55 protein-coding genes, 2 tRNA genes and 1 other RNA gene (2 of these 58 only partly in view) are annotated in these 56,355 nt (G+C 60.2%); 21 read left to right on the forward strand and 37 right to left on the reverse strand.

Annotated features, from left to right (window positions below; translation table 11 throughout):
* Positions 1-97, reverse strand: partial view of a thiamine phosphate synthase gene (thiE, locus tag MKP08_RS11645; RefSeq protein WP_241553966.1) — the 5' portion only. 536 nt of this gene lie to the left of the window's left edge; the window shows 97 of its 633 coding nt (coding positions 1-97); its start codon is at positions 95-97; its stop codon lies off the left edge, out of view.
* A gap of 119 nt (positions 98-216) precedes the next feature.
* Positions 217-1,107 (reverse strand): fructose bisphosphate aldolase, encoded by an 891-nt coding sequence (locus MKP08_RS11650; RefSeq protein ID WP_241555596.1) that lies wholly within the window; start codon positions 1,105-1,107, stop codon positions 217-219.
* Between the two features lie 134 nt (positions 1,108-1,241).
* On the opposite strand from MKP08_RS11650, the gene MKP08_RS11655 reads away from it, so the two are divergent.
* Entirely contained in the window at positions 1,242-2,000 is a 759-nt protein-coding gene (locus MKP08_RS11655; protein WP_241553967.1) for a flavodoxin family protein, read from the forward strand.
* Here the strand turns inward: MKP08_RS11655 and MKP08_RS11660 are convergent.
* The 4 genes from MKP08_RS11660 to tkt are packed head-to-tail and all read right to left on the reverse strand — an operon-like array spanning position 1,997 to position 6,647.
* Positions 1,997-2,431, reverse strand: a complete 435-nt coding sequence (locus tag MKP08_RS11660; protein ID WP_241553968.1) for a PaaI family thioesterase — start codon at positions 2,429-2,431, stop codon at positions 1,997-1,999. The genes MKP08_RS11655 and MKP08_RS11660 overlap by 4 nt on opposite strands.
* Positions 2,428-3,627, reverse strand: a complete 1,200-nt coding sequence (gene pgk, locus MKP08_RS11665; protein WP_241553969.1) for a phosphoglycerate kinase — start codon at positions 3,625-3,627, stop codon at positions 2,428-2,430. The genes MKP08_RS11660 and pgk overlap by 4 nt, the downstream gene beginning before the upstream one ends.
* A 23-nt stretch (positions 3,628-3,650) precedes the next feature.
* Positions 3,651-4,658, reverse strand: coding sequence for a type I glyceraldehyde-3-phosphate dehydrogenase (gap, locus tag MKP08_RS11670; protein WP_241553970.1), 1,008 nt, complete (start codon positions 4,656-4,658; stop codon positions 3,651-3,653).
* 15 nt (positions 4,659-4,673) lie between these two features.
* Positions 4,674-6,647 (reverse strand): transketolase, encoded by a 1,974-nt coding sequence (tkt, locus tag MKP08_RS11675; protein WP_241553971.1) that lies wholly within the window; start codon positions 6,645-6,647, stop codon positions 4,674-4,676.
* A gap of 198 nt (positions 6,648-6,845) precedes the next feature.
* On the opposite strand from tkt, the gene MKP08_RS11680 reads away from it, so the two are divergent.
* From MKP08_RS11680 to MKP08_RS11705, 6 genes are all read left to right on the forward strand, one after another.
* Complete coding sequence (locus MKP08_RS11680; RefSeq protein WP_241553972.1) at positions 6,846-7,082, forward strand: hypothetical protein; 237 nt, start codon at positions 6,846-6,848, stop codon at positions 7,080-7,082.
* Complete coding sequence (locus tag MKP08_RS11685; RefSeq protein WP_241553973.1) at positions 7,079-7,426, forward strand: cell division protein ZapA; 348 nt, start codon at positions 7,079-7,081, stop codon at positions 7,424-7,426. Before MKP08_RS11680 ends, MKP08_RS11685 begins: the two co-directional genes overlap by 4 nt.
* Positions 7,427-7,459: 33 nt before the next feature.
* Positions 7,460-7,631, forward strand: a non-coding RNA gene (gene ssrS / locus MKP08_RS11690) — 6S RNA.
* 51 nt (positions 7,632-7,682) lie between these two features.
* Positions 7,683-8,270: a 5-formyltetrahydrofolate cyclo-ligase gene (locus MKP08_RS11695; RefSeq protein WP_241553974.1), complete on the forward strand. Its 588-nt coding sequence runs from the start codon at positions 7,683-7,685 to the stop codon at positions 8,268-8,270.
* Positions 8,267-8,482, forward strand: coding sequence for a DUF2842 domain-containing protein (locus tag MKP08_RS11700; protein WP_241553975.1), 216 nt, complete (start codon positions 8,267-8,269; stop codon positions 8,480-8,482). The genes MKP08_RS11695 and MKP08_RS11700 overlap by 4 nt, the downstream gene beginning before the upstream one ends.
* Before the next feature lie 53 nt (positions 8,483-8,535).
* The gene (locus MKP08_RS11705) at positions 8,536-9,318 is read left to right on the forward strand and encodes a DNA-formamidopyrimidine glycosylase family protein (protein WP_241553976.1); all 783 of its coding nucleotides are present in this window, start codon (positions 8,536-8,538) and stop codon (positions 9,316-9,318) included.
* An 18-nt stretch (positions 9,319-9,336) separates the two neighbouring features.
* Here MKP08_RS11705 and MKP08_RS11710 read toward each other — a convergent pair.
* Positions 9,337-9,413, reverse strand: a tRNA-Asp gene (locus MKP08_RS11710).
* Between the two features lie 173 nt (positions 9,414-9,586).
* Here MKP08_RS11710 and MKP08_RS11715 point away from each other — a divergent pair.
* A complete protein-coding gene (locus tag MKP08_RS11715) occupies positions 9,587-10,027 on the forward strand; it encodes a hypothetical protein (RefSeq protein WP_241553977.1) in 441 nt (146 codons plus the stop codon).
* Positions 10,028-10,037: 10 nt separating this feature from the next.
* Here MKP08_RS11715 and MKP08_RS11720 read toward each other — a convergent pair whose 3' ends face one another.
* From MKP08_RS11720 to thyA, 4 genes are all read right to left on the reverse strand, one after another.
* On the reverse strand, positions 10,038-11,351 hold the full coding sequence (locus tag MKP08_RS11720) for a dihydrolipoamide acetyltransferase family protein (RefSeq protein ID WP_241553978.1): 1,314 nt from the start codon (positions 11,349-11,351) through the stop codon (positions 10,038-10,040).
* Between the two features lie 6 nt (positions 11,352-11,357).
* Complete coding sequence (locus MKP08_RS11725; protein WP_241553979.1) at positions 11,358-12,425, reverse strand: alpha-ketoacid dehydrogenase subunit beta; 1,068 nt, start codon at positions 12,423-12,425, stop codon at positions 11,358-11,360.
* Entirely contained in the window at positions 12,422-13,711 is a 1,290-nt protein-coding gene (locus MKP08_RS11730) for a thiamine pyrophosphate-dependent enzyme (protein ID WP_241553980.1), read from the reverse strand. Before MKP08_RS11730 ends, MKP08_RS11725 begins: the two co-directional genes overlap by 4 nt.
* Before the next feature lie 108 nt (positions 13,712-13,819).
* Entirely contained in the window at positions 13,820-14,779 is a 960-nt protein-coding gene (gene thyA / locus MKP08_RS11735; protein WP_241553981.1) for a thymidylate synthase, read from the reverse strand.
* Between the two features lie 113 nt (positions 14,780-14,892).
* Between thyA and MKP08_RS11740 the strand changes: the two genes are divergently transcribed.
* Positions 14,893-14,969 (forward strand) — tRNA-Pro (locus tag MKP08_RS11740).
* Positions 14,970-15,118: 149 nt separating this feature from the next.
* Positions 15,119-15,421 (forward strand): hypothetical protein, encoded by a 303-nt coding sequence (locus MKP08_RS11745; protein ID WP_241553982.1) that lies wholly within the window; start codon positions 15,119-15,121, stop codon positions 15,419-15,421.
* 38 nt (positions 15,422-15,459) lie between these two features.
* Here the strand turns inward: MKP08_RS11745 and MKP08_RS11750 are convergent, their stop codons facing one another.
* The 4 genes from MKP08_RS11750 to MKP08_RS11765 are packed head-to-tail and all read right to left on the reverse strand — an operon-like array spanning position 15,460 to position 17,318.
* The gene (locus MKP08_RS11750; RefSeq protein ID WP_256970097.1) at positions 15,460-15,990 is read right to left on the reverse strand and encodes a hypothetical protein; all 531 of its coding nucleotides are present in this window, start codon (positions 15,988-15,990) and stop codon (positions 15,460-15,462) included.
* Positions 15,991-16,015: 25 nt separating this feature from the next.
* Positions 16,016-16,432, reverse strand: a complete 417-nt coding sequence (locus tag MKP08_RS11755; protein ID WP_241553984.1) for a hypothetical protein — start codon at positions 16,430-16,432, stop codon at positions 16,016-16,018.
* A gap of 32 nt (positions 16,433-16,464) precedes the next feature.
* Positions 16,465-16,812: a hypothetical protein gene (locus tag MKP08_RS11760; protein WP_241553985.1), complete on the reverse strand. Its 348-nt coding sequence runs from the start codon at positions 16,810-16,812 to the stop codon at positions 16,465-16,467.
* A gap of 38 nt (positions 16,813-16,850) precedes the next feature.
* A complete protein-coding gene (locus tag MKP08_RS11765; RefSeq protein ID WP_241553986.1) occupies positions 16,851-17,318 on the reverse strand; it encodes a sigma factor-like helix-turn-helix DNA-binding protein in 468 nt (155 codons plus the stop codon).
* Between the two features lie 318 nt (positions 17,319-17,636).
* On the opposite strand from MKP08_RS11765, the gene MKP08_RS11770 reads away from it, so the two are divergent.
* From MKP08_RS11770 to MKP08_RS11780, 3 genes are read left to right on the forward strand one after another with little or no spacing between them, the layout of a single operon-like run.
* Positions 17,637-18,887: a diacylglycerol kinase family protein gene (locus tag MKP08_RS11770; protein WP_241553987.1), complete on the forward strand. Its 1,251-nt coding sequence runs from the start codon at positions 17,637-17,639 to the stop codon at positions 18,885-18,887.
* The gene (locus tag MKP08_RS11775) at positions 18,881-19,780 is read left to right on the forward strand and encodes a hypothetical protein (protein WP_241553988.1); all 900 of its coding nucleotides are present in this window, start codon (positions 18,881-18,883) and stop codon (positions 19,778-19,780) included. The genes MKP08_RS11770 and MKP08_RS11775 overlap by 7 nt, the downstream gene beginning before the upstream one ends.
* Positions 19,777-20,526, forward strand: a complete 750-nt coding sequence (locus MKP08_RS11780) for a nucleotidyltransferase family protein (RefSeq protein ID WP_241553989.1) — start codon at positions 19,777-19,779, stop codon at positions 20,524-20,526. Before MKP08_RS11775 ends, MKP08_RS11780 begins: the two co-directional genes overlap by 4 nt.
* Here the strand turns inward: MKP08_RS11780 and MKP08_RS11785 are convergent.
* Positions 20,523-21,860 carry an oligosaccharide flippase family protein gene (locus MKP08_RS11785; protein WP_241553990.1) on the reverse strand — a complete coding sequence of 446 codons (1,338 nt, stop codon included), beginning with the start codon at positions 21,858-21,860 and terminating at the stop codon, positions 20,523-20,525. The genes MKP08_RS11780 and MKP08_RS11785 overlap by 4 nt on opposite strands.
* Entirely contained in the window at positions 21,857-23,020 is a 1,164-nt protein-coding gene (locus MKP08_RS11790; RefSeq protein WP_241553991.1) for a CDP-glycerol glycerophosphotransferase family protein, read from the reverse strand. Before MKP08_RS11790 ends, MKP08_RS11785 begins: the two co-directional genes overlap by 4 nt.
* A gap of 142 nt (positions 23,021-23,162) precedes the next feature.
* On the opposite strand from MKP08_RS11790, the gene MKP08_RS11795 reads away from it, so the two are divergent.
* Positions 23,163-23,663, forward strand: a complete 501-nt coding sequence (locus MKP08_RS11795) for a DUF2141 domain-containing protein (protein ID WP_215228014.1) — start codon at positions 23,163-23,165, stop codon at positions 23,661-23,663.
* 37 nt (positions 23,664-23,700) lie between these two features.
* On the opposite strand, the gene rfbA is transcribed toward MKP08_RS11795, so the two are convergent.
* From rfbA to MKP08_RS11850, 11 genes are all read right to left on the reverse strand, one after another.
* Positions 23,701-24,609, reverse strand: a complete 909-nt coding sequence (gene rfbA / locus MKP08_RS11800; protein WP_241553992.1) for a glucose-1-phosphate thymidylyltransferase RfbA — start codon at positions 24,607-24,609, stop codon at positions 23,701-23,703.
* A 103-nt stretch (positions 24,610-24,712) separates the two neighbouring features.
* Positions 24,713-25,765, reverse strand: a complete 1,053-nt coding sequence (locus MKP08_RS11805; RefSeq protein ID WP_241553993.1) for an EpsG family protein — start codon at positions 25,763-25,765, stop codon at positions 24,713-24,715.
* A 6-nt stretch (positions 25,766-25,771) separates the two neighbouring features.
* Positions 25,772-26,830, reverse strand: coding sequence for a glycosyltransferase family 4 protein (locus tag MKP08_RS11810; RefSeq protein ID WP_241553994.1), 1,059 nt, complete (start codon positions 26,828-26,830; stop codon positions 25,772-25,774).
* 1 nt (position 26,831) lies between these two features.
* Complete coding sequence (locus MKP08_RS11815; protein WP_241553995.1) at positions 26,832-28,037, reverse strand: glycosyltransferase family 4 protein; 1,206 nt, start codon at positions 28,035-28,037, stop codon at positions 26,832-26,834.
* A gap of 161 nt (positions 28,038-28,198) precedes the next feature.
* Positions 28,199-29,053, reverse strand: a complete 855-nt coding sequence (locus MKP08_RS11820; protein ID WP_241553996.1) for an ATP-grasp fold amidoligase family protein — start codon at positions 29,051-29,053, stop codon at positions 28,199-28,201.
* A gap of 42 nt (positions 29,054-29,095) precedes the next feature.
* Complete coding sequence (locus tag MKP08_RS11825) at positions 29,096-30,157, reverse strand: DUF563 domain-containing protein (protein WP_241553997.1); 1,062 nt, start codon at positions 30,155-30,157, stop codon at positions 29,096-29,098.
* Positions 30,158-30,259: 102 nt separating this feature from the next.
* Positions 30,260-31,168, reverse strand: coding sequence for a polysaccharide pyruvyl transferase family protein (locus tag MKP08_RS11830; protein WP_306300151.1), 909 nt, complete (start codon positions 31,166-31,168; stop codon positions 30,260-30,262).
* The gene (locus tag MKP08_RS11835; protein ID WP_241553999.1) at positions 31,099-32,058 is read right to left on the reverse strand and encodes a glycosyltransferase; all 960 of its coding nucleotides are present in this window, start codon (positions 32,056-32,058) and stop codon (positions 31,099-31,101) included. The genes MKP08_RS11830 and MKP08_RS11835 overlap by 70 nt, the downstream gene beginning before the upstream one ends.
* Positions 32,058-33,521, reverse strand: a complete 1,464-nt coding sequence (locus MKP08_RS11840) for an O-antigen translocase (protein WP_241554000.1) — start codon at positions 33,519-33,521, stop codon at positions 32,058-32,060. The genes MKP08_RS11835 and MKP08_RS11840 overlap by 1 nt, the downstream gene beginning before the upstream one ends.
* A 26-nt stretch (positions 33,522-33,547) precedes the next feature.
* Positions 33,548-34,654, reverse strand: coding sequence for a DegT/DnrJ/EryC1/StrS aminotransferase family protein (locus MKP08_RS11845; RefSeq protein WP_241554001.1), 1,107 nt, complete (start codon positions 34,652-34,654; stop codon positions 33,548-33,550).
* The gene (locus MKP08_RS11850) at positions 34,651-35,070 is read right to left on the reverse strand and encodes an FdtA/QdtA family cupin domain-containing protein (RefSeq protein WP_241554002.1); all 420 of its coding nucleotides are present in this window, start codon (positions 35,068-35,070) and stop codon (positions 34,651-34,653) included. The genes MKP08_RS11845 and MKP08_RS11850 overlap by 4 nt, the downstream gene beginning before the upstream one ends.
* Before the next feature lie 269 nt (positions 35,071-35,339).
* Between MKP08_RS11850 and MKP08_RS11855 the strand changes: the two genes are divergently transcribed.
* On the forward strand, positions 35,340-36,074 hold the full coding sequence (locus tag MKP08_RS11855; RefSeq protein ID WP_215228002.1) for a DapH/DapD/GlmU-related protein: 735 nt from the start codon (positions 35,340-35,342) through the stop codon (positions 36,072-36,074).
* A gap of 36 nt (positions 36,075-36,110) precedes the next feature.
* Here MKP08_RS11855 and MKP08_RS11860 read toward each other — a convergent pair whose 3' ends face one another.
* On the reverse strand, positions 36,111-37,259 hold the full coding sequence (locus MKP08_RS11860; RefSeq protein ID WP_241554003.1) for a glycosyltransferase family 4 protein: 1,149 nt from the start codon (positions 37,257-37,259) through the stop codon (positions 36,111-36,113).
* Between the two features lie 311 nt (positions 37,260-37,570).
* Between MKP08_RS11860 and MKP08_RS14445 the strand changes: the two genes are divergently transcribed.
* Positions 37,571-38,992, forward strand: coding sequence for a sugar transferase (locus MKP08_RS14445; RefSeq protein WP_241554004.1), 1,422 nt, complete (start codon positions 37,571-37,573; stop codon positions 38,990-38,992).
* Positions 38,993-39,010: 18 nt separating this feature from the next.
* Here the strand turns inward: MKP08_RS14445 and MKP08_RS11870 are convergent, their stop codons facing one another.
* From MKP08_RS11870 to MKP08_RS11895, 6 genes are all read right to left on the reverse strand, one after another.
* Complete coding sequence (locus MKP08_RS11870; protein WP_241554005.1) at positions 39,011-40,261, reverse strand: hypothetical protein; 1,251 nt, start codon at positions 40,259-40,261, stop codon at positions 39,011-39,013.
* On the reverse strand, positions 40,218-42,350 hold the full coding sequence (locus tag MKP08_RS11875) for a polysaccharide biosynthesis tyrosine autokinase (RefSeq protein ID WP_241554006.1): 2,133 nt from the start codon (positions 42,348-42,350) through the stop codon (positions 40,218-40,220). The genes MKP08_RS11870 and MKP08_RS11875 overlap by 44 nt, the downstream gene beginning before the upstream one ends.
* A gap of 10 nt (positions 42,351-42,360) precedes the next feature.
* Positions 42,361-43,077: a polysaccharide biosynthesis/export family protein gene (locus tag MKP08_RS11880; protein ID WP_241554007.1), complete on the reverse strand. Its 717-nt coding sequence runs from the start codon at positions 43,075-43,077 to the stop codon at positions 42,361-42,363.
* A 12-nt stretch (positions 43,078-43,089) separates the two neighbouring features.
* Positions 43,090-44,472: an O-antigen ligase family protein gene (locus MKP08_RS11885; protein ID WP_241554008.1), complete on the reverse strand. Its 1,383-nt coding sequence runs from the start codon at positions 44,470-44,472 to the stop codon at positions 43,090-43,092.
* Between the two features lie 71 nt (positions 44,473-44,543).
* On the reverse strand, positions 44,544-45,737 hold the full coding sequence (locus tag MKP08_RS11890) for a hypothetical protein (RefSeq protein WP_241554009.1): 1,194 nt from the start codon (positions 45,735-45,737) through the stop codon (positions 44,544-44,546).
* A gap of 217 nt (positions 45,738-45,954) precedes the next feature.
* Positions 45,955-46,599 carry an NAD-dependent epimerase/dehydratase family protein gene (locus tag MKP08_RS11895; protein ID WP_255750558.1) on the reverse strand — a complete coding sequence of 215 codons (645 nt, stop codon included), beginning with the start codon at positions 46,597-46,599 and terminating at the stop codon, positions 45,955-45,957.
* 659 nt (positions 46,600-47,258) lie between these two features.
* On the opposite strand from MKP08_RS11895, the gene MKP08_RS11900 reads away from it, so the two are divergent.
* Both MKP08_RS11900 and wecB read left to right on the forward strand, forming a co-directional pair.
* Positions 47,259-47,528 carry a UDP binding domain-containing protein gene (locus MKP08_RS11900; protein WP_255750559.1) on the forward strand — a complete coding sequence of 90 codons (270 nt, stop codon included), beginning with the start codon at positions 47,259-47,261 and terminating at the stop codon, positions 47,526-47,528.
* An 11-nt stretch (positions 47,529-47,539) separates the two neighbouring features.
* A complete protein-coding gene (gene wecB, locus MKP08_RS11905) occupies positions 47,540-48,706 on the forward strand; it encodes a non-hydrolyzing UDP-N-acetylglucosamine 2-epimerase (RefSeq protein ID WP_255750190.1) in 1,167 nt (388 codons plus the stop codon).
* Here the strand turns inward: wecB and recG are convergent.
* The gene (recG, locus tag MKP08_RS11910; RefSeq protein WP_241554010.1) at positions 48,692-50,761 is read right to left on the reverse strand and encodes an ATP-dependent DNA helicase RecG; all 2,070 of its coding nucleotides are present in this window, start codon (positions 50,759-50,761) and stop codon (positions 48,692-48,694) included. The genes wecB and recG overlap by 15 nt on opposite strands.
* Positions 50,762-50,828: 67 nt before the next feature.
* Here recG and MKP08_RS11915 point away from each other — a divergent pair, with 67 nt between their 5' ends.
* Entirely contained in the window at positions 50,829-51,101 is a 273-nt protein-coding gene (locus tag MKP08_RS11915) for a succinate dehydrogenase assembly factor 2 (RefSeq protein ID WP_241554011.1), read from the forward strand.
* Between the two features lie 93 nt (positions 51,102-51,194).
* Positions 51,195-54,686, forward strand: coding sequence for a transcription-repair coupling factor (gene mfd, locus MKP08_RS11920; RefSeq protein WP_241554012.1), 3,492 nt, complete (start codon positions 51,195-51,197; stop codon positions 54,684-54,686).
* Here mfd and MKP08_RS11925 read toward each other — a convergent pair.
* Positions 54,683-55,984: a GGDEF domain-containing phosphodiesterase gene (locus MKP08_RS11925; RefSeq protein ID WP_241554013.1), complete on the reverse strand. Its 1,302-nt coding sequence runs from the start codon at positions 55,982-55,984 to the stop codon at positions 54,683-54,685. The two genes, mfd and MKP08_RS11925, sit on opposite strands and share 4 nt — an antisense overlap.
* 118 nt (positions 55,985-56,102) lie before the next feature.
* Here MKP08_RS11925 and MKP08_RS11930 point away from each other — a divergent pair, with 118 nt between their 5' ends.
* On the forward strand, positions 56,103-56,355 hold the start of the coding sequence (locus tag MKP08_RS11930; RefSeq protein ID WP_241554014.1) for an NAD kinase. 536 nt of this gene lie beyond the right edge of the window; only the first 253 of its 789 coding nucleotides appear in the window; the start codon lies at positions 56,103-56,105; its stop codon lies beyond the right edge, outside the window.

A 56,355-nucleotide genomic window follows, 5' to 3' on the forward strand; every position in this document is an offset into this window, starting at 1 on the left:
CTCGCCCGCCCCCGGCATCGAGAGCACGGGAAAGCCGGTCCGGGAAGGCACCCGAGACGTCGAGCGGGGAAATGAGGTAAAGCTGACAGTCGATCATGGTGACGAATTAGGCGATATGGGACAAAACGCCACCGTTCATCCGACCTATTCGACGACGGCGAAGGTGCCGGCACGAGCCCCCACCAGCGCCTATCGCCTGGTTAATTCGCTACAGCCCTAGCCGACCGAAGCCGCGTAGATTTCGTCGATCGCGGTTTGCAGCGCCGCGTCGAACCGCTGTTCGTCCATATCCTGTCGCAATTCTTCCAGCAGAGCACGGCTGAAACTGGCAATCATGCCGGAATTCTTGGCGAGTTCGGCGCATGCCTCGTCACGTGAATACCCACCCGACAGAGCGACCACCCGTAGCACCTTGGGATGCTCGGTCAGCGGCCTGTACGTATCGGGTTGCGCGGGAATGGTCAGCTTCAGCATGACTTCCCGGCCATCGGGCACGCGGTCCAGCTGGTCGAGCAGCTTGGTCAGAACGAGTGCCTCGGCCTGCTCGCGGCTCTCGCTTTTCAGGCTCACCTCCGGCTCCAGGATCGGGACCAGACCCTGGTCCAGGATCTGCAAGCCGAAATCCATCTGCTGTCGGATATTGTCGCCGATCCCCTTCTCGTCCGCCTCGTGGATGACCGACCGCATCTTCGTGCCGAAGATGCCCAGTTCCTTCGCGCGGGCGCACTGCGCGTCGAGCTCTGGAATGTCCTTCATCAGCTGCACGCCATCCGCCGTGTCGTGCATGCCCTTGTCGACTTTCAGAAACGGCACGATGCCCTTCCCGCGAAGCCGCTCGGGAATGGGCATGCCGTCTTGGTTGCAACCTTCCATCGTGCGATCGAACAGGATTGCCCCGACCACTTTCTCGCCCGTGAAGGACGGACTTTCGACGATCCGGCAGCGCATCTCGTGGATTTTGGCGAACATTTCCTCGTCGTCCGACCATTCGCTGTCATCCACGCCATAGCCGCGCAGGGCCTTGGGCGTGGAGCCTCCCGACTGGTCGAGGGCAGCGATAAACCCCTGCCCCGTCGCCATCTTCTGCCGCATCTCGTCGAAGGTCATCGTCATAAAAAATCCCTGCTGCGCATACGAATGCAGGCGCGGCCTTAGCCGCGCTACCTTTCCCTCGCAACCGCCCGCGTGGACCTGTCGCCAAGCGAGAGCGTAGAGAAGGCGAGGATACGGAAAGGATCGCCATGCTCGATAAAGTTCAGGAGCGGCTTTGCAGCGAAAACAACACCGATTTCAGCGATCTCGCTGCGCTGACGATCAATTGTACGCTAAAGCCGAGCCCGCAGGGGTCGCATACCGCCAAGCTGCTCGGCGTTCCCGAGGCCATCCTTGCGCGGAACGGCGTGTCGCTGGAGCAAGTCCGGCTGGTCGATCATACCATCCCGCCGGGCGTCTATCCCGACATGACCGAGCATGGCTTCGAAACCGACGCATGGCCCGCAATCTGGGAGAAGATCGAGCGGGCCGATATCCTGATCGTCGGTACGCCCATCTGGCTGGGCCAGAAGTCGAGCGTCTGCCAGCGCCTGATCGAGCGCCTGTACGGCCATTCCGGGCAAACGAACGAGAAGGGTCAGTATGTCTTCTACGGCAAGACCGGCGGCTGCATCGTCACTGGCAACGAAGACGGCATCAAGCATGTGGGTATGCATGTGCTCTATTCGCTGCAGCACGTCGGCTACACCATTCCTCCCCAGGCCGACGCCGGATGGATCGGGGAGGCAGGTCCGGGGCAGAGCTACGGCGACCCGAAGCGAGACGGCGAAGGCTATGTCGGTTTCGACAACGATTTTACCCGCCGCAACGCCACCTTCATGACATGGAACCTGATGCACATGGCGCGCATGCTGAAAGATGCAGGGGGTCTGCCATGCCATGGCAACTCGGTCGATTTGTGGAACGACGGCAGGCGGTTCGACGCGCCCAATCCGGAGTATCGCTAGCGTGGATCGCCGATCTTGCGGACGATGCCGTTGAAGCTGAGCGCGGCGGTACCATCCGCAGTCACCATTCCGCGTACGAAAATGGTCTTGCCCCCACCCCGCACCACTTCTCCGGTGGCCTCGACCCACGCACCCTCGGGCACGGGCTCGAGGAAATCGCCCGCCAATTGGAGCGTAACGCCGCGCTGCCCGGCGCGTGCATCGTGGCTGATGGTAAACAGGGCCGCGTCGGCGAAAGTCATCAGGCAGCCGCCATGCATCACGCCGTGCCCGTTCATGTGACGCGCTTCCGCGCGGAAGGCGATGCGTCGACGACCGTCAGCTTCTGCGCGTTCGTAATAGGGGCCGGAATAGCGTTCGAAATCGTCGCTGTCCGACCGTTCCCAGCCTGCGAACTCGCCTTCCGTGATCTGCAGACGCGGCCCGCTCACCCCTTGAGCGCCTCGACGCCGGGCAGCGGCTTACCTTCCATCCATTCGAGGAACGCGCCGCCTGCGGTGGAGACATAGGTGAAGTCGCCTGCGACATCTGCCTGATTGAGCGCCGCAACCGTATCGCCCCCGCCCGCGACGGAAACCAGCGAACCGTCCTGTGTCAGCGCCGCGGCCGTCTTCGCCAAGGTCACCGTCGCTTCGTCGAAAGGAGACGTCTCGAACGCGCCAAGTGGACCGTTCCAGACCAGCGTGCGACAGGTCTTGAGCACATCGGCCAGCGCCTCGACCGCCTGCGGGCCGATATCGAGGATCATCTCTTCGGAGCCGACCTCGTGCACATTGCAGGTGCGGAGCGAAGGCGGATTGGCGGCGAACTCCTTCGCGACCACCACATCGTAGGGAAGATGGACGGTACAGCCCGCGTGGTCGGCCTGGTCCATGATGCGGTTGGCAGTGTCGGTCAGGTCGTGCTCGCACAGCGACTTGCCCACATCGACGCCGCGCGCCGCGAGGAACGTGTTCGCCATACCGCCGCCGATGATCAGGTGCTGTACCCGGCCTACCAGATTCTCCAGCACGGCCAGCTTCGTCGAAACCTTCGCGCCGCCCACGACCGCGGCGACGGGCGGTTCGGGATTGCCGAGCGCCGCATCGAGCGCCTTGAGTTCGGCCTCCATCGCGCGGCCGGCATAGGCCGGCAGGAGATGCGCCAGTCCTTCGGTGCTCGCATGGGCGCGATGTGCGGCGGAGAAGGCATCGTTGACGTAGAAATCGCCGTTCTCCGCGATCCCTTTCGCGAAGTCGGGATCGTTCGCCTCCTCGCCCGGCCAGAAGCGGACATTGTCGAGCAAGCCGATATCGCCGTTGTCGAGGATGCCGATCGACTGTTCGACCACGGGCCCCATGACCTCGGGGATGAACATGATCTCCTTGCCGAGAACTTTCTCCACGTCGCCCTGCACGAAGCTGGTCGACATGGTGGAGGAGCGCTGCCCCTTGGGCCGCCCGAAATGGGCAAGGAGGAGCACCTTGGCGCCCTTCTCCGTCAGTTCGAGGATGGTCGGCTTCGCTGCCTCGACCCGGGTCACGTCGGTCGCGGAGCCGTCCTGCATGGGCAGGTTGAGGTCCACGCGAACCAGCGCGACCTTGCCGGCAACGTCGCCGAGGTCGTCCAGGGTCTTAAAGCTGGTCAATGTCGTCTCTCTCAACGGCAGGATCAGAGCAGGCCCGCCATCACGCCGGCGGTATCGATCATGCGATTGGAGAAGCCCCACTCGTTGTCGTACCAGCTGACGACCCGCGCCATCTTGCCTTCCAGCACCGCGGTCTCCAGCGAATCCACGGTCGAGCTGGCGGGGTAATGGTTGAAATCGGACGATACGAGGGGCTGGTCGGTATAATCGAGAACGCCCTTCATCGCCCCTTCCGAAGCCGATTTGAGCGCATCGTTCAATTCCTCCGCGCTCGTATCGCGTCCCGGCACGAAGGTGAGATCGACGAGTGACACATTCGGTGTGGGCACGCGGACGGAGGAGCCATCGAGCTTGCCGTTGAGTTCGGGCAGGACCAGGCCGACCGCGCGCGCCGCGCCCGTGGTGGTCGGGATGATGTTCTGCGCCCCGCCCCGCGCGCGCCGCATATCCTTGTGCATCTGATCGAGCATGCGCTGGTCGTTGGTATAGGAGTGGATCGTGGTCATGAAACCGCGCTCGATCCCGACCGTGTCGTTGCACACCTTTGCGATCGGAGCGAGGCAGTTGGTCGTGCAGCTCGCGTTGGAAACGATATCGTCCTCGGCGGTCAGCTTGTCCTGATTGACCCCGAAGACGATGGTCTTCGAGACGCCCTTCGCCGGGGCGGAGATCAGGACCTTTTTTGCTCCGGCCTCGATATGGGGGCGCGCCGCCTCGTCGGACTGGAAGAACCCGGTGCATTCCAGGACGATTTCGACACCCATGTCGGCGTGGGGCAATTTGCCTGGCTCGCGCTCGCTCGTGACCGCGATCCGCTTGCCATTGACGACGATCGCGTCGCCATCGACCGAAACGCTGCCGGGGAAGCGACCGTGCGTGCTGTCGTACTGGAACAGCAGAGCGTTGGCCTGCGCATCGGCGAGATCGTTGATCGCGACCAGATCCAGATCGTGGTCGTCACGCTCCAGCAGGGCCCGCGCCACCAGGCGACCGATCCGTCCGAAACCGTTGATTGCAACCTTGGTCGCCATACGAAGAGCTCCTGCTTACTTGCTGATCTTGTTCATGATTTGCGGGACGATTTTGTCCGCGGTGAAACCGAAACGGTCGAACAGGTCTTCCGCCGGAGCCGACGCGCCGAAACGGTCGAGCCCGATGGTCAGACCGTCCTGACCAACATAGCGCTCCCACCCCAGCGTGCTCCCCGCCTCGATCGAGACCTTCAGGGCGTCGGCGGGCAACAACTCGGCGCGGTAGCTGGCATCCTGCGCCTCGAATAGCTCCATGCAAGGCATCGAGACGACATCCGCGCCCACGCCTTCGCTCTCGAGCCGCTTGGCGCATTCCATCGCCAGCGCAACCTCCGAGCCGGTCGCCACGATCACCACTTTCCGCTCGGCCTGGGCGGCATGCAGTCGATACGCGCCCTTTGCCGACAGCATTTCGCCTTCATGCCGCAGTTGCGGCAGGCCTTGGCGGGTGAGGCAAAGTGCGGAGGGCGTTCCCTTGTGCTGCAACGCGAGCTGCCAACACTCCGCTGTCTCGATGATATCCGCAGGGCGGAACACGTTGAGGTTCGGGATCAGGCGCAGGCTCATCACCTGCTCTACCGGCTGGTGAGTCGGTCCATCCTCCCCCAGCCCGATGCTGTCGTGCGTCAGCACGAAGATAGAGCGCGCCAGCTGTAGCGCGGCGAGCCGGATCGCGTTGCGCGCATAGTCGCTGAAGATCAGGAAGGTGCCGCCATAGGGGATCACCCCGCCATGCAGCGCCATACCGTTGATCGCGGCGGCCATGCCGAATTCGCGAATGCCGTAATAGACGTAGCGTCCGGCGTAATTGTTCTTCGTGAACGGCTCGGTCGAGGCGGTCTTGGTGTTGTTCGACCCCGTCAAGTCCGCCGATCCGCCGATGAGGTCGGGGATCGCGGCGGTAAGCACCGACAGCACCATTTCCGACGCCTTGCGGGTCGCGACCTTCTGATCGCCGGAGAGCCAGCTTGCGAACTCATCCGCGATGCCCTTCCCTTCCGGAAGGTCGCCCGCCATTCGCCGCTCGAACTCGGCCCGATTGGGACTGGCGGCGAGCCGATCGTCCCAGTCGGCATGTTCGGTTGCACGCGTTTTCGCGCCTTCGCGCCAGTCCGAAAGAATATCGGCGGGCACTTCGAAAGCAGGATGGTTCCAGCCCAGCGTCTCGCGCGCCGCTGCAACTTCGTCGTCACCCAGGGGCGAGCCGTGGGTCGCGCTGGTGCCCTGCTTGTTCGGCGCGCCCTTGCCGATCACCGTGCGACAGCGCACCAGTACCGGCCTATCCGCCAGCGTCGCTTCGCCCAGCGCGCGGCGGATATCGCCGAAATCGTGACCTTCGCATTCCAGCGTCGTCCACCCGGCGGCGCGGTAGCGCGCGGGGATATCCTCGCAGGTCGACAGATCGGTGGACCCATCGATAGTGATATTGTTGTCGTCCCACAGCACGACGAGCCGGTTCAGCTGGAGATTGCCGGCCAGCCCGATCGCCTCGTGGTTGATGCCCTCCATCAGGCAACCATCGCCAGCGACAACCCAGGTGCGGTGATCGACCAGCTCGTTGCCGAATACGGCGTTCAGATGCCGTTCCGCCATCGCCATGCCCACCGCCATCGCCAGGCCCTGGCCCAGCGGACCGGTGGTGCATTCGACGCCGTCGAGCAGAAAGTTCTCGGGATGGCCCGCACACGGGCCCCCGAGCTGGCGGAAGTTGCGGATGTCGTCGATCGTCGGATGGGCGTAGCCGGACAGGTGAAGCAGGCTGTAGATCAGCATCGAACCGTGGCCGGCGGACAGCACGAAACGATCGCGATCGGCCCAGTGGGTGTCCTCAGGGTCGTGCTTCAGGAACTCGGTCCACAGCAGCGTCGCCACGTCCGCCATGCCCATCGGCATGCCGGGGTGACCGGAATTGGCGGCCTGCACCGCATCCATGGACAGCGCTCGCACTGCGTTGGCCATCTGTTGGAGGCGGGCTGGTTCGTAATTCATGGCGAGGGTATCGTCTCCTTCGCAAACACGCTGCGAATATCGCGCGATTCGTCGGCGGGGACGCCATCGCGGAGCGGCTTCGCGAGGTCAAGAGACCGTACCGCGCCGGAGAATGCCCCTGCGGGTTGGCAACACTTATCAACAGGTCGGACCAAGGCTTTGCCCGCGCTGCGAAATCGGTTTAGAAACGACCGTATCATGACGGCGGATCCGGTAGAACAGGCAGTCCAGCGGATCGAGCGGGCCTTGGCGCGCATCGCGAAGGCCGCCGAGAGCTCTTTGGACGCCCCGCCCGCCCCGGAGGAGGCCGCACCAGGGGTTGCACAGCTCGTCGAGGCGCATGAGGCGCTGCGCGAACGGCATGAGAGATTGCGCACGGAGGTCGCGGCGCAGATCGACCGGCTCGATACGCTCACCGACAGGCTGAAAAGATGAGCGAGATCACTCTTTGCATCGGGGGTCGCGATTTCTCGCTCGCCTGCGCCGCTGGCGAGGAAGAGCATATTCGCGGGCTGGCACGCCGGATTGACGGGAAATTCGAACCCCTTTCCCCCCGCTATTCGCACAATCTCCTGTTTGCGGCGCTTCGCCTCGCGGACGAATTGGACGATAATAGCGATGCCGACACCGATCGGGATGCCCTGCGCGAACGGATCGCGACAGGCGGAAAGCGGCCGCCGTCTTCGACCGGTAGTGACGAAACACTCCTCCCCGCGCTCGAACGCTTCGCCGAACTGTTGGAAGACTGCGCGGACAAACTCGATCCACGAACCGCTTGAGGCCAGCCTTCACCATCCTTACATAGGATCATGGCGGGACTGCCCGGCACGAGCCGATCGAACATCCCTGAGGCTATAAGCAATCCAACGGGAGCTGTCCCTGCCCTGGAACACCGGTCCGTCCGGGGGACCGGGGTAAACGGCACCCACCTGACGTTGAGGCGTCAGAGGATTTCCCCGGCAAACGACCCATGGTGGTCCCGCCACTTCCTTGACGACGGACGAACGCCCTGGGGGCGCAAATGGCAGAGGCCCGGTGAAAACACTGACCGACGAGAAGGCGCGCTTGCGCATTGATCTGCGCGATCTACAAAAGAAGGCGGCGCGCGCGGTCGCCCCGTCCGAGCGGGCGCTGATATTCTTTCGCCCCCCCAATCCGCTGCTCGACCTGATACCGGAAGGTGCCACGATCGGGCTCTACCACGCGCTTGCCCACGAGGTGCCGACAAACCGCTTGGCACGCTGGTTCGCCGAGCAGGGACACACCATCGCCCTCCCCCGCTTCGCGTCGCGCGACGCGCCCATGCACTTCGCTGCGCATAGTGATCCTTTCGGCGAGAGCGATCTGGAGGCTGGTCCGTTCGGCATTTCCCAGCCCGGTTTGGCGGCGGAAGAGGTCGTGCCCAGCGTCGTCTGCGTTCCCCTTCTTGGCTTCACCTCTCGCGGGGACAGGATCGGACAGGGGGCGGGCCATTACGATCGCTGGCTGGCAAACCATGCCGACGTCCTGCGGATCGGCCTCGCGTGGGATGCGCAGGAGGTCGACGAGATACCGACCGAGCCGCACGATATTCCCCTCAACGCCGTGCTCACACCGTCGCGCCTGATCGGGCCGTTCGCATGAGGCGCGAGCCCAGCTGGCGCATCCCGGTCGGAATCATCGGTCTACTGATCGGGCTGACCGTTTATGCTCTCCTAGTTGCAGGCCTGGTTCCGGACTGGATCGGGGAATGGCCGGTCCTCGTACAAACGATCATCTACCTGATCCTGGGCACCATCTGGCTGCTGCCCTTGCGCCGGTTTCTCATCTGGATGGAAACGCCGCCGGGTCGCTAGCCCGCGCGGAACGGCGGCGGATAACTTCGCGTTGATGCGGGAAGGAGAACCGCATGCCCGAACTACCCGAATCCGACGCCATGCGGCTCGTTATCGAGCGCGAGTGCCTGAACCGGACAATCGAGGCGGCGGAACTCGGCAGCAATACAAGCTATATCAAGCTCCCCGGAAGCAACGAGCGGGCTCGTCTGGTCGGGCACCAGTTCACCCGGACCGACCGGCACGGGAAATTCATCTTCGCCGGTTCCAAGACCGGCCCCTGGATGGTCGTTCATCTGGGGATGACCGGCAAACTGATCGCCTTCGACGCGCCTGACGAAGCACCCGACCACACGAAGTTCCTGATCAGGTTCGAAGGTGAGCGCCGGTTGGCGTTTCGCTGTCCTCGCAAGCTAGGCCGGGTCGAGATCGCCGACGACCCGGAAAGCTTCATCGCCGAAGGCGGCTACGGGCCCGACGCGCTGGAGATGCACCGCCAGGACTTCATGGAGCGGATCGGCGGTACCAATGGCGCGATCAAGTCGGCGCTGATGAGCCAGAAGAAGCTCGCCGGGATCGGAAACCTCTGGTCGGACGAGATCGATTACCGTCTCGGCCTCGATCCGGAACGGACGGCCAATGAGCTGGGGGAGGATTGCCTCTCACGCGCCTACGACGCGATGCGCGATATCCTGCAGGCGGTGCTCGATACGGAGGCGACCTATTCGAAACTTCCGAAGGACTGGCTGGTGCGCAATCGCAAGAAAGGCGCGGATTGTCCGAAATGCGGCGGAACGATCGCAGCCAGAAAGGTTGGCGGGCGAACGGCCTATTACTGCCCGTCGCATCAGGAATAATGCCATTTCCGAAAGAAATGGCGCGAGTGACGGGACTTGAACCCGCGACCTCCGGCGTGACAGGCCGGCGCTCTAACCAACTGAGCTACACCCGCGCAAATCGCAGCGGCGCTGCGTGGGAGCGGCGCAGTTAGGGCAGCACCGATGGGCTGTCAATGGCCCCCATCGCACAATTTCTACGCAGAGCCCGGACCTTCCTCGTTAACCATAATTTCGCACCTGGCTGGCACGTCTGGCTCGCAGTTTGAAAGGTGATGGGGGAACCGACATGCGTATTGCATTGCTTGCTGCCGCGCTTGCCATTGGTGTCCCGACCCATGCCAGCGAAGCGGTTCGCATCGATCGTTCTGTGTTTATCGAACGGGTTCCGCATAGCGAAGGTCGCACCGTGCGCACGCTAGCCCCTGCAGAGAGCTTGTCCCGCGGGGATCGTGTGGTGCTGATGCTGAACTGGTATGCGCCGACAGCTTCCAACATAGGTTTCGTGGTCTCAAGCCGCGTACCGGACCGTCTGGCATTCGAACGGGTCGGTTCTGCCGCGTATCAGGTATCGGTCGACGGGGGTCGCACCTGGGGGCCCCTGTCGACGCGACGTCTCGGCACGAGGCGCGCCAATGAAAGCGACGTAACGGACGTGCGCTGGATCATATCCCGCGAAGACGCGGCGCGCGGGCGCGGAATGCTGACCTACAGCGCGCAGGTACGCTGAACGATCGTTGTCAGTTCGAGACGATCAGGACCGGCGTTTCGATCAGCTTCTTGAGCGCCTGAACGAAGCTCGCCGCATCCCAGCCATCCACTACGCGATGGTCGCAGCTGATCGAAATGTTCATCAGTTTGCGCTTCTCGATGCGCTCGCCACCCTGCCCATCGGGCACGAACATCGGCCGTTCGACGATCTTGTTGGGTCCGATGATGGCCACCTCAGGCCGATTGATGACCGGCGTCGTCGCGATGCCGCCCAAAGGCCCGAGCGAAGTGACGGTCAGCGTGCCGCCTGACAGCTCCTCCGACTTCGCCGTGCCATCTCGCGCCGCGTCCGCAAGGCGCGAAATCTCGCGCGCGAGTTGCCAGACATTCTTCGCATGCGCATCTTTGATGACGGGCACCATGAGGCCGGCGTCGGTTTGCGCCGCCATTCCCATATGGACCGCACCGTGGCGCGTCACCACGCCCGCCTCGTCGTCGTAGCGGGCGTTGATCATCGGGAAATCCGGCAAGGTCTTGCAGATGCCGGTAATCAGCAGCGGCAGGATCGTTAGCTTGGGCTTGTCCCCGCGGCTGTCGTTGAGCTGCGCGCGCATCTCCTCGAGCGCGGTCACGTCTACTTCCTCGACATACGAGAAATGCGGTATCGCCCGCTTCGATGCCGCCATGTTCTGCGCAATCCGCTTGCGCATGCCGATGACTTTTATGGTTTCATCGCTGCGGGTTGCCGCCGCGCCGCCATAACCCGAATTGTAGCTGAGAAATTGGTCGAGGTCGCCATGGCGCAGTCGGCCATCTTCCGCCGGCCTCACCTGCGCCAGGTCGATTCCCAGGTCTTTCGCGCGCTTGCGCACTGCCGGGCTGGCGAGAACCTTCGCCTGCTCCTTCGGCCCGGGCGCAGGGGTCGGCTTGGGCGATGGTACCGGCTCCGGATCGGCATCGATTGCGTCGTCCGCGTCGCTGGCGTCCGAAGTCTCGACCTCGATCCGCTCTTCGACCTCCTCGTCCTTCGGGGCCGGTGCCGGTACCGGTGGGCTCTCACCCGCAGCATCGTTCTCCTGGACCACCTGGGCCGAAACTTCGTCCTCGGTCGCGATCACCACCAGCATGGATCCGACCGAGATCGTGTCGCCGACCTCGCCCGCAACTTCTTTGACCGTGCCCGACACCGGGCTCTCGATGTCGATCGTCGCCTTGTCGGTCATCACGTCGACGAGGTGCTGATCTTCCTCGACCGTATCGCCGACCTTGACGTGCCATTCGACGACCTCCGCCTCGGCCACGCCCTCGCCCACATCGGGCATCTTGAAGGTGAAATCTGCCATGCCGGATCAATCCTGAAGAAGTTTGTCGATGGCCTCACCGATGCGGATAGGGCCGGGGAAATAGGCCCATTCGAGGCTGTGGGGATAGGGGGTGTCGAAGCCGGTCACGCGCTCGATCGGGGCCTCGAGATGATAGAAGCAACGCTCCTGCACCAGCGCCGAGAGTTCCGCGCCGAAGCCGGACGTGCGCGTCGCCTCGTGCACGATCATGCACCGGCCAGTCTTCTTGATCGAGGCCTCGATGGTCTCGATGTCGAGCGGCACCAGCGTGCGCAGATCGATGATTTCGGCATCGATGCCCTTCTCGCGGCACACGCCTTCCGCCACGTGGCACATTGTGCCGTAGGCGAGCACGGTCATCGCCTCGCCTTCGCGCACGATGCGCGCCTGGCCGAGCGGGATGCGGTAATATCCCTCGGGCACCAGGCTCTGCGGATGTTTCTTCCACGGCTGCACCGGCCGGTCGTAGAACCCGTCGAAAGGACCGTTGTAAATCCGCTTCGGCTCGAAGAAGATGACCGGATCGTTGTCCTCGATTGCGGCGATGAGCAGACCTTTGGCGTCGTAAGGCGTCGATGGGATCACCGTCTTGAGACCAGAGACGTGGGTGAACAGGCTCTCCGGGCTCTGGCTATGCGTCTGCCCGCCGAAGATCCCGCCGCCGAACGGGCTGCGTACGGTCATCGGTGCGATGAACTCTGCCGCCGAGCGATAGCGCAACCGCGCCGCTTCGCTGATGAGCTGGTCGAGACCGGGATAGATATAGTCCGCAAACTGGATTTCCGGCACCGGGCGCAGACCGTAGGCACCCATGCCCACCGCTGCGCCGATTATGCCGCATTCGGAAATCGGCGTGTCGAACACGCGTGTCTTGCCGAACTTCTCCTGCAGCCCCGCGGTACAGCGGAAAACGCCACCGAAATAACCGACATCCTCCCCCATCACAATCACGTCGGGATCGCGATCGAGCATGATACTCAAAGCGTCGTTGATCGCCTCGATCATGTTGAGGCGGCGTTCGGTCTCGCCCTCGCCCGGCGCGGACGCCTGCGTTTTCTCGATGCTCTCGCTCATGCCTCGGGAAGCCCTTCGGGAAACTTGGTCTTGCGCTCGTGGATCGCCTGCTCCGCCTGCTCCTTCAGATGCCAGGGGAGGTCCTCATACACATCTTCGAACATCGTGCGGAAGGGATGATGCAGGCCGTGGCCGAGAATGCCGTTCTTCTCCGCCTCCTTCGTCGCCTTCTTCACCCGGTCCATGCAATCGGCATCGAGCGTCTCCTGCCGTTCCTCATCCCATTCGCCCAGCGCGATCAGATGCTTCTTGAGCCGCATGATCGGATCGCCCAGCGGCCATTCCTCTCGTTCCTGCGCGCTTCGATAGCCGCTCGGATCGTCGGACGTCGAATGCCCTTCCGCGCGGTAGGTGAAGTGTTCGATCAGCGTCGGGCCGGCATTGGAACGTGCCCGGTTCGCCGCCCAGCGCTCTGCCGCGAAGACCGCGAGCGGATCGTTTCCGTCGACGCGCAGGCCCGCAAGGCCGTAGCCGAGCGCGCGGGCGGCAAAGGTCGTCCGTTCGGCACCAGCAAAGCCCGAGAAGCTCGAGATCGCCCACTGGTTGTTGATCACGTTCAGGATGACCGGCGCGTTGTAGACGGTCGCGAAAGTGCAGGCGGAGTGAAAGTCCCCTTCCGCCGTGCTGCCCTCGCCAACCCAGGTCGCGGCGATACGGCTGTCGCCCTTGATCGCGCTCGCCATCGCCCAGCCCACCGCCTGCGGGGTCTGCGTGGCGAGGTTGCCCGAAATCGAGAAGAAGCTCTTCTCCCGGCTCGAATACATGATGGGGAGCTGGCGCCCCTTCAGCTTGTCCGCCTTGTTCGAGTAGATTTGGTTGATCATCTCGAGGATCGGATAGCCGCGCGCGATCAGGACACCCTGCTGGCGATAGCTGGGGAAGACCATGTCGTCGCTCGCCAGCGCCATTGCGGCAGCGACGCTCGTCGCCTCCTCGCCCGTGCACTTCATGTAGAAGCTGGTCTTGCCCTGTCGCTGTCCACGAAACATCCGCTCGTCGAAGGCGCGGGTGAGTGCGAAGTGTCCGAGCATGGTGCGCAACGTCTCGGAGTCGAGCTTCGGATCCCAAGGGCCGTGGGCCTCGTCGTCATCACCAAGGACGCGGATCAGGTCGTGGCAGAGCGGCGCGGTGTCCTGTGCCGCGCAGGCCTCGTCCGGCCGCGGTTGCCCGCCCGGCTCGGTGACACCGATATCGCTGAAGTCCACCGTATCGCCAGGACGGAATTTCGGTTCCGGCACGTGCAACGACAGTTTCGGCTTGTTGTGACCTTCCGGCCGGTCGGCCATGGTTCTCTCCCAGCGGTGACCCGGCGGGGCGGCCAGGCCATTTGGCAATCCTATTCTTTCACTTGCGCGAAGCAATATTGCGCGCATGGCGGGCGGTCAAGTCGGCCCTCATACCGCGACCGGTGCCTTCAACGGCCCGAGCGGCTCATACTCGTGAACTGCGAAATCCTCGATCACGTAATCGAAAATCGACTCCGGCCGTCTGGTAATTTCAAGTCGCGGGTAGCCCCGCGGTTCCCGTGTGAGCTGCTCCTCAATCAATTCGGAGTGGTTGAGGTACAGATGCGTGTCGCCTCCCATCCAGACGAGTTCGCCTGGCATCAGGTCGGTCTGCTGCGCAATAATGCGCTGCAGCAGCGCCGCCGACCACAGGTTGAACGGCAAGCCCAGGGCAACGTCGCAACTGCGCTGATAGAGTGCGCAATTAAGCCGGGCGTCATGCCCTTGGCCCGATACGTGGAACTGATAGGTCTTGTGACAGGGCGGCAGTGCCATCCGGTCGAGCTCCGCGACGTTCCATCCCTCGATGAGATGACGTCGACTGCCGGGATTGTTCCTCAGGCTATCGACGACCTGCGCGACCTGATTGATGCCCTCGCCCGGTTCGTAAAGTCCATCGGGGCGGTAGCGCCAGGTCGGCCAATCGACCCACTGCTTGCCATAAACAGGGCCTAGGTCACCCCAGCGCGCGGCAAATTCCTCGTCCTCCACAATTCGCCGTACGAAGTCGTCGAGAGTGATCGTATCGCGTGTTTCCCGCACATAGCGCGCATGCGGCCACTCGTTCCAGATCTTCACCCCTTGAAGGACGAGCGGCCGGATATTGGTCTCTCCGGTCAGGAACCACAGCATCTCGCGCGTCGCCGTCTTCCAGTAGACCCGTTTGGTGGTCAGCAGCGGCATTGCTCCATCGGCCAGATCGAAGCGTAGCATCGTGCCGAAGATCGAGCGGGTCCCGACCCCGGTGCGATCCACCCGCTCGTCCCCTTCCTGCCAGATACGGCGCATAAGCTCGAGATATTGCCATTCGGGATGAGGGGAATCGCCCGGCGGCGTGAAGTTGGTCATGCCTGACCGGGTAGCCCCCAAATTGTCCGCTTGCCACCCCGCCGATGCCCTCCTATAGGGCGCGCCTTGCCTCGACCCGCGCAGGCTTTCAGCCGATGCGGGACCGACACGGTCGGGGAGTAGCTCAGCCTGGTAGAGCACTGTCTTCGGGAGGCAGGGGCCGGAGGTTCGAATCCTCTCTCCCCGACCAACGATTTTCGCCATTCTGCGGCCGTTGCATGAATAACGCGGACGAGGCGCGCGGCTTGTGTCGAGCGTTCCAGGGCAATCTCGTGGTCGATCGCACTACCAAGCGCTGGGCTTCTGGCCCCTAAATGTGCGATCGCGAGTAGTGGATCGATGAACCACCTCCGATACGTCCCAGGCACGGCAAATTTTCGCCTCGACTGCAACTGCGTGGGTGCGCTCTTGAGCGATGGCGAGCTCCTGACGCCTGTCCGCATCGATGCCGATGCGCTTCTGTCGCTTGGCGACGTCAATCTCGATTGTGGGGAAGTGCTGCTGCACCTGACCCATAGGTTAGAGCCGGCAATCTGCTTCATCCTCGCCGAGAAAATCTCGCGCGGGGAATGCGAAGATGGCTGGGTCGTCCTGCGGCAGGCCGACGACGAGTTCGAGCCGGAGATTCCGATCCTTCAGTGAAGGTCGGCGGGGACGAACGGACAGGCGCCCCGCCACCCTCATTTCGCAATATTCAGCCCTCTTTCGTAGGCACCGTGGGCGTAAAACGTCGGCGCGCGCTGCCGTGGCCTGTCCTCGCGCGCCTCGCGGCCGCGAAGGGGACTGGCGCGAAGACATTGCATTGCCACATCGAAACCTGTCCTGGTCAGCTGCAGGTATCTGTAGCGCGCATCGTGCGAAGTATGCTCGCGGGTCGTGAGACCTGCATCAACCAGAATGGAAATGTAACGGAGCGCGGTCGTGCTTGGCTCGCCGCAGGCGATGCAAGCACTGGTAATCGCGACGCTTCGCTGGCGCTGATGATTGACGAAGAGATCGATCAGGATCCAGAACGCGGGCTTGAAGGGCTCGACTCCCGAATAGTCCGCTAGAATGCGACGCATTCTCTCGCGCTCCTGAAACAGGTCCGTTGCCAGTTGGAGCTCCGGATTGGCCGACCACGCCTCCCACTCCGCCTTACCGGCCTCCCCATCGTGCTCTTCTGCGAGGCTCGAAGAGTTCGGGATGCAAATGAGGATTAGGGGGTTCATGCCGCCAGCTCCGGCAGGGGCCTGTCTATCCCTTCGTCGGACGCGCGTTCAGCCAGACACCGAATCCCGTGATCACGATTAGGAGGTAGAACGGAGCCGTCACCAGCGCCGAATAGGCGTTCTGTCCAATCGGCAGATCGAGTTCGCGCACGATATGGCCGAAGATCGAGACCAACTCCGCCGATGCGGCTAGCAAGGTCCACAGGCGGTCGGGACGCATGGCTATCACGTAGAGCGCGGCGAACGCAGCGAGGTCCAGTACGAAGTGTCCCAGATTGATCGAGCCGAACTGCCCGCGTCCGACCGCCCAGTGCATGATCGGGTCGATCACCACCATGGCGACGATAACTGCGGCGACACCCCTTTCGGCAATGCCGCCGCGCCGCGCCGCATAGAGTACGACCGCGACCACCATGGCAATCTGGAACGCATATCGAAGCATCGCCTCGCATGGTGGCAGTGCCCTCTCGATCGTCAAGCACGGATGGATACGATATCCGCGCCGACAGGTGCGTCGGGGCGTGCGCCCTTCGCACCGTCCTCTGGGCACCACGGATGATCCGGGCTCGCAGTGACGGCGATGTCGCGAAGTTGGCCGTGGAAGCGCAGAATATCGCCCTGCGCCGACATCAGACCTTCCATCGTCTTCTGCAGCCGCAGCAGCGCAGTATGTTTGGTGGCCCGTGTGACCCGGTCGCAGGTCTTCGTCTGCAAGGAGGTGGACATCACCTCAGCTACGCCGAGCATGGCGGTTTCAATTGCAAGTTCCGCCGACGGGATCTGATGATCCAACCGCGCCGCCGAAGTGTGAAAATCGAACATGTATGGCTCCCGTTGCATGTAGACCGGGAGCGGCGTCGTCAGAACATGATATCGAAAACCAGCGCGAGCGAAGTGACGATAGCCAGGCAGATCGCAAGCGCGACCGCTCCCACCGCTATCAGCACCGTTCTTTCCAGTTTCCCCAGGTTCTCGTGACGCAGCCCCGGAACGAGGCCGGTGAACCAGGCCCGTCCGGACCGCCGCTCATCGGCTTCGTCGGGGCCAAACTGTTCAGCATGGGGGGCCGAAGGAACCTGTGCAAAGTCGGCTGTGGCTCGTTCATAGGAGTCGTTCTCGCGCAAAAGCAGGAAGGCGCGGCACGCCTCAGCTCTCGTCCCGGCACACAATACCCGCCGGGCCGCCTCGATCCGCTGGTCGACCGCGCTCGGCGATACGTCGAGGCGAAGTGCGATCTCTTTCGACGAAAGGTGATGTTCGGCCGCGAGCTGCAGTGCCTCGAACTGCTTATCCGTCAATTCCGAAAGCGTCTGCGATTCCCTGAGCATCGCCGAGCCCGGTAACATCGTTAAGAATAATTACCTAGGATAAGAGCCAAGCCCGATTGGGCTAGCAGCGCGCTGAGTGGTGCCCATAAGGCGCTACTCTCATGATATGATCACCCTCGCCCTTCTCGAGGCTGCCCCCGTAGTTCCCGCTGGCCAACATTCGTCGGCACCCCCAGCGCGGTTTACGACGGTGACGGGCCGGTCTGCTGCTAGGAAGGTCCCCGCATTCGCTTGGCAGGCATCGCTGCCTGAAAGACAGGGGTCGTAAGTTCGCGCTGAACCTTTTGCCGTGAACGAAACGGGAAAACAGGCGAACAGATGAAGATTGTCCGGATCGCACGAGAAGGAAAACTGCCGTGTGCACGCAAGATCATCGTCTTCGGGAGGCAGGGGCCGGAGGTTCGAATCCTCTCTCCCCGACCATTTTCTTTGCCAAATACCGGTTGCCGCCCGGTGATGACGTGTCGGAAGGCCAAGGTGTCATGTACGGCCGCGGTATTGCATAGCGCGCGCTCAGGTTCGATATACGGGCCTCCACAGCGACTTCGGAGTTTCGACATCACCGCCATTTCCGATCGAAAGACCGGTTCCCTTGCATTGGTGAAACCGGAGCACGATGCGGGCGAGAATGCCGCGCGTCCGTTGGCGCGCGTCGGCGTGATCGGCAATCCCCGCAGCCATCGTAACAAGGGAGGGTTACGGCCGACTGGCCTACCCGAAGCGGTCATCTACAAGCACGAGCCGAGTTCGCGTCCGGAACTGTATCGCTATATGCGCGAGTTTAAGGCCGACGCCATCGACATGCTCGTGATCGACGGCGGCGACGGAACGGTACGCGACGTGCTGAGCGTTGCCCGCGACGTATTTGGACAAAACCTGCCACAAATCGGGGTGATCCCGTCGGGCAAGACCAATGCCCTCGCCTTCGATCTGGGCATACCGCGCGGCTGGCAGGTTGGCGATGCCGTCCGCGCTCATCAGGAAAATCGGACAAAGACTCGCTCGGCCATCGAAGTTCATTGGACTGACGGTCACCGCCCCAGCCAGATGGGTTTCATCTTTGGCCTGGGTGTATTCGGACGCGCGACCATGCTGGCACAGCGTGTTCACAAGCGTGGGATATTCAACAGCCTCGCGGTATTTTTTACTCTCGTCATCGGTCTGTTCAAGACCATGGTCGGGCGCGATTTGAACAGTTGGCGCCGTGGCGACATGGTTTGGCTTTCGGGAGATGGAGAGGGCAGTCGGGGCCGGCGCTTCTACATGATTTTTGGCTCTACGCTGCGACGGATGCCGTTGGGGCTGAAGCCGTTCGGACGCAAGCGGGACGGTATGAAGTTCCTGCTGATCGATGCGCCGCCCAAGGCATTGCATCGCTATGTTCTCCCGGTCCTGCGAGGTGCGGAGCGCACCGGATTGGAGGAAAACGGCTATCGCCGCCGCGATGTCGACCGGCTCACCATGCGGGTCGGAAAGAGCTTCGTGCTGGATGGCGAGCAATTCCCGGGCGGCACGATTACACTCAGCAAGAGCGAACCGATATCGTTCGTGGTGCCGGAGCCGTGCTGACCGACGCCGTCGACGACATGCTCTACACTCCTGTCGCTCCCGTTTTTCAGCAGGCGGCAATGCGAGTGGCGGATGAATGCGGAGCCGACGCCGTGCTCTTCTACGGCTCATCCCTGCGTACCGGAGATCGCGAGGGCGTAGCCGATTTCTATGCGCTGATCGACGATCAGGCTGGTCGTCGAGCGTCTTGGCGCTGGCCCATCGTCAGCTACCACGAATTCCCGATCGCAGGAGAGTGCATCCGCGCGAAGGTCGCCCGCCTTACTCTTGCGGAATTCGCGCGCGCTGCGACGGGGGCGAGTACGGACACCACGATCTGGACCCGGTTCTGCCAACCCGCCCGCCTTCCCTTCACCCGCGATGATGCGGTCGCGAATCGGGTTCGCGTCGCAATCGCCGACAGCATCCTCACCGCCAGCCGCTTCGCGGCCGCACTGGGGCCTCGCACAGGGACCAGTTCCACCTACTGGCTGAGCCTTTTCCAAGAGACCTATGGTGCCGAATTCCGCGTCGAGACAAAGTCGCGGGCCCATATCGTAGTCGCAAACGAACCGCATCATTTCGCTCGCATGCTACCCCTCGCGTGGCAGCGCCTCGGCCTGATCGACGTGGTTCCGCCCGAAGAGGATGCGGAGTTGGAACCCGAAATGAGCGACACCATGCGGCGGCACTGGTTGCGTCGATGGCGAACGCGTAAAAAACTGGGCAAGCCGCTCAATATCATACGGCTGTTTCGGGCCGCGTTCACCTTCGAAGGTGCGACTCGCTATGCCCTGTGGAAGATCGAGCGGCATTCCTGCGTGCGGATTGCCGCCACGCCATGGCGAGAGCGCCATCCGGTGTTGGCCGCTCCTGGGGTCCTCTTTCAGCTGTGGCGCCGCAAACGCTCGTGACGGGATTCGCGGCTCTCATCCTCGCTGGGGATCGCGGCGAAAGCGATCCGGTTGCGCAAGCGGCCGGCGTGCCGGCGAAAGCGCTGGCCGATGTCGCCGGCCGTCCTATGCTTGCCCGCGTGGTCGATGCCTTGCGGGAGGCGGGGGCGATCCGGATAGCGGTCGTCGCTTCCAACGAAGCCGTGATGACCTTGGCCCGAAATCTGGAATGCGAAACCATACCAGCGGCCCCAGGGCCTAGCGAGAGTGCCGCCCGCGGGTTCGCCCTGCTGGGCGCTCCGATGCTTCTAACCACAGCCGATCACGCCCTTCTCCGGCCGGAATGGATTTCCGATTTTCGCGCTGCGATCGACCCCGCAGCCGACGTTTCCGTCCTTCTCGCACGGCGTCAGGCGGTGGAAGCAGCGGTGCCCCAGACCCGTCGGACCTATCTCCGGTTTTCGGACGGCGATTGGTCGGGGTGCAACCTGTTCCATTTCGCCAGCGAACGATCGGTTGCCGCCTTCTCGCTCTGGCAGGAGGTGGAACGTGACCGCAAGCGCCCTTGGCGCATCGTACGGCGATTGGGGCCTGGCCTTCTGGTTCGCTACTTCTTGGGGCGCCTCGCCCTGTTCGACGCGATGGCGCATCTGGGCGAGCGCGCCGGGCTAAGAGCCGAAGCGGTGGCGTGCCCGCACGGGCTTGCGGCGGTGGATGTGGACAAACCCGAGGACCTGGCCCTCGTCCGCCAGCGCCTGGAACCCTAGACCGCGCCCTCGGCCAGCTGGTGCCGAGCTGCATATCGGTACAATGCGAAACCAAGCAGCATTCCGGCGATCATCGAGCCGGCGAACACGCTGACGCTCGCCCCCAAAGCGCCCATCGTCGGCATGAGCGTGAACATCGCCGCGAACTGGATGACCACTGCCGAGCCTCGCGCGAGTGTAGCCGTCACCGCGCGTTGTACCGAGAGAAGGATCGGTTCGAAGCTCGTCGCGGCGAGTTCGATCGCGCCGGCTCCCGCCAGCCACAGGAGATAGATGTAGCCCGTGCCGAAGGCCTTGCCTCCTACCAATTCCAATAATTCCCGCCCGAGAAGGGCGACGAAGATCATCACCACCGCAGCGGCGCAGAGGCATGCAGCGACAATTCGCAAAATTCCTCGCTTGAAGGCTTCGCGCGAGGCGGCCCTTATCGAGCGGACGATTTCCGGGAACGCGGCGCGGGTAAGCAGGATGGAAATCTTCGACAGCGCATTGGCAAGCTGCAGCGCCAGTCGAAAAGCCCCCGCCGCCGCGGGACCGGCGTAGCCCCCGACGAAGAGCACCGGTGCCTGGCGCGACGCGAGCCCCAGCGATGCCTGGAGGTTCGTACTGAACAGAAAGCCAATGATGCCGGGATTGCGTCTCCGCACCTGCTTCACGCTAAGCGGTGCCTTGAGGAGCGTCCGCAGGTCCTCCGTCCGCGCGACCAGGATCCAATAGGCAAGAAAGGTGAGAGCCTCCGCCGCTGCCCAGGCGCACAGAAAGCCCAAGAGCGAAGGTGCGAATGCCAGCGCCGCCAGCGCACCTATCAGACGGACAAGTGGTTGAATGCTATCGGCGAGCGCAGCGAGGTTGAACCGGTCGCGCAAGCGCAGGATGCCGATCGGGGTCTGACGCAGCGTGGCAAGCTGAACTATGGCATAGCCGAGCGCATAGGGCGCGACATCGGGAGCAAGTCCGAAGGGTCGGGGCCAAAGTGCGAACAACAGCAGGATCGCCGCGATACCCGTGATCCCGCTGACGAACTCCACCACGGTCGCCGCCTTCAGCAACTGGGCAGTGGCCTCATGCTTGCCGTTTGCCTCGTGGTGAACGCCGTAATTCACGATGATCTTCCACGTCTCAAAGCTCACCAGGATGGAGACCGTCTGTGCTGCCCCCGTGATCAGCGCGAACCGGCCGAAATCCGCCAGGCCCAGGGTTCGGGTCGCTATTCCCAAATAGACGAGCGACAGGACCGCCATCACCGCGTTGCTGGCCAACAACCAGCCGAGATTGCCGAAGACCGCCCGCAACCGGTCCCGGGCCGAAATCTGGATAGTCGTCTCGCTGGTCACTGGGCGGCGGCTTTCAGAATTTCGGTCGCCGCGCGTCGCGAGGCGGTTTTCGATGGGTTATGCGACACCGTATCTGAAAAGACCGCCTCCTGCTCCTTGCGATAAGGCGCGAGCCGCTCAGCGTAGAAGGGAAGAAGGCGCGCAAGTTCTTCCGCCGAAGTCGCGACATCGCCGCACTTCCAGGCGGGATAAGCATCCTCCTTCGAGGTTGGATCATGAGAAAAGGTGTCGAGAAAAAACACCGGTCGGGGCCGTATCAGAAACTCGTAAACCTGGCTGGAGACATCGCCGATATAGGCATCCGCACCGAGCGTGTAGCTCATATCGACGAGCCGGCGCCCCCCGGTGTCGATCAGGATATTTTCCGCTTCGCGCCATCGCTTCTCGATATCCGGTCGCAGCCGTGCGGTGCGATATTCGAGCGATATGTGCAGCTTCTTCCTGAACAGCATGATGTGCGGCGCGAAGATGAGATTGAAGGCCTGCCCGTCCCCATCCGCGAACCAGTCCAGCAGCGCGGGCCCCTCGCTGTACCAGCTCGACAGGAAGGGGTCGAAATGGGGATTGTAGACGAAGACCGGTCGCTCGTTCGCGAAGAAGCGCTCGCGGCGTGAGAGGTCGATCGTATCGAATTTGGGGTAACCTACGACGCGTACTCGCTCCTCCGCGGCCACGCCACGCGACACCATCTCGCGCGCGGTCTTCTCTCCGCTGACGAGGATAAGATCGAACCCGCCCTTGTCCGGATGATACGCCACGGCGCGATCGCCGGCCCCATGCGGGACGTAGACGAAGCGGGTGCCGCTCCTTGGAGCGCGCGCTCGCAGGCACGTTCGCTCCGCGCTGACGACCACGGCAGCGGCATTCAGGCGCGCCGCGTGGTAATCGAGCCTTCGAAGCCTGCGGACCGGGGCGATCAGGTTGGGAACCGCCAGTGCCGCCTCTCGCCAAGCGGGGAGCGCGAAATCGAACCACTCGACCTGGTCGCTCACCCCTTCCCCGAGCGCCGCACGCACCCGCGCCCGGATAGCGGGCGTGCTGCAGGCACACGTAATCGGGGTGGTGCGATCCAGTTCGCGCGCCGCTTTCGCAATTCCCGCGATATGCGCCACCTGATGCGGCGCATCATGGTTGAAGAGGAACAGAATCTCGCCGTTCATGCAACAGCGGTTGGTCAAACCGAGTGAAAAGCGCAAGTCTGCAGATCGGTCGTTCCCACCCCGCATTCATGCTGGATGCATGCCGGTTTGCTATAACCCGGACGCAAAACAAACCTTCTGAAGCAACAGGTGATCTACGACCATGCGTTACAAGTTTTACGGAGCCGGCGCGCTCGCAGCGGTTGCCGCCCTTCTCACCACGGCCAGTCCGGCGCTGTCGGAAACACGCACTCCCAACCGCCAGTGCACGGCGGGAGCGCCCTCCATCACCGTGACGGTGAGCGGTTTCAAGAACAATACAGGGACCGTGCGGGCCCAGCTTTACGGCCCGGATGCGAATGACTTCCTCGACAAGGGCGAATGGGCAATGCGGATCGAGGAGCGACGCTCCAGCCCCGGAACCATGCGCTTCTGCTTCCCCATCGACAAGCCAGGTCGCTATGCCGTGGCCGTCCGCCACGATGCCAACAATAACGGCAAATCGGACTGGAACGACGGCGGCGGCTTTACCGGCAATCCCAAACTCTCCCTGCTAGATCTAAAGCCCAAGTTTTCGGAGGCGGCGGTCACTGTCGGGAGCTCGCCGGTACGCGCGAATATCGTCATGCAGTACCGTCAGGGGCTCTCGATCAAGCCGATTTGATTGGCAAAACCAGCGCCAACCCGCTGGACCACGCGCCTCAACGCATGAGGTTCAGGAGATAATCTCCGTATCCGGATTTGCGCAGGGGCTCGGCGATCCGGGCCAACTGCTCCGAATCGATAAACCCGTTGCGCCATGCTATCTCTTCGGGACAACAAATCTTGAGCCCCTGACGCTCCTCGGTGATCCGGACATAGGTTCCGGCATCGAGGAGAGACGCGTGCGTTCCCGTGTCGAGCCACGCAAAGCCCCGCCCCATGATTTCGACCGACAGTGCTGAATCGTCCAGATACAGGCGATTAAGGTCGGTGATTTCCAACTCGCCACGTGCCGACGGCTCGAGATCGCGGGCTCGATCCACCACCGTCTCGTCGTAAAAATAGAGGCCCGTTACGGCGTAGTTCGATTTTGGATCGCTTGGCTTCTCTTCAAGCGAAACGACCTGCCCGTCGCTATCGAATTCAGCCACCCCGTATGCTTCCGGGTTACTGACATAGTAGCCGAATACGCTCGCTCCTGCATCACGGCGATCGGCGCTATTCAGCAGTTCCGCCAGTCCGTGGCCGTAGAAGATGTTGTCGCCGAGGACGAGGGCGCTGGGTCCCCCGCGAACGAAATCCGCCCCGATATGGAATGCCTGCGCCAAGCCATCGGGATTGGGTTGTACGGCGTAGCGCAGTTCCATGCCCCATTCCGAACCATCGCCCAAAAGCGCTTCGAACGCGGCAGCATCACCCGGCGTGGTGATGATCAGCACCTCGCGGATTCCCGCCAGCATCAGCACGCTGAGCGGATAGTAGATCATCGGCTTGTCATATACCGGCATCAGTTGCTTTGAGACACCGCGCGTGAGTGGCCACAGCCGCGTGCCGCTGCCACCTGCAAGGATGATGCCCTTGCGGTTCGATCTGGCCGGAACCGCCTTCCAGGATAATTCATCGGTCATGGCTTGCCCGCCTAGCCGGTTCAAACATACAGGAGCAAGGGGATAGGTTGAAAGTCATCATGTCTAGAGAGGAGCCTAATCTCGATTATACCGCTGCTAGGTATTAATAAGCGAACTGGGTCGCCGGTGGAAAACCGCCGATCCAAGTTTGATAAGGAAGATAGCAATCTCGAAAATGAGAGGAAAAGGTAGTCCATACGCCTAGCATTAAGAGTAGGGCGATATATGGGGCCACTATTACCGCGCGACGGAGATGCGGAATATGCAGATAGGGTAGCCGAGCGAAAATAATCGCTTGAATTGGTACGAGGTAATAACCGAGCCGATCGCCGATAACGGAAGAGGCTAGCAAAGTAACTGGTAGCGCGACCATCATCAGCGATCCTATCAGGACCAACCTATAAAGGTCGGGATCCATTAGTTTCCATTGCTTCCTTAGAAACAAGAGAAATCCCCCTCCGGTTAGAACGAGAAGCAGAATCCGGAAGATCGCGCCCGCGGCCTCCGAATCTCCTACGACATATCTGACCGTCGCGGTCTCTGCGGCTTGTGTCGACAAGAGAACAATTACTCCCGGAACCGCCAAGATACCGGCGATTGCCAGCCGCGCTTTCGTCACGTCGCCGTAAATAAGGGGAGCAAGCAGCAAAAATATAAGAGCGCTGGAATGAAATCCGGCAGCGAGTAGGACCAGAAAAACATACCGAATTAACCGGCGATCGACGAATGCTAAGAAAGCTCCGCAAATCAGCCCGATCGCAAGCCCCTGGCGAATTGCCGTTATGGGCATATTCATAATTAAGACAGGGAAAAGAAGAGTTAGGTATGCTAACGGATTTCTCTGACGTCTGGCCACCATGTGCACGCCAACAAAGAAAACGATGCTGCAAAGCACATTGATCCAAGGATAGGGTATTCCGAGTGAATACTGGAACGCTAGGATGTTTACCCAAACAGGCTCGCTGTCGGAAATTAATCTTTCGAACGGATAACTGCCGAAGACACGGTATTGGTTATAGTATCCCGACCAGTCACAACCTACCTCAAACCTAAATGCGACAAAGACGAACAAGCCAAAGATCGCGAACCAATATGCCCGCTTGAAGCGCGTCACACTTAATATAATGAGGGCGATATAGGTAAGTAAGTAAACCACCCTAAATCAACCCATAACCTGCTTCAGAAGACACGCAACTTTCGGCCCCCATACCGAAAGACTATATTGTTTCTCTACCTTCTTCCGCCCTTCCACTCCCATCTTATGTCGCAAGTCGGGGTCACGTAAAAGTACTGTAAGTGCCTCTCGCCACTCTGCCGGTGACGAAGCCAGGAAACCATTTACTCCATCTTCTACAATTTCCGCGTTAACTCCCACAGGCGAAGCAACGACTGGCAATCCGCTTGCCATGTACTGGATGAGTTTATACCCACACTTTCCTCGGGACCACGGGGTATCAGTGAGCGGCATGATGCCGATGTCCATCGAGCGCAAACGCGTTGCCTCTTCGCTTTCCACCCAGGGAATGGTATCAACCAGCGCGTCGCCTGACGCTTCACCTCCGACCGCATGAATGCGCGCGTTCTCCAGCTTGGCGATCTCAGCCAAGGTGGGGATCAAGGGGACCATATACTCACGCCAAGTGCTAGGAGAACCGATCCACCCTATCACGGGATCGGATTTATAGTCGCTCGCGGACTTGCAAGCATATCTCTTCATATCGACAACAGTTGGAACGATCTCCACCCGTTGAGCACCCGCAGCATGGGCCCGTTCCGCGAGATACTCGTTGCCTGCCGTGACCAGGGACGAACTTTCCATCAAGCGGTCCACCTTAGATCCCAGGAGCGAACGAACCGCAGCCTTTCGATGCAGATCATACCGGTGGAATATCGCGTCGTCGCAATCGACAACTCGCGGCACCTGCCGAGGAAGGAGACCGGCCTCGATCGCCCACGGCAACCAGGGGAGTGATTCAGATTGGATCCATAGAAGATCATTAGCCGAACGAGATAACAACTCGGAACCACGACCGACGTAAGATCGGAACGCCGAAACAAACGTATCACGACCGCTGTAGAGCTTATCGAGGTAGTTCTCAGAAAATAAAGGAGAGAACTCGCTTTCTATGCCGGCCGTCTGGAGCTCCTCCCGATACTGGAGGAAGCGCAGACGGCTTGACGCTCCATTTCTGCTGTACCGGGCCAGCATTTTGACCATCATATCACGAATTCTCGCTTTTGAGAGCCTGTTGGTACACTTGCAGGTACGCAGCGGTTCCGACATCTAGCGAGTAAATCTCTTCAGCCGCTCGGCGGCAGCGATCCGAAACCGCAGGATCGCGAACCATGCGCAAAACCTGGCTGACCGCGTCATCTATACCAGCTTCGCTTTCATCCTCGAGCAATACGCCGACATTGTATTTCCTGACGATTTCCGCGACATCGCCGATCTGTCCATTGGTAAGGACTGGCAAACCGCAAGCGAGAGCCTCGCCCATTCTCACAGGAGATCGACCGATCTCTGAAGCGGCACCCGATGAATAGAAGAAAATAGACAGATCGTGGCACCTTAATACCTCGTGCATGTCGCCCGCCGTCACTGCAAATATTCTCAAACGATCGGAGAACGTTCGCGCGCCATCGAATGCGCTCATAACCTCCTCAGGTGGCGACGTAGTCACGATTTCGAATTTCGCGTCTGGGTATCGCTTGGCTAAATTCGCGAATGTACGAGCGAGCAAGTCCAGCCGAAACCACCCCGTGGTTATCGATCCATGACACCCAAACAAAAGCGGCCTTTCCGACGTCCGTACGGCGGGCTGGAAGCGCTGAAGGTCTGCACTTCCCGGAATGACGTGAACGCGTCGCTCCTCAAGCATCCCAGGATGCTCTTCATCGAGCCAGTCAATTGCCGCATGGGTTACCGAAACGACAGCTGCGGCGTCGCGTAGCAACCGTCCTTCCATTCGCACAATCTGACGATACGCCCACGTGTCTCGCTTGGCGCGACCCGAGGTTATAAGTTCCTCGGGCCAGAGGGATCGCATATCGAATACGTACGGAAGGCCCATCAAGCGATTAACTGCCCAAGCCGCCGTTGCGGGAATGTATGATCGCGCGTGAATCAAGTCCGGCCCGTCGCGCAATATCTCTCGAAAGACCGCAGCGCACAGAGTTGCGAGATTGAGCGCTCCTGCTAACCAGCGCGGACGATTTCGATACTGCAACCTTACCCAGCGTATGCCATGGTCCCGGCAGAATTGCCGTACCCCAACGCTTCGTGCTTCGCCCTCCTCGTCTCCGCCACGTTCGAAGGAAATCAAGGTGATAGTGTGGTCTCGCGAGAGACCGCGCAAATAGGAGAGCACCTGCGTGAGACCGAGCGGTTCCAGCATCCCAGTCCGGCTCAGATACAGTATCTTCGACATCGGCGGCTCTTGGAGAGAGGACGGAACCGAGTCAACCATCCCCCCGTCGCCAGCCGATCGCTCCCGATCATTCCTGGCATTCGCTCAAAAAATCGGTGCGTCCAAGCGACCTACGGGGCACAATCAACTGGGTCAAAAGCTATGAGGCGACCGAATAACCTTTAAGCTTTGCCAAAGAGTATCCGGGAAAAATGGCGCTCCTCTTCTAACGAGCCGAACCTCCCATGAGCAGCCTCGGGACAATGAGTAACTTCCCCAAGATAGAGCTGACCTTCGCTGACAAAGAAATCGACCCTTACGAACTCGAAAAGCTGCGATATCTTTTCGGCCCAACTGAGCATCTCTGGAAGGCAACTCGGCCGCGGCACCGGATTGCCTCGAGGAAAGTTGTAAGTGATGTCGAGCAATTCCCATGTTGGACTATAGATATTACGCCTATGGGCAGAGTGCCTGCTCAAATCTACTTGTATTAATTTCGCTAAGCCCTCGAAGCAAAACACCTTATAATCGATAATATCCGGACCATCGGGAAGCATTTCTTCACATATAAGTCTACGCCGCAAATTCTTATAATTACGCTGGCGGGTTTCCCTATATATATCACGGGTAAGAGCCCGGGAGGCCTTGGCGAGATTTTCTCCAACTATCTTATCGCCTGTGTCGAGGTAAATAACATCGCCATTGCTGTGGGCTGGCTTTATCACGCATGGCTGGCCAGCCGTGAAAGAAGCGATCTGGTCACGACTTTCGAGAAAACCCAAGGTTTTGGGGAAACGAGCATCAGCAATTATGGTCTGTGCAAAGCTCTTAACCATGCCTTTGTCAGAAGATACCTGACGCATGACGTCTTCAATCTCATCGGACACCTTGAGTTTGAATAAATAGTCATTAAAAAGAACATTCGGCTTCGAAGGCAAGCGAGAATGAGCAACATAAAACTTTATCATGGAATAAACATAATCCCCGTATTTTCCAGTAGGAAAATTGCTCAAAAAGCGCCTTAGAATATTTTTCATATATTTTTATTCTCTTCAAATACACAAATTATGCTTGGAGACTCAGTATACGGCTTCGAGAGCCCTATCCAAATCGTTGACATTAACATGAATATCAGAATTTAAAGTTCTTTTATATCTAGGTGTGCTTTGGCTGCATTGAATAAATGAGTAATTCAGGTTCATTGCGGCAGAAAGCCTAACATAGCACGCATCATGTCTGAGCGAGTTGCGGCCCCTATGATAATCTAAGACCCCGTTTCTGTATGGCAGCAACTCGATAACACTGGAACCTGGCTGCATGAAGAGCGCATTTGATAACCCGGCCCCGTGTATGCTGACGAGAACTCGTGACTGGTTAAACAGGATAACCTGATCGCGAAAGCTCAACTCTTCCGCATATACAACTTCAAACCCCTTTTTTATTAAACTCGAAGTTACTTCTTCTTCATTAATTACGTATCGCGAACGAGAGCGGGCCCTTGATACATATATCTTCCGGGATGGCGTGTTTTGCGGAACCTCGAAACTCTTGAGAATATGCTGCCGAAGGTTCCGCAACACGCTGGGGGCCGTTGTCGCTATATAATCAGGGCAAGTAGTCAAAATTGGATCGATAAGCCTAACGTTTTTGCCCCCGGGGAAAAACTCCGGATCTTTTTGCCCGACTGCGGCGAGAGATTCCAGAAAGGGCGCATATCGCGGTGTCGGCAACAGCGCAGTCGCGTCGGGAAAAGCTTGCTTCAACAGCAGCGCTCTTGGAAGTCCCTCTGTAAGCCAATGATAATAACCAGTCGACCAAGCTGAATGAATGATGCCGTACTGCCCGTTCCCGCGAGCAGGCGATTCAGAACCGCGCGTAGCTAACGAAGCGATTGAAATCGCATTGATCTGCAGGAAGGAATAAAGGCGCTTATACAAAGTGTGTTTCGTGAGACGAAGGCTGGGATAAACGGCGGCTGATCGCGTGATTGTGAAGCGGCCGCTTGTTTCAATGACCCGCGGATAATACGGCGTGTAGTCAAGCGGCTCGAACACCTCGCTGAACTCGCGCGGCGCAACACTCGACAATCTTAGGGGATCCGGGTCACCCCGGAAACGCACGCTGGACCATTTAATGCTCATCGAACGCCTCTATCAATGATCCTGCCTCACTCGTTCGCCGTCGAGAAGCGGATCGTGGTTCGCGCTGTATCATACCAAGCGCGGCAGTCTGTTCGCGCAACTTCAACCGGAAGGCATCGACTCGTGCATCTGAGAGAACGCATCGAGCAAATCCGTCGTGCTTACCACAGATCGGGCGACTGTGGCAGAACGCTCGATCTTAGCCACGAGCTCGCGCAGTTGATCTTCATCAATGACTTGGCAGGAAAACGCATCCTCACAATCAGTCGTGCTATAATAATCTGAAAATTTAAAGTCGCCGCCAAGTAATTTGTCCGAGAACGTAGCCCGCACATTTGGTATGCCGTATGCATCCGAAAGGATTAACCCGTGAAGCGAGGACGAGATAACACGACGACAAGCCTTGAGATCCGTCACGAAATCCTCGGGCTTCTGCCTCACATCGATCACCTTGACGCCGGCAATCTTACGCGACAAATTCAGCACAAGTTCCAGGTCTTCGAAATGAGGAACAATTCCGCATTGATGTTCGACTTCGACGGGAGGGTTATAAAAGTCCGGCATTAATATTGCTGGATCGCCCAAAGGCACGCTGGGGCTGACCCCACAAGCTTCGCTCAGCATGCTTCGTGTCAACTTCCCACGCAATGCAAAGACCTTGGACGGGTCCAGCGCTCGGTCGGGAACCTTGCCATCGATCGACCCCGAGCCCCAAACGTAGCTCTGCCGATTAGCTGATCCAATCACGCTCCCTATAGCTCGTACGTGCGGAAACAGCGTAGAACGTGCCCGGTAGATTGGCCGACCCGCAAGCTTCGGGATCATGTAGGGGTTGAGAAGGTCACCTACGTTACTCGTGCGCGCGAAATACACTACCGGGATCGCCGAAGAATGAACGACTCGGTTAAGGAGATCAGTCCCAACCCGACGGAACCGCGCAATCATTCTGATGCTCCCGACCGAGCCATACCTCTGGTCAAACGCCAGTATGCCCGAGCCTTCGCATGCCATGGAGCCTGCATAAAGGTCACTTTGCGGGCGATTGCGAAAGCATTCTCACCTTGCCACAGCCATTGAAAGCTCTTTCGCAAACAGAACTCGGTGCGGGCCCAGTCGGTTGTCAGTTTAAGGGCTCTGCTTTCGATCATACCTTCATGAAACGCGTATTTGGCGTCCGCGAGGTACTGGTCCCGTAGTGGCTCAAGCGGCATGACAGCTAGCCGTTTCCTGGCTGAAAGATTGTTGTCGTGAATGCGTCGCTGGATAGACGCTTTGGACACCGCCCTGCCTTCTCCAGCAAACAGGCATCGGAGCATCAGCGTGGTATCCTCAGTCGGACAATCTGGAGATAGATGGGGAAACAGCCGCAGCGTTTCGGTTCGGTAGGTTCTCGACGCACCGACTGGCCGCCGATCCGACTTTACTAGGTAGGAGCCCAAATCGAACTGCACGTCTGAATAAGAATGAATGCGCCCTGTCGCGTTACCGAGATCATCTATTTCGGCATAACCAGTTTCCAACACGGTAACACGATCATCATCCGCAAACACTTCAACAGCGGTCGATACCCGATCCTCGTGCGAGATGTCATCCCCAGCGGCGACAGTTAAAAGTTCTCCGCTAGCCAAGTCGATGACTTGGTTGACATGTTCAGCGACGCCGAGGTTTTTCTTGTTCTGGCGCAAGACAAGCCGATGCGGCCCATCATAAGCTTCAGCCATATCCTTCATTATGGCGAACGTATTATCGTTCGAGCAATCGTCTGAAAGGATAATTTCGAGCGGCTGATATGTCTGCGACAGCGCCCCAGTTATAGCCTCACCAATGAACTCCTGCTGATTGAAGGCGAATAGCGCGAAACTGACAAGTGGTTTTTCCGACATCTTTGCGGTGTCATCCATCAATCAGATACCGGCCAGCGAACGAAGGAATAGAAGCGGAACATCGGCGCCGTGTAGCGACTCAAGCCTACCTTCTCCAGCAGTATATGCCCTCCAACAAAGCCAGTCACGAGAGATGAGACGATGGCGGAAATCCCGCCGGCAAGGGGGAAAGTGAGCGAGAGAGCCAGCACCCCGCTCCCAATGACGATCGATATAGCGAGCAATTTCATCGATCGCCTCTCGAAATGAAAGTCTGCAATCCGTCGTGCCATCGAAAGAGCCGTAAGGAAATAGATTGCGTAGCAAATCAAAAATGCAATACCCGCAAAATCAACCCCGTAGCGAGGCAAGAAAACGTAACACAAGAACACAAATGGAATTAAAAAGGAAGCCTCCATCAAGAGGTACATACGGGATCTCGCGGCTGCGACCACTGATATACTCAAAGACCAACTCGACAACTTCAATATATTTCCTAACGTCTGCCACTGGAGGAGAGTGACTGCATCATCGAACTGATCAGAATAGAGGATGCGGATTGCCAGAGGTGCGAGCCCGATAAGTGCTATGAGGATAGGGGTCCCTATCAGGAGCCCAATCTGAAGTTGTTCGTTCATCAGGCTACGCGCCTGATCCCTGTCTTCTATGATTTCAGCCAGACGTGGGTAATAATCCATGCTCATGGCATTGAGCATGAAGCCCACATAGGTGACGGTAATTCCCCAGGCAGCTGCGAATTGTCCGGCAGCGTCTAACCCGAGGTCGCTAGCTATCTTGCCCCTTACGAGAAGCAATGTTCCTGAAGAAGCCAAACCTCCAATCATGAAGCCTGCCCCGAGTTGGACCATCGGCTTCCACACCGTGAGGATATCCGCGGGCCTTCTTGCAACCCGCGTGGTCGGCGGAGGAAGGCGACGAGTGAAGTAGGAGGCCACAAGTACGGCCGTAAGTGGTTGCGCGATTACCAGCGCTACCAAGCCGTCCATTCCGAACATCCAAATCGCGCAAATCCCTACGAGGGTGCCAGCCAAAGCACCCAAGACGGTGACGCGACCTAAATCGCCGATGCGTCGCAGCCCTCGTAGTAACGCGGTCTGCGATGCGGAAAGAAGACTAAGGAAGATCGCTATTCCGACGAGACCAACTTCCGTACCATAGCCCGGTCCGTCGAAAAGAAAGTTCGAGATAGCGTCCCGGAATATCCAGACGAGCGCCATCGCGAGAACGCCTTGGAGCGCATTCGCCCACAAGATCACCCGCCTGACGAGGTCTACCTCCTCCGCAGTGCCTTTGCTCTTCGCAATCTGTCGGACCCCGGAACTAGATAGTCCCAACCCCGCGAGCGTCACGCCCGTGGTTTGAAGGTTCGTATAGATGCTCAAGACACCCACACCGGGGGGGCCGAGCAACAGGGCGAGCACCTTCATGCGAATGATCGACAGGACGATTCCGATGGCTTGTGTGCCACCGGTAACCGTCATCGCACGTAAGATCCCTTTCGCGGAAATCAGTCGTTCCCCTGAAAGGACCGTGAGGCTTCGACGACCTTCGTGATATCCTCTTCGCTCAGATGCGGACCGATAGGGAGGCTCAAGACCTCTCGTGCGAGCAGCTCGCAATGAGGGAGCGTTCCGGCAGCAATACCCAAGGTGGCGTACGCCTGCTGAAGATGAGGCGGAATAGGATAGTGCACCAACGTTCCGACCCCCTTGTCATCCAAGAACTTAGTGAACGCTTCGCGACCTTGGCTCCGAACGACATAAAGGTGCCACGCGGGTTCCGCCCAAGCTGGAACGTACGGAACAATGAGGTGGGTATTCGACAGGCCCTCGGTGTACCTAGCCGCTACCGCGCGCCGCCGCTCTGTCCATTCATCGAGGTATGGAAGCTTGGCACGCAGGATGGCAGCCTGGAGGGGATCGAGCCGCGAGTTGACGCCAGGCACCTCGTTCACATATTTTTCCCGGCTCCCGTAATTGCGCAACAGCCGAACCCGGTCAGCTAGATCCTTGCGGTTGGTGGTGATCGCCCCGCCATCACCCATGGCCCCGAGATTCTTTCCGGGATAGAAGCTCCAGCATACGATGTCGCCATGGGCACCGATCCGCTGGCCTTTGTATCGCGCACCATGCGCTTGAGCCGCATCCTCCACCACCGCCAATCCATGATGCCTGGCAATGTTCAGAATTGGATCGAGGTCGACGGGTTGTCCGTAAAGGTGGACCGGCAAAATAGCTTTCGTAGCAGGGGTGATCGCGGCTTCAATAAGGCCGGGATCGATATTGTAAGTCTCTAAGTTGGGCTCGACCGGCACGGGATACGCACCCACCGCGGATATCGCTAGCCATGTGGCGATATATGTATTGGAGGGCACGAGGACCTCGTCACCGGGTCCCACTTCCAATGCGCGTAGGGCAAGAATGAGGGCTTCAAGTCCGTTCCCTACTCCGACCGCTTGCTTGGCATCGCAGAAGTCGGCCCATTCTGCTTCGAACGCATCGACTTCGGGTCCGAGCACATACCAACCACTTGCAAGAACGCGCGAGACCGCAGAGTCTATATCGACTTGCAGCTCGCGATAGGCCGCGCGCAAATCTAAAAACGGAACGGTCATGACCCTGCCCTCAGTGCCTGCTGAAACTCGCCATAGTCCCTATAGTAGTCGCCTTCATCATAGGGGTGGGAAGCCAACACCATGCACACGGCGCCTTGGCTGAACGAGTCCATCTCGCGCCAGATCATATTCTTGATGTGCAGACCCCTTCGCGGATCTCTCAACCAATATTCCGTCTTGGAAAAACCGTCATCGACCTTCATCCGAAAACTGCCGGACAACGCGAATACCACCTGTTCCAGTTCTCGGTGTGCATGCCCGCCTCGCTCGGCATCTACTGGCACGTTGTAGAGATAGTAAACTCTCGCGATCGAGAACGGCACATGATTGCCTCCCTCTACGAATGTGAGATCGCCTCGAGGATCGTGAATCTGCGGAAGTTCGATCTCGCTAACGGAACTGTTTAAGGAATTCATAGCGATATGTTGGCCTCTACCATCGTTCAAAATTCTCGGAGCTAGATGTCATTCCAGAAAAGTCTGACAAGTTCCGCCGGTAACGCGTCGCCATGCGCGATCCTTACCGCGCAGCTAGAACGTACTCGTCGGTCGCACAACATCCGTCTCACGGATCGTACCACACCGGCCTAACCGGCGTTCGCGCGAATTGGCGGCGAGCGATACAATCCACTAGCCCCCCCTCATCTTCATAGATAGGACGGGGATCCGCTAAAAATGAGGAAATCATGTCCGATCTTCACGATACCGCGATCATTTCTCCGTCAGCCAAGCTAGGCGCCAACGTTTCCGTCGGCCCCTTTGTGATCATCGGAGATGCCGAGATTGGGGACGGCTGCGTTATCCACTCGCATTGCGTTATCGGCGACGGCGTCGCATTGGGTCAGAAGGTTGAAGTTTTTCCGGGCGCGCTGATCGGCCGTGAACCGAAAGGTGCAGGGGCCACCGCCCGTCAGCCGAGCTTCGAGCGCAAGATTGAAATCGGCGATTCCTGTTCGATAGGCCCCCATAGCGTTATCTACTATGATGTAAAAATAGGCGATAGCACCCTCATCGGTGATGGTGCTTCTATCCGGGAACAGTGTTCAGTAGGCTCGCGCTGTATCATCAGCCGGTACGTCACCATCAACTATAACACTACCGTGGGAGACGACGCGAAGGTTATGGACCTGACCCATCTGACCGGAAACATGGAGGTAGGCTCTGGCGCATTTGTAAGCACACTGGTCGGTAGCACCAACGACAACGTCATCTCTCTTGGTTACGGGGACCACATCGTAGGGCCAAAAATCGAACCGAACGCGACCGTGGGAGCAGGTAGCATCCTTTTGCCCGGCGTACGGATCGGCACTGGAGCTTTGGTTGCTGCCGGCTCTACGGTCACAAAAGATGTCGATCCCGATACCACGGTTTTTGGCACTCCGGCACGCGCGCGCCAGCGTTCGAAGGATGAGAGCAAGTAGGCTGCACAATAAGCGCATCGGCTCGCCCCGAGCCAATCATGCCGGTCTGTTTTTCGCGCTCATACATTGGGCGATCGCTTCGCGATAAGCGTCGACTACGATCGTCACATCGAACTCGCGCTCCATCTTGGTGCGCCCCGCCCTGCCCATCGCGTAGCGAGCTTGCGGCGGGAGAGCGGCGAAATAGCGCATCGCTCGTGCGAGATCGCCAGCATCGCGCGGTGCACAGAGATAACCGGTGGTGGCGTCATCCACGATGCTTCGGCATCCAGGAGTGTCGGTGGTGATAATCGGTTTCCCCATTGCCGCAGCTTCTATGAGCGATCGCGGCGCACCTTCCGGATAGTAGGACGGGAGGACGATGCAATCGGCCTCATGCATCTCGGAACGTACGTCGGAACTGGTACCGAGATATTCGATCCCGTGCGTCTCTTCCCAGCCCCGGATTTCAGCGCGCGAAATCGCCGAGCGGTACGCTGAACCCGCCTCCCCAAGGACTTGAAAACGGGCGGTAGGAAGCTCCTTGCGCATTACGCGGGCCGCTTCAGCATATTCCGCGACACCCTTCTCCCGTAACAACCGAGCTACCATGAGGAAGACGGGACCCTCGGATACAATGCGTTCTGCAGCATCGGGGGAGGGAGAGAAGCGTTCGAGATCGATCCCCGAGCCGGGCAACATTCGCACCTGCTCATCTCTGATCATGTCATATTTTAGGAAGAGATCCCGATCCTGGTCATTCTGAAAGAAAACCACCGGGCATTTCCGGAAGGCTGAGCGGTACAATCCTATCGATGCCGCCTTAAGAAAGCTGCTCGATTGAAAAGCGGTACCCAAACCGGTGACGTTCGGAATGAAGGGCAGGTTTCCTTTGGAAGCCGCCATCGCTCCGAAAACGTTATTCTTTATTGTGAATCCAAGGATCACATCAGGCTGGATCTTATCCAAGTGCGCTCGGAGTCGTCGGAGGAAGGCAAGTTCTGCAACGGGGTTCAGCCCCTTGCGATCCATACGCAGCGGAGTGAACTGGCAGCCTAGTCCTTGAATTTCCGGGACGTAGTCGTCCTCGGGCGCGAGAATATGCACTTCGTGGCCATCGGAGAGAAGCGCCTCGACGAGCGGTCGCCGGAAATTCCAGATATTCCATGTTGTATTGACTGTCAGGCAGATTCGCGTGGCACTCATTGGCTAGGGGCTCCGCCAAACTCGAAAAAGATGTTTCTGGTAAGCCTTCTGTGAGAGGCCTGGGACGCCGCTACCGGACTGTATCAACTCTGCCAAGGGAAGCGCCGGGGTCGTCCTGCAAAAGCGGCTCAATAGGAAGGTACACACTCTGCACCACGCGCATCCGCTTGACCAAACGTCACTTTCACCATACCGCCCGACGCCTTGGGTCAAGCACTCGGGGCTGGCAGGACGAAGGAACGCAAAGGTGGGGTAATGCGTACCGCCTGCCATATTACAGGGCCCGAGCGGTCATAGCTATGGGACTGGTAGTGAGCAAAATCGTGCATAACAGGGCGGCCCCACCCGATCCGTCAAATCTCTCCGATACCGGTACGGAGCAAGCGCAGGCGGACTTCGATGGGTCTCACGCTTCGCTCTGGTTGGACGCAGAGGCCGCCAGCCCGGATACGGTCGATTATTCCGATCAGCGCAATTTCGCGCATCAAGGGCTCCTAGATAGATTTCGCGTCCAATTACCGATCGCGGTACTCTTTGCCGTGTTGGTACAGTTGATCTACGGGCAGGTTTTGCTCGGCGTACCGCTCGGCGAAAGCCCGGCGCGTAATGCGATTGTGACAACCCTCATTGCCAACACGATCAGCATGTTGAATTATCGTCAGCTGCGCCTTTTTCCAGGAGCGCGCCGGTTCGCCTTCCTCCTGCCCGCGTTTCTACCAGTGTATGGTATCTCGGCCCTGTTGCTCTTATGGCTTCGGCTTCCGTACAGTCTCTCTCTCATTTTGGTCGGCTTCGCCACATGCATTGGCCTTGCAGCCGTGTTTAACGTATTTGTCCGCAGCGCTAAGCGAACCCCGCTGCTGATGATTCCGTCACCCAAAGTAACCGCTCTGCTCAATGAGCTGCCTCGCATTTCGCACAGCATGTGCGTCGATCCATCGGTCATCACCCGTAGCAAAGCGACAGTTGTTGCTGATCTACATGCCGATCTTTCTCCAGAATGGGAGCGTGCGATTGCGGCGGCAGCTCTCAATGGATCGACGATCTACCACGTGAAACATCTGCGCGAATCTTTGACGGGCCGGGTCCGGATAGACCATCTCAGCGAAAACAGCGTGGGTACCCTGAAACCCAATGAGTTTTATTTCTTTTTCAAGAGCGCCATCGAGCGTCTCGTTTCGACGATCGCACTCATTCCGGCCCTTCCGATCATTGCCGTAGCAGGACTCGCTATCAAACTGGAAAGCCCGGGTGGCGCTATTTTCCGGCAAACGCGCGTTGGTTTTCGCGGGAAGCAGTTCACGATCTACAAACTTCGCACGATGGTACAACCGTCCGTAAGCAGCGGTGAGCGAGAGGATGCCATTACCAAAGCGAACGACCCAAGAATTACGCGTCTAGGTAGGTTCCTGCGTAAAACGCGTATCGATGAACTCCCGCAACTGTGGAACGTGATCAGGGGCGATCTGAGCCTAATCGGTCCACGTCCTGAAGCGGTGCCGCTGTCCGAGTGGTACTATCAGCAGCTGGATTTTTATGCCTACCGACATATCATCCGGCCTGGCATCACGGGGTGGGCTCAGGTAAATCAGGGACACGTTGCAGACCCGACCGCCGTTGGCGCAAAGCTACAATACGACTTTTATTATATTAAAAATTACTCGTTATGGCTTGATGCCTTGATTATACTTAAAACAGTCGGGGTGGTTTTCAGCGGGCGCGGTGCACGCTGAAAGGTGGCCTTGGAAAGTTCAGCGAATTACCTTTATCGGCGCGATGGTGCCAGACACCCTGCGGCCGTCCGACCAAACTCGCCCATCGATCGCTATACGGGCTATAGGGCAGTTCTGGCCCGACGCCCTAAACTGCAGGCGCATTGGAGAAGGACCAAAATCGGACTTGGCCAATGTCTGGCCGTTCGTCAGGCATGTCACCTTCAGCGATAGCGATGATAGCGAGTCTGTCGGTTGCAAGTCGTGTTCCAGCAACAGACCGCGCACTCCATCACCCAGGGCAAGCGATCGTTCCGCCAATTGCCCGCCGAAGCCCGGCCGGACAGAAATTTTCAAATCCGGGTCACGCGCGCTGTTGCGCGCATAAAGCCCGCGCTCGTCAGCGAATTTCCAGTCGAGCGGCGGCAAGTCGTTCCGCCAAGAAAGGCTGTCAGCAGAGCCACTTACTGCAGAATCCCCATCCGGCCGGACGAGCTTATAAATGCGCGCTGCGTCTGCGAGACGTCCTGCCTTTATAAGAGCGGACATTATGTCCCGATCCGTTTCCAGCGTAATTGTCGAACCTCGATTGAGGATTGTGCGCAAAGCCACCATTTTGTCAGCTACTGACCTATCAGCCGCGGCGCGCTGCAGAAAGGCGTTGACCCATTTAGGGTGCTGGGACAGGATTTCACCGAATACCCGCACGGATCCGGGTTGTTTGAGCAACTGCACCATCAAGGGCATGATTTGCGGGGCCAAGCCAGGACGAATCTGGAGCGTCGTATCCAAAACGCGTAGCACCCCGGCGATGTCACCGGTACGGCGGTATTCTTCCAACAGAGCACTGTTTAGAAGGCTCGATCGACGGGATAGAACGTTGCTCGCCAATACTGCCTTGAGTCTCGCTTCGACGGGCATTCTGGTCGCAAGTACAGCTTGAGCATCAACTGCGAGCGGATCGTATCGAGCCGCCCTTATTGCGTAACCTTCCGCCCTTCCCCGCAACTCCGAGGAAACAGGCTGCGCCGTTCCAGCGGGAGCAAGCGCGGCTCGTTCCAACGACCGTGCGATGTTCTCGTTCGCAGACGCGCTGATCGGTGAAATCTGTGTGGCCAAAACTGGCGCACTTTTGGCTAACACCAGACCAGCCGTTTGGGCCCCCGCCGCAAACGCCAACACAGCTCCAAGGGCTATCACCGCGCCCGATAGCAAAAGGCCGCGCGCCGATACCGATTTCCGTACTTCAGGCATCGTCCGGAACACGGTCTGGGCCGTAACCATAGCCATAGCCATAGCCATAGCCATAGCCGTAGGCCTCGTTTCGGCTGTCGAGTTGTGTGACGACGGCACCCAGCATCGGTGCGCGTGCACTGCGCAGGCGCGAGAGGGCATGTCGCACTGAACGGTTGGTTCCTACGTTAGCCTGTACGACATAAATGACGCCATCCACCGAACGCGATAGCTCCGGAGCATCGGCGAGGCCCAGAACAGGACCGCCATCCACTACGATAACGTCGTAGGTTTCCTTGAGCTTCTCTAGGAAGCCTTTCGGTCGCGGTCCCGCGAGAAGTTCAACCGGATCCTTCGGTGGCCGCCCCGCTGGGATGAAATCCAGTCCATAGCGTTCATCGCGGACGATGGTGGGAGCATCAACAGCGCCAGCAAGAAACTTGCTTAATCCGTCGCGCGCCGATCGCGCGCCGAGCATGTCCGAAAGCCCCATTCGCCTGAGATCGAAATCGATGAGTACAACCTTTTTACCCGTTCGCGCCATAACCTTGGCGATCGCAAGGGACGATAGCGTCTTCCCCTCGCCCGGACGGGTACTGGTCACCAAGAGACTGATCGGACCGTCGATATCCATGGCATAGCCTACCGATGTACGGACTGACGAATATGCCTCCGAAAGTGCGGAATACGGGTTCGTCAGTTCCTCGCCTATGTCGTCGGTATCGATCGAAGGGATCAGGCCAAGCACAGCAAGGTCGAACTCCCGTTTGACGTCAGCGGGATCGCGTATAGTTCGATCTGCCAAATCGAGTATGTAAACTGCGCCCGCAGCGGTCAAAAGACCGAGAACCAGAGCGATCAGAAGGTTCAAAATCAACGAGGGCGAATACGGCGAAACTGGCCGAAGCGCTCGTTCAATCAACGTCACGTTGTTGGTGCCGGTCCCTACGACACCAAGTTCTTTGTACCTGCCGAGCAAGGCATTATAAAGCTCGCGGTTCGTATTAACTTCGCGTTCCAGTATCCCATATTCCACACCCTGGTCCTGCTGCGTGAGAAAACGAGATTTCGCGGCATCGTACTGTTCGCGAAGGCCCTGCTCTTCCCTAAGCGCTTTGCGGTACTCTGCCTGACGCAGGCTGCGCTCGACGCTACCGGCGTTACCAAGAGAGTTCCGCAAAGATTCGATCTCGGCTCGTGCAGCCTTGACCTTCGGATTGTCTGGCCCGAGCGTAGCGTTCAAGTTTGCCAGTTCTGCTTGTTTCTGGGACAGGGCGCTGCGAAGCGCCGCGGCTCCCCCATCGGAACCCGCACCGGGACCCGCGCTCATGGCACTTTCCGCGGCGATCCGACGGCTCGTAGCCTGACCTAGCGCTTGGGACAGCGCCCCAAGTTCCTGCGAGACGAGCGTCTGGCGGCTCGTTCCACCATCGTCCGCCCGACTTTCGATAACGACGAGCTGATTCCGGTTCGCGTAACTGTTGAGAGCCGCTTCCGACTGCTCCAACCGCGCCCGCTGTTCGGACAGCTGCCTTTCCAGCTGCTCTCTGGCCATCGCGGTGTTGCCGAACCGCTTCTCATAGTTGGCATCCAGATACTGTTCAGCCCACAGATTCGCGAGGAAAGCCGACAGGGATGGAGAAGGCGTTGAAGCTTGTATATCTACTAGGGTCGACCCCTGCAGTGGTTCGATGGTGATCGCATCCCGAGCGATGCTTGCTGCTTGCTCAACCGACAGCTCCGCATCTTCGGCAATATCATACGCTTGGCGAAATTCTGGGTTCTGCGTCAGATCGCCTTCTTCGACAGCTCGTTCGGCGAGAAAGCGCGACTTCAGAAGCTCGTACTGGGTCTGGTAATAGAGCATGTCGCGCTCTTCGCTCTTGACCTCCGCACCTTCCAGTTCAGTCCCGCCGGTATCGACGCGACTTATCTCGATGCGACTTGCGGCGCGGTACATGGGCGTTTGTACTAGCGTCGCGACAAGGCCCAGGACAAGGAAGCCAGCGATAAGGCCAATCAACCAATACCTGTTTTCGATCGCGCGACGATAGAGCCGCTCGAAATCGATCAAAGGATCGGCTTGAGGTTCGTCGATCGAACCGACTCGCTCATCGCCATCCGCGACAGGAAAACGGGTAGCCATTATGCGAACCTTAGTTGGAAATGCGCCGTGCGCGATCGAGCAGGATCACACTGGTCGAAAGCAGGCCGAAATACTGCAGAAACTTGTCGAAGCGCCTACGCGCCGGAGAATCGCCCACCATCACAACATCTCCCGGTGCAAGCACGGGATCTGCATAATTCCCACGCTGAATGCCCTCCAGGTTGTAGATGCCGATATAGCGTTGATCGTCGACTTGGCGAAAAATCAGAACATCATCCTTTTTAGCGTATTCAGTAGTGCCACCAGCAACGTTTATCGCGCGCATAAGCGTTGCGGACGACCGTATCGGCACGGAACCCGGTTTGGCGACCTCGCCGCCAATCGATATTGTGGGTTCGGACCCCGTCACGGGCCGTACCGTTACCGACGGATTACGAATGAAGGAAGGCGACAAGCGCGAGGTCAAACTGGAAGCAAACTGGTTTGGAGTTAACCCACTAGCTGGCACGAGGCCCACATACGGAAAGTCAATATTTCCGTTCTCATCTACCTGATACGTTCCGGAGACCGAAGTATCCTGAACGACATTGACTTCGACCTGATCAAGCGGGTGAAGCGCAAAACGGATGGTTTCCGAGGGGAGCGGTAGTTCGGTGAGGTTCGTCACCTCAACTCCAGGAGCACCGCCGTATGTTCGATCGGTCGCGCACCCGACTAGCGCCACCGCTACGACAACTGTGAAAATGTATTTCGTAAGAGCTTTCATGCCAGCCTGCTGCTAAGTTCGTACGGCCATATGATGGCGAGAATAGTTTGGAAACCCAGATAGGTGGTCAGCATCGCTCTCGTGGGATGGTCCGCGCGCACTGGTCAGGAGCAAACACACCAGCCACACGCACACGACTTGAAAGATGGGGGTACGCAGCGGATAATCCACATAACTCGCGAGCGCCACGAGCAGAAGCCCGGCGCCCCCCCCTACTACAAGTGCAACCGCCGACGGCGCCCGTTCACGCCACAGGCGGAGCATCTCCCTGCCCAGGACAGTCAAAAGTCCTACGAGCAGAAGCAAAGCGGGCAGTCCGCCTTCGATCGCAAGTTGCAACCAGTCGTTGTGAGCGTTGTTCAGATACCGTGGCATCAGCATCTGAGAGCTTTCGGCGACATAATAGACATTCTGAAACGTACCGAACCCAGACCCGAAAGGAAAATAGCTCCTAATCATCTCCAACAGGGTCGGAGTAACCAGGAAGCGAATGTCTCCAAGGGCGTCTTGCCCCGTAAGTTGTTCCAGCGCAGGTGCACGACCGGTCAGAATGAACGCGCCTAGCAATAGGATCAGTACTATCGCACCAATTCCTACAACAACCCGCCCTTTCTTCCCACCGCTTCCGACCCGCCGCTGCAAGAACGGACGCGAAAAAATTGCGCAAGTAGCAAGGACCGCCAATAGCGCAGTCAGGAAGCCAGCGCGCGACGTACCAGCTATCGCTGCGAGCAAGAGCAGAATGTAGATTGCGCCGAGAACGATCTTGCGGATCCGATATTTCGGCTCCGCTGGCATGATGGCGATTGCCACTGCAACTGCGACCATTACTAGCGTGTTCAATACCGCCGCATGATTGGGGTTCGCAAACAGGCCCACAGGCGTTCCCGTGCTGGTCAGCCGGTAAAAATACAACGCCCGGTTACCGCCGCTCAATATCTGCAACACAGCAAGCAGCGCGTTGGAAGTAGCGATCGCTACCACTGCGGTGAACGCGAAGCCAACAGCATATCGCCGCAGCGCGACAAACAGCAGAACCGCAGCGATAGGAACGCCGAGAGAGAAGAAATCGTTCAGCGTCCGCTCTGGAGATAGAGTAAGCGGACGCGCGGGATCGAGCGACAGCGCAGCATCGACCGCCGCAGGTGCAGAATGCCCCGGCAAAGAGGCCCACAGGCTGTGAGGCAACGGAACCAACTGGAGGAAAATCCATAGGGCGAGAAGTACCAACAGCGCCAAGGGCCAGCCAAGTGTGCGCCAGTCAACACCACGCGTCTGAGTCCAGGCGAGGGCTGCTGCTAGGACGCCTACGGGCAGAAGGACGACGTTCTGCACCATGTCGAATCGCGAACTGCCCCCGGCCAGCGCGACGACCACCGCGAACGCCACGAACACGAAGCTCGCAAAGGCGGCCGGTCTCTCCCGGGTCGACCTCGCCGAATGGCGCAAACTTCCCTCCCTCTTCGTCATACCGGGTGCCTGTAAGATCTTCGTTCGCTCTTGGGAACAGTGCTTTGCGCAGTTCGACCAAAAACCCGTAGCCAGAGGAGCGCCTCGGCCAAGGAAGCCGCAAGAAGGGCACCGATTGTAAGGAAGACCGCTAGGGGTGCGCGCGTTGGCGCGGTTGGCAAGGTGGCGGGGTGCACTAGGGCAGGCCCAGTCTCCCTGGCATCATCCGCGATCAAGTCCCGCCTGCTCTGTTCAAGCTGCGCCAGCCGAAGCGTTCGAGGCGAACCTAGATCAACCCCGGTCTTAAGAACCTGATCGTCCGATCGCGTCTGCGCCAATGCGCGATCGAGTTTTGCCTTCAAATCCAGTTCCAAGGAACGAGCAGCATTCGCCTCGTCCACCATTTCCAAATGCGCAGCCCCTCGTAGAGAGGCAAGCTGATTGCGTATCTCCCCAATCCGTTGGTCCAAGCGGCCAAGCTCGGGATATTCGGGAGAGAAATTTTCCGCAAGGAGGGAGCGCCGCCCATCCAAAAACGCTAGCTCCTGTTCGAGCTTCGTCACCGCAGGACGAACCGACATCGGATCTTCTTCGCTTCGCGCGGCCTCGTCTGCAGCAATCCGAGCTATGCGGGCATTCAGATATTGCCGCTGTATTTCAATAACATCAAGCAAGCCGCCGTAGTCGCCCTTCGGAACTTCCTCGCCATCAATCGAATTAGAAGTACCCGCTCCTTCCGTTTTCTCTTTCTCCAACTCTCGAGACACGGGAGCGATCGCCTTGATAGAAGACTCAACGGTGTGCAGTCGCTTCACGATCGCCCTTCGGCGCCGGGCCACCTCGTCCGCGACGAGCACTCGCGCGATCGCGTTCGCCCCGGCTAGGGCCGTCCTCTGATTTGGCGCCTCGTAAATCACGCGCAGCAAGCCCGGTGGTCCGACCTGCGCATCCATCCGCTCGCGAATTTGCTCGGTGGTAGCCTCGTCCGGCAGCGCTCCGGATTCCAGGATGCGTCGCGCGAAGCCAGGAGAGCGAACGATCTCGGATAAGGTCGCGCTCAAACGTTCGGAATGGGGATCGGATCGAACGCCGGTCGCTCCAACGTCCGTCGGAAAACCGACCTGTGCGGCTGCGATATAGCGGACCGGTGTCAGAGCCCATACGATTGCTCCGACTCCCGCGCCCAGCCCAGCCGCAGCGAGAGCGAACATTGCATGCCGTCCCCATCGAAACCATCCAGTCTGGCTGAGGCTCATCCCGAGCGGCCGACGAAATCGATATAACAGTCCATCGCCTCCTCTATCCCTCGCTTACGCGATGTGTGGGAACATAGCCTAGGGATTAACGTGCCTTGTCAATTGACCCCTGGCTGTCGCGCAAGTCCCTTCCGCGCAAGGGTCCATAGGCAGGGCTCTTTCGATACGATATCTAACGTCGTTCCAGCGAGTGACGGATAACCTCGAACAATTCGTTCAGTGTGGTCCGGTCGCCTAGGGCAACGTTGTAAACATCTCCGCGAGCCTCCTGCGCCGCAAGGGCCGCGCGCAAATTCGTCTGCACGGTGTTCGCGATATAGCAGAAATCCCGACTCGTCTCGCCATCGCCGTTTACCACAACGTCCTCACCCTTGATCATGGCCGCCGTCCAGAGGGGGATGACCGCCGCATAGGCGCCGTTCGGGTCCTGGCGCGGACCGAAGACGTTGAAATAGCGAAGTCCCGTGGCCCTAAACTCGTAAACACGCCGGTAGACTTCCGCGTACTGCTCATTGACAAGCTTCCTGACCGCATAGGGAGACAACGGTTTCCCGATAACGTCCTCGACCTTGGGCAATGCCGGATCGTCCCCGTAGGTTGAGCTCGAGGCGGCATAAGTGAAGCTGCTTCCTCCCGCTAGCCGCGCCGCTTCTAGCATGTTGACGAAGCCGCCGACATTCACATCGTTGGAAACGGTGGGCTCGGCAATCGAACGCGGGACGGACCCGAGGGCGGCCTGATGCAGGACATGCCCTACGCCTTCACAAGCGGACCTGCAGGCCGCCACGTCCAGTATATCCGCTTCCACGAGCTCCAGCCGTTCCGCTGCACCCTCGCCTCACGCTGCGACAGCTTCTTCAGTATTGCGGGAGTATCCTGTCGCGAAATTGTCGATTGCCCGCACGTTTCGCCCGGTTCGCAGCAGGGTTTCGACCAAATGCGGTCGTCGTTCAAAAGCCGATCGGCAAATTCGCTGTCTTGTGGAGCCATTCAGCCAGCTTAGACGACACGTTCAACTCCGCTTCCCGGGCATTTCGCGGCTCGTCTCTAAATCGCGCTTCGATGCGTTCCCAGTCGCATGGCCGAGAAACGCTGGAGAAGGCTTCGCCGACCTGCTCTCGCCATCAGAAAGCCTGTTGCCAACGATTTCTGAAACTTCCCATCCTAACGGTTACCGCGAAAGCCAGGAAGGGCGGACTATGCACCGGATCGGCATTCTTCAGACACGCGCGAGGAAACTCCCACCGCGCCAGACAGCGCAGAGACATTCGAGGTAGCGATGATCGGGTTCGGCTATATCAGCCTGCCTATTACGCCGCGATTTGTCATTCGGGAATGCGGGTGCGCGGCGTGGATGTGGTGCACAGGGTGGTCGAATGACGGTAAGGCACTGGATGTGCTCGCGCGCCTTTCCGCTATGCACCAGGCGATGCCCGACGCGAAGATCGCCATCCTTGTGCTGGCGTTCAAGCGAACATCGGCGATTTCCGGGAGAGCCCCGCCCTGGCGATCGGGCAGGCGCTCGCCCCCGAACACGGCAATTGCATGCTGGTGGTCAAGCCCTTTGCCGACGATCTTTCCGGCAGGTTCGATACGCACGGCGCGCGGCTGGTTTTTTTCGAGGAAGCGATGCGCGAGGCGGAACTCGTCGCCGTGCTGGTGGCCCACGATGCATTCCGCAAGGCTCCGCGCTTCCTGAGCGAAGGGAACATGATATACGACACCCGCGGCATGTGGCCGCGCTGATACGAGGTTTAGTGACCGCCACCCCTGCCAAGACAAGCCCGCGCATCCTGGTTAGCTTCGGCACGCGACCCGAAGCGATCAAGATGGCCCCGGTGGTCCATGCGTTGCGGGCGCAAGGCGGCATGGACGTGCGTGTCGCGGTAACGGCGCAGCATCGCGAAATGCTCGATCAGGTCCTCCGGATCTTTCGGATCGAGCCGGATATCGATCTCGATCTGATGCAGCCGGGCCAATCGCTGGACGCGCTGTCGGTGCGCATTCTCACCGAATATGGCGCTGTGCTTGATGAATGGCGGCCGGACCGAGTGTTGGTTCACGGCGATACGCTGACGACGATGATGGTGACGCTGTCGAGCTATTTCCGGCAGATCCCGGTCGGGCATGTCGAGGCGGGCCTGCGCAGCGGCGATATCTATTCGCCATGGCCAGAGGAAGGAAACCGAAAGGTCGCGGGCACAATCTGCGATCTCCATTTTGCACCGACCGAGAGCGCGGCTGCGGCCCTCCGCGCCGAAAACGTTCCCGAACAGGCCATCCATCTGACCGGAAACACTGTCATCGATGCGCTGCTTGCGACCCATCGCGAGATAATCCATGACCCTTCGCTAGCGAGTGGGCTCGATGACCTGGCCAACCGCTTCGCCGGGAAGCGGATCGTCGCGGTGACCGCCCATCGGCGCGAGAACTTCGGGCTGGGTATGGAAAGCATCGCCGCGGCGCTGGGTGACCTGGCCGGGCGCGAGGAAGTGGCCGTGATATTCCCCGTCCACCCCAATCCCAACGTTCGCCCGGTGATGGAGCGGGCACTCGGGGGCCTGCGCAACGTCGCGCTGATCGAGCCGCTCGACTACCCGCATTTCGTCCGCCTGATGGCCATGGCCGATCTGATCCTGACCGACAGCGGCGGCGTGCAGGAAGAGGCCCCCAGCCTCGGCAAACCGGTGCTGGTCATGCGCGATACGACCGAACGACCGGAAGGTATGGCGGCCGGCACGTCAAAGCTGGTCGGCACGGACCGATCCCGGATTGTGGAGGAGGCGACGCGCCTTCTTGACGATCCCGGCGCCTACCCGGCGATGGCACAGGCGCATAACCCCTATGGAGACGGACAGGCCAGCCAGCGCATCGCGCAGGCGATCGCCGAAGCGCACGGCATCGCGACGTCAGCCGCCGCGTAACAGCTGAACGCCGTAGTCGCGCTCCAGCAGGTAGAGCAGTATGCGCGCCGCCTCCCCGCGCGGGGAAAACAAGCCACCATCGCGCTCCACCAGCAACCGCGCGTCGTCGTGAGCGGCGGGTAACAAACGCTGGATTTGCTCGAGATCGGCAATACGAAAAGGAGTATCCCCCGATTGCCGAGTGCCCAGCAATTCGCCGCCCCCGCGCAATTCGAGGTCCTCTTCCGCGATTCTGAACCCGTCCTGCGTTTCCCGCATGAGCGCCAGTCTTGCGCGCCCCGTCTCCGACAACTGTTCTCCGCGCAGTAGCAGGCACACGGACTTCTCCGATCCGCGGCCCACCCGCCCGCGCAATTGATGCAGCTGGGCAAGACCGAATCGCTCAGCCTGCTCGATCACCATGAGGGTCGCGGCAGGCACGTCGACGCCGACCTCGATCACCGTCGTCGCCACCAGCAGCTTCGCCTCGCCGGACGCGAAGCGAGCCATCGCCGCATCCTTCATCTCGGGCGCAAGCTGGCCGTGAACCAGCACCACCGTGTCGCCGAACCGCTCCCGTAACGCAGCATAGCGTGCCTCCGCCGCAGCAATGTCGTCGGTCTGTCCATCGGCCTCGCGCACCATCGGGCAGACCCAATATGCCTGCTGCCCCCCGCCGATATGCCGTCCGATCCCTTCCACGACGTCGACCAGCCGGTCCTGCCCGACCACCCGCGTGTCGATCGCCTGTCGCCCTGGAGGAAGTTCGTCGAGCCGACTGACATCCATCTCGCCGTAATTGGCGAGCGTGAGCGTGCGCGGGATTGGCGTCGCGGTCATCGCCAGCGTATGGGGCGCGCGCCGCCCCTTCTTCGCCAGCATCAGCCGCTGGGCGACGCCGAACCGGTGCTGCTCGTCGATCACGATCAGCCCCAAATCCTTGTACGCCACGCTATCCTGAAAGATGGCGTGGGTGCCGACGACGATGTCGATGCTGCCATCGAGCAGGCCCATCAGGATGCTTTCGCGCGCCCTCCCCTTGTCACGCCCGGTGAGCAAGGCGATCTCGACACCGGTCGGGCGGGCCATCGCGCGCAAAGTCTCGAAATGCTGGCGCGCGAGCAGTTCGGTCGGGGCCAGCATCGCCGCCTGCGCTCCGGCCTCCACCGCGACCAGCATCGCTTCGAGCGCGACCACGGTCTTGCCCGCCCCCACATCGCCCTGCAGCAACCGAAGCATCGGCGCCTCCTGCGCCATGTCGCCCTCGATCTCCCCGATCGAGCGTTGCTGCGCGCCGGTAAGCGGAAACGGCAGTTGTAGCTTTCCCCGGAGTCCGCCGTCGCCCACCAGTGCCCGGCCCTTGCGGGCGCGGTTGTCGGCCCGGACCAGCATCAGGGCGAGGCTGTTCGCGAGCAGTTCGTCATAAGCCAACCGGTCGCGCGCGGAGGCGTTTTCCGCCCGATGCGCCAGCTTCAGCGCGTCGGACCAGGTCGGCCAGCCCGCGCGCTCGAACTGGCTCGGTTCGATCCATTCGGGCAGCTCGGGCAACAGCGCCATCGCTTGGGCCACGAGCGAAGCGACCTTCGGCTGCGTCAGCCCTTCCGCCAGCGAATAGACCGGCTCGCACAGCCGCTGCAGCCCGGTCCCGCCTTCCTCCAGCACATGGTCGGGATGCACGATCTGGAGCATGTCGCCATAGCGCTCCAGCTTCCCCGCCACCCAGCGGGTTTCACCGACCGGCAGCTGTTTCTTCGCGGTATAGGAAGCACGCCCGAAATAGGTCAGCGCCAACACATTGCCGACCGCGTCCTGCGCCAGCACACGGTACGGCCCGCGCTGGTTGCGGCTGGAACGGTGCTCGATCGGGGTCAGACGTACCACGATCTGCTCCCCCTCCCCCGCTTCGTCGAGATTATCGACCAGTCGGCGCGTTACGAAGCGTTCCGGGAGATGGTATGCGACATCGCGCACACGCTCGAGGCCCAGGCGGTCGAGCGGCTTCTTCAGCTTCGGCCCTACACCGTCGAGCGTTTCGACCTCGGCGAACAGCGGATTGAGGGTATCGGGTCGGCGCATGATCGGACCCGCTCTATCATCATCTGCCGGGATGACGAGACGGGAGGTGCTCGCTAGAGGAACCCGCATGACCGAACAGCCCACCCTCGCCACCCGTTTCGCGCGCGCAAAATTCCGGTCCTGGCACCGTGGCACGCGGGAGGCGGATTTCATGATCGGGGGCTTCTTCTCCCGTTACGCCGAAGGTTGGGGGGAACCTGAACTCATCTGGTTCGAAGCGCTGCTGGACGAAGACGATGTCGACATCATGGCGTGGGCGCTGAAGACGCAATCCGTGCCGCCCGAATTGAAAGGCGCGCTGATGGAAGCGATGCAGCGCCTCGATTACGTAGAGATGTAACGGCGACAGGCTTTGCAAGAGACGCGCCTGCTCACTATCTGCCGACGATGCGCGGGAACCTGCCGCGTCTTCCCACACTCTGTGACCTGACCGATGCCCGACCTTTCCAAGATTCTCGCGGCCAAGCAGCCGCTCACCCTCGCCTCCATCGCGCGCGGTGCGCAACCGCTGGTGCTGGGCGATCTCGCCCGGGCCGCTAAGGGGCGCGCCGTCTTCATCGCTCCGGACGACGGCGCAATGCGCGCGGTATCGGACGCCGCACGCTACTTCGCGCCCGAACTGGAGGTCATCGAGTTTCCTGCTTGGGATTGCCTTCCCTATGATCGCGCCAGTCCCGCCCTGTCGATCAGCGCGCGAAGACTCTCGGCTCTGCACCGCTTGCAGGCGGGCAAGAGCGGATCGCAACTTCTTGTCACGACCGCCAACGCGGTCCTGCAGCGCGTGCTCACCCCGTTCCGCATTCGCGAGGCGGTGCGCGAGCTGAAACCCGGCGTGGAGATAGGGCACGAAAGCCTGACCGCGCTGTTGACGCGTCAGGGCTATACCCGTTCCGACACGGTGATCGACGCGGGCGAGTTCGCGGTGCGCGGATCGATCTTCGACATCTACCCCTCGGGCCTGGAATCCGGTCTCCGGCTCGACTTCTTCGGCGACGAACTCGAATCGCTGCGGCTGTTCGATCCCAGTACGCAGCGCACCACCGGGACGCTCGATTCCTTCCTCCTGCTGCCCGCTAGCGAGGCGTTGCTCGACGATACCACGATCAAGCGCTTCCGCACGCGCTACCGTGAGCGGTTCGGTGCCAATGCCACGCAGGACCCGCTTTATGAAGCGGTCAGCGAAGGTCGCCGGATGGCGGGCATGGAGCATTGGCTTCCGCTGTTCGAGGAGAAGCTGGCGACACTGTTCGATCACCTGTCCGACAGCGACGTTCTGGTGATGGACTCAGGTGCGCAGCAGGCCGTGGAGGAGCGGTTTCGCGACATCGCCGACTACCACCGTCAGCGCGGCGAAACCGGCGGACAGGCCAAGGGCAGCTACCGCCCGCTCGATGCCGACGCGCTCTACTTAGCGGACGGCGAATGGAGCGCGGCGCAGGGCGAGGCACCGATCCACCGCACCAGCATCTTTGCCGAGCCGGAAAGCAGGGGCGTAATCGATTTCGGCTTCACCTCGGCGCGCGACTTCGCTGCCGAGCGCGCCCGCGGCGAGAATGTGTACGAAGCTGCCGCCGCGCATTTGAAGGCCCTCGGAAACGAGGGCAAACGCCCGATCGTCGCCGCCTATTCGACCGGTAGCCGGGCACGCATTGCTTCGATCCTATCCGAAGCTGGTCTTGACGTGACCCTTGGCGAAAACTGGCAGGACACGCTTGGCAAAGCCGCGAAAGGCAAGCCGACAGCCGCGATCCTGCCCCTAGAAACCGGCTTCGCGAACGACGAGTTGGAAATCGTCACCGAGCAGGACCTGCTTGGTGACCGGCTGGTAAGAAGGCGGCGCAAGCGTAAGGATTCCGACGCTTTTCTGGCGGAGCTCCAAACGCTCAACCGCGGCGATCTGGTGGTCCATACCGAGCATGGCATCGGCAAATATCTCGGCCTCGAACCCATTCCGGTCGGCAAGAGCCAGCACGATTGCGTGATGCTGGAATACCGCGATGGCGACAAGCTCTACATCCCGGTCGAGAATATCGACGTGCTCAGCCGCTACGGCTCTTCGGAAGATGCCGTCCATCTCGATCGCCTGGGCGGAGAGGCGTGGCAGAAGCGGCGTGCGCGGCTGAAGGAGCGGATCACCGCCATCGCGGGCGAGCTGATGAAGACCGCCGCCGAGCGCTCGCTGAAGAAAGCGCCCGTGCTCGAACCCGACGAGGCCGCCTACAACCAGTTCGTCGACCGCTTCCCATGGGAGGAAACCGACGATCAGGACCGCGCCATCGAGGACGTGCTGCGCGATCTCGAAACCGGCAGTCCGATGGACCGTCTGGTCTGCGGCGATGTCGGCTTCGGCAAGACCGAGGTCGCGCTACGCGCCGCCTTCGTCGCGGCGATGAACGGTCAGCAGGTGGCGGTGGTCGCGCCTACCACCCTCCTGGCACGCCAGCATTATCAGAACTTCACCGAACGCTTCGCCGGCTTCCCGCTGAAGATCGGTCGCCTCAGCCGCCTCGTTCCCTCGAAGGAGATGAGCGACACGCGCACCGGTTTGACGAAGGGCGATGTCGATATCGTCGTCGGCACCCACGCGATCCTGTCGAAATCGACCGAGTTCAAGGACCTCGGCTTGGTCATCGTCGACGAGGAACAGCGCTTCGGCGTGACGCACAAGGAGAAGCTGAAGCAGCTTCGCGCCGACGTGCACATGCTGACGCTCACCGCCACCCCGATCCCGCGCACGCTGCAGATGGCGATGTCGGGTCTGCGCGAGCTTTCGACCATCCAGACCCCGCCGGTCGACCGGCTCGCGGTCCGTACCTACGTGATGGAATGGGACGACATGGTGATGCGCGAGGCGCTGCTGCGCGAGCATCACCGCGGCGGGCAGAGCTTCATCGTCGTGCCGCGCATCTCCGACATGGAGGGAATCGAGAAATGGCTGCGCGAGACCGTTCCCGAGGTGAAGTTCGTTACCGCGCACGGCCAGATGGGCGCAGGCGAGATCGAAGAGCGCATGAGCGCGTTCTACGAACGGCAATACGACGTGCTTCTCTCGACCACGATCGTCGAATCCGGACTCGACCTGCCGAGCGCCAACACCATCATCATACATCGTGCCGATATCTTCGGACTTGCACAGCTTTACCAGCTGCGCGGTCGTGTCGGTCGATCCAAGCTACGCGCCTACGCCTATCTCACGCATGAGAAGGACGTTGCCCTCTCCGAAGTCGCCGAGAAGCGGCTAAAGGTGCTGGGCGACCTCGACAGCCTCGGCGCAGGGTTCCAGCTTGCCAGCCACGACCTCGATATTCGCGGTGCGGGCAATCTGCTGGGCGACGAGCAGTCCGGCCATATCCGCGAAGTAGGTTTCGAGCTCTATCAGTCGATGCTGGAGGACGCGATTCTCGCCGCGAAGGCGGGCGATGCCGGGCTAGAGCGCGACAATCGGGACCTAAGCCCGCAGATTACCGTCGATGCCCCGATCATGATCCCCGACGACTATGTGCCCGATCTGACGGTGCGCATGGCGCTCTATCGCCGCCTGAACCAGGCGGAGAACAAGGGTGAGATCGAAGCGATGGCGGCCGAGATGATCGACCGCTTCGGCGAGCTTCCGCAGCCGACCAAGAACCTTATCCGCCTGATCGAAATCAAGCACCAGGCGATCGATGCTAATATCGCCAAAATCGATGTCGGCGCACGCGGCACGCTGGTCACCTTCCACAACGACGATTTCCCCGACGGCCCTGGCCTCGTCGCCTATGTCGACCGGCTGAAGGACAGCGCGCGGTTACGCCCCGATATGAAGCTGGTCATCAATCGCGCATGGGGCGACCCGCAGAGCCGCCTCAACGGGCTGTTTCAACTGACCAAGGGGTTGAGTGGTATTGCGCGCAAGGTGAGAAAGAAAGACGATGTCCCGGCCTAACCATTACCCGCGGCCAATGCGATAAACTGGCCCGGCGGCAGCGGTTTGGCCCCGAGGAAGCCCTGCCATTTCAGACATCCCTCCGCCATCACGAGATCGCGTTGAAGCTCGGATTCCACACCTTCCGCGATTACCGCAATGTCGAGCGCGCCCGCCATGGCCACGATACCGCGCAGCACTGCCAGATCGCGTGGGTCCTCGCCAATCCCCTCCACCATCGCCTGATCGAGCTTGAGATAGTCGAGCGGCAGGACCTTCAGGTACCGGAAGTTGCAGAAGCCCGCCCCGAAATCGTCGAGCGCGATGCGCGCGCCCGCCGCGCGGAGCATGGCGAGCGTGTCCGCAGCCAGCTCGAGATCGGTCACCAGCACCTGCTCGGTGATTTCCAGGATCAGGCGTTCGGGCGAGAAGCCTGCGCGGTCGGCGAGTTCGAGCAACGACCGCGCAAGATCGGGCACAGCCAGGTCGGCGGAAGTGATGTTGAGCGACAAATCCAGCCCATCGGGCCACTCGGTGGCTGCCGCCAAGGCCATTTCCGCGATCGCGCGCGAGAGAGCGGCCGTCTGATCCGTCCTTTCGGCAATCGCGAACAATGTCCCCGCACCGATCCGGCCCAGTTCCGGATGGTCCCAGCGTGCCAGCGCCTCCGCCCCCGCGATCCTTCCGGAGGCATCGAACTGGGGCTGGAAACACAGATGGATTTGCTTGCCTGCCAGCGCTTTCAGCAAATCCGCTTCCAATCGGGCACCGCTGGTTCCAGCCGGCGCCGCCTCGCGGTCGATCCACCCGATCCGGCGCCCCACGCTGCCCTGCATATCGCCCATCGCATCGGCGAGCCTGTCGAGCATCAGCTCGGCGTCATCCCCCGGAACCGCGCGCATCAGCGCCAGCCTAGGCCACAGCTTGAGTGCCGGTGCCGCCTCGTTGGGCGAGAGCGAGCCGCTCAACGCGTCGGCTAGGGCTTCAGCCAGCCACTGCCAGCGTTCGCGGCTGCACGTTCCGCGAACAACCAGCAGAAACTTCCCGCCACCCAGTCGCGATACCAGCGAATCCTGCAATTCGAATTCGTCGCGCGAGAAATGGAGCAGTCGCTGGGCCACTTCAGCCAGAGCGCCATCGCCGGCGGCCTCGCCATACGCCAGGTTGACGGCATCGAACCGTCCCAACCCCACCAGCATGGCGTGGATTTGCGGGCCTTCGCCTGAACCGGACAGCCAGCCGTGCAAGCTGTCCCGGGCCGATTCGTAATTCAACAGTCCGGTTAACGGATCGCGGGTCAAGGTATCACCGATAGTCATTGCCGACGATCCTAGCGCAAAGCAGCCGCGCGGTCGCCTGCCGTTAGCGGTTGCGTTGCCAAACGGGACGGTGCCCCATAGGGATGGCCTGCCTGTCGCGCGGTGGGGAGAGAAGGACATGAGCCGCAATCACGGTTTCGAACGGCTCGCTCTGGCGGCCGCGCAAAGCGATCGCGCCGCGAACGCCGCCGCCGCATTGAAGGAGCATTTCGCCTTCGTATCGCAGGAGGAGGCGGACGCAGTGGTCGTGCTGGGCGGCGACGGGTTCATGCTCCAGACGCTGCACGCGATGCTCGATCGCGGAGCAGTGAGGCCCGTCTACGGCATCAATATGGGTACCGTGGGTTTCCTCATGAATCGCCCGCGCACGC

Origin of the sequence: Erythrobacter sp. LQ02-29 (genome assembly GCF_022576075.2) — a bacterium.
Classification (GTDB): domain Bacteria; phylum Pseudomonadota; class Alphaproteobacteria; order Sphingomonadales; family Sphingomonadaceae; genus Alteriqipengyuania.

What these genes read in the sequence shown, in the direction of transcription:
- MKP08_RS11650 (WP_241555596.1), bottom strand. Translation starts at nt 1,107, where the DNA reads ATGACCTTCGACGAGATGCGGCAGAAGATGGCGACGGGGCAGGGGTTT.
- MKP08_RS11655 (WP_241553967.1), top strand. Translation starts at nt 1,242, where the DNA reads ATGCTCGATAAAGTTCAGGAGCGGCTTTGCAGCGAAAACAACACCGAT.
- gap (WP_241553970.1), bottom strand. Translation starts at nt 4,658, where the DNA reads ATGGCGACCAAGGTTGCAATCAACGGTTTCGGACGGATCGGTCGCCTG.
- tkt (WP_241553971.1), bottom strand. Translation starts at nt 6,647, where the DNA reads ATGAATTACGAACCAGCCCGCCTCCAACAGATGGCCAACGCAGTGCGA.
- MKP08_RS11680 (WP_241553972.1), top strand. Translation starts at nt 6,846, where the DNA reads ATGACGGCGGATCCGGTAGAACAGGCAGTCCAGCGGATCGAGCGGGCC.
- MKP08_RS11685 (WP_241553973.1), top strand. Translation starts at nt 7,079, where the DNA reads ATGAGCGAGATCACTCTTTGCATCGGGGGTCGCGATTTCTCGCTCGCC.
- MKP08_RS11700 (WP_241553975.1), top strand. Translation starts at nt 8,267, where the DNA reads ATGAGGCGCGAGCCCAGCTGGCGCATCCCGGTCGGAATCATCGGTCTA.
- MKP08_RS11705 (WP_241553976.1), top strand. Translation starts at nt 8,536, where the DNA reads ATGCCCGAACTACCCGAATCCGACGCCATGCGGCTCGTTATCGAGCGC.
- MKP08_RS11715 (WP_241553977.1), top strand. Translation starts at nt 9,587, where the DNA reads ATGCGTATTGCATTGCTTGCTGCCGCGCTTGCCATTGGTGTCCCGACC.
- MKP08_RS11720 (WP_241553978.1), bottom strand. Translation starts at nt 11,351, where the DNA reads ATGGCAGATTTCACCTTCAAGATGCCCGATGTGGGCGAGGGCGTGGCC.
- MKP08_RS11725 (WP_241553979.1), bottom strand. Translation starts at nt 12,425, where the DNA reads ATGAGCGAGAGCATCGAGAAAACGCAGGCGTCCGCGCCGGGCGAGGGC.
- MKP08_RS11730 (WP_241553980.1), bottom strand. Translation starts at nt 13,711, where the DNA reads ATGGCCGACCGGCCGGAAGGTCACAACAAGCCGAAACTGTCGTTGCAC.
- thyA (WP_241553981.1), bottom strand. Translation starts at nt 14,779, where the DNA reads ATGACCAACTTCACGCCGCCGGGCGATTCCCCTCATCCCGAATGGCAA.
- MKP08_RS11745 (WP_241553982.1), top strand. Translation starts at nt 15,119, where the DNA reads ATGAACCACCTCCGATACGTCCCAGGCACGGCAAATTTTCGCCTCGAC.
- MKP08_RS11750 (WP_256970097.1), bottom strand. Translation starts at nt 15,990, where the DNA reads ATGAACCCCCTAATCCTCATTTGCATCCCGAACTCTTCGAGCCTCGCA.
- MKP08_RS11755 (WP_241553984.1), bottom strand. Translation starts at nt 16,432, where the DNA reads ATGCTTCGATATGCGTTCCAGATTGCCATGGTGGTCGCGGTCGTACTC.
- MKP08_RS11760 (WP_241553985.1), bottom strand. Translation starts at nt 16,812, where the DNA reads ATGTTCGATTTTCACACTTCGGCGGCGCGGTTGGATCATCAGATCCCG.
- MKP08_RS11765 (WP_241553986.1), bottom strand. Translation starts at nt 17,318, where the DNA reads ATGCTCAGGGAATCGCAGACGCTTTCGGAATTGACGGATAAGCAGTTC.
- MKP08_RS11770 (WP_241553987.1), top strand. Translation starts at nt 17,637, where the DNA reads ATGAAGATTGTCCGGATCGCACGAGAAGGAAAACTGCCGTGTGCACGC.
- MKP08_RS11790 (WP_241553991.1), bottom strand. Translation starts at nt 23,020, where the DNA reads ATGAACGGCGAGATTCTGTTCCTCTTCAACCATGATGCGCCGCATCAG.
- MKP08_RS11795 (WP_215228014.1), top strand. Translation starts at nt 23,163, where the DNA reads ATGCGTTACAAGTTTTACGGAGCCGGCGCGCTCGCAGCGGTTGCCGCC.
- rfbA (WP_241553992.1), bottom strand. Translation starts at nt 24,609, where the DNA reads ATGACCGATGAATTATCCTGGAAGGCGGTTCCGGCCAGATCGAACCGC.
- MKP08_RS11810 (WP_241553994.1), bottom strand. Translation starts at nt 26,830, where the DNA reads ATGATGGTCAAAATGCTGGCCCGGTACAGCAGAAATGGAGCGTCAAGC.
- MKP08_RS11815 (WP_241553995.1), bottom strand. Translation starts at nt 28,037, where the DNA reads ATGTCGAAGATACTGTATCTGAGCCGGACTGGGATGCTGGAACCGCTC.
- MKP08_RS11820 (WP_241553996.1), bottom strand. Translation starts at nt 29,053, where the DNA reads ATGAAAAATATTCTAAGGCGCTTTTTGAGCAATTTTCCTACTGGAAAA.
- MKP08_RS11825 (WP_241553997.1), bottom strand. Translation starts at nt 30,157, where the DNA reads ATGAGCATTAAATGGTCCAGCGTGCGTTTCCGGGGTGACCCGGATCCC.
- MKP08_RS11830 (WP_306300151.1), bottom strand. Translation starts at nt 31,168, where the DNA reads ATGGCATGCGAAGGCTCGGGCATACTGGCGTTTGACCAGAGGTATGGC.
- MKP08_RS11835 (WP_241553999.1), bottom strand. Translation starts at nt 32,058, where the DNA reads ATGGATGACACCGCAAAGATGTCGGAAAAACCACTTGTCAGTTTCGCG.
- MKP08_RS11840 (WP_241554000.1), bottom strand. Translation starts at nt 33,521, where the DNA reads ATGACGGTTACCGGTGGCACACAAGCCATCGGAATCGTCCTGTCGATC.
- MKP08_RS11845 (WP_241554001.1), bottom strand. Translation starts at nt 34,654, where the DNA reads ATGACCGTTCCGTTTTTAGATTTGCGCGCGGCCTATCGCGAGCTGCAA.
- MKP08_RS11850 (WP_241554002.1), bottom strand. Translation starts at nt 35,070, where the DNA reads ATGAATTCCTTAAACAGTTCCGTTAGCGAGATCGAACTTCCGCAGATT.
- MKP08_RS11855 (WP_215228002.1), top strand. Translation starts at nt 35,340, where the DNA reads ATGTCCGATCTTCACGATACCGCGATCATTTCTCCGTCAGCCAAGCTA.
- MKP08_RS11860 (WP_241554003.1), bottom strand. Translation starts at nt 37,259, where the DNA reads ATGAGTGCCACGCGAATCTGCCTGACAGTCAATACAACATGGAATATC.
- MKP08_RS11870 (WP_241554005.1), bottom strand. Translation starts at nt 40,261, where the DNA reads ATGGCTATGGTTACGGCCCAGACCGTGTTCCGGACGATGCCTGAAGTA.
- MKP08_RS11875 (WP_241554006.1), bottom strand. Translation starts at nt 42,350, where the DNA reads ATGGCTACCCGTTTTCCTGTCGCGGATGGCGATGAGCGAGTCGGTTCG.
- MKP08_RS11880 (WP_241554007.1), bottom strand. Translation starts at nt 43,077, where the DNA reads ATGAAAGCTCTTACGAAATACATTTTCACAGTTGTCGTAGCGGTGGCG.
- MKP08_RS11890 (WP_241554009.1), bottom strand. Translation starts at nt 45,737, where the DNA reads ATGTTCGCTCTCGCTGCGGCTGGGCTGGGCGCGGGAGTCGGAGCAATC.
- recG (WP_241554010.1), bottom strand. Translation starts at nt 50,761, where the DNA reads ATGCGCCGACCCGATACCCTCAATCCGCTGTTCGCCGAGGTCGAAACG.
- MKP08_RS11915 (WP_241554011.1), top strand. Translation starts at nt 50,829, where the DNA reads ATGACCGAACAGCCCACCCTCGCCACCCGTTTCGCGCGCGCAAAATTC.
- mfd (WP_241554012.1), top strand. Translation starts at nt 51,195, where the DNA reads ATGCCCGACCTTTCCAAGATTCTCGCGGCCAAGCAGCCGCTCACCCTC.
- MKP08_RS11925 (WP_241554013.1), bottom strand. Translation starts at nt 55,984, where the DNA reads ATGACTATCGGTGATACCTTGACCCGCGATCCGTTAACCGGACTGTTG.